Source organism: Staphylococcus sp. HMSC62A08 (genome assembly GCF_001839105.1).
Lineage (GTDB): Bacteria > Bacillota > Bacilli > Staphylococcales > Staphylococcaceae > Staphylococcus > Staphylococcus caprae.
The window spans coordinates 142,759-191,891 of record NZ_KV840039.1; the positions used below are offsets into that span (position 1 = coordinate 142,759).

The 49,133-nt window shown below is 32.2% G+C and carries 41 protein-coding genes and 1 pseudogene; 18 read left to right on the forward strand and 24 right to left on the reverse strand.

Features of this window, described 5'->3' with window-relative positions:
• The first annotated feature begins 124 nt into the window (after positions 1-124).
• From HMPREF3264_RS06655 to phoU, 7 genes and pseudogenes are all read left to right on the forward strand, one after another.
• On the forward strand, positions 125-784 hold the full coding sequence (locus HMPREF3264_RS06655) for a DUF443 domain-containing protein (protein ID WP_070872601.1): 660 nt from the start codon (positions 125-127) through the stop codon (positions 782-784).
• Between the two features lie 69 nt (positions 785-853).
• A complete protein-coding gene (locus HMPREF3264_RS06660) occupies positions 854-1,495 on the forward strand; it encodes a DUF443 family protein (RefSeq protein WP_256323981.1) in 642 nt (213 codons plus the stop codon).
• 435 nt (positions 1,496-1,930) lie between these two features.
• Positions 1,931-2,927: pseudogene (locus HMPREF3264_RS06665) on the forward strand (PstS family phosphate ABC transporter substrate-binding protein).
• A gap of 207 nt (positions 2,928-3,134) precedes the next feature.
• The gene (gene pstC, locus HMPREF3264_RS06670) at positions 3,135-4,061 is read left to right on the forward strand and encodes a phosphate ABC transporter permease subunit PstC (RefSeq protein ID WP_070872607.1); all 927 of its coding nucleotides are present in this window, start codon (positions 3,135-3,137) and stop codon (positions 4,059-4,061) included.
• Between the two features lies 1 nt (position 4,062).
• A complete protein-coding gene (gene pstA / locus HMPREF3264_RS06675; RefSeq protein ID WP_070872608.1) occupies positions 4,063-4,968 on the forward strand; it encodes a phosphate ABC transporter permease PstA in 906 nt (301 codons plus the stop codon).
• 87 nt (positions 4,969-5,055) lie between these two features.
• Positions 5,056-5,934 (forward strand): phosphate ABC transporter ATP-binding protein PstB, encoded by an 879-nt coding sequence (gene pstB / locus HMPREF3264_RS06680; protein WP_002442788.1) that lies wholly within the window; start codon positions 5,056-5,058, stop codon positions 5,932-5,934.
• A 3-nt stretch (positions 5,935-5,937) separates the two neighbouring features.
• The gene (gene phoU, locus HMPREF3264_RS06685; RefSeq protein ID WP_070872610.1) at positions 5,938-6,585 is read left to right on the forward strand and encodes a phosphate signaling complex protein PhoU; all 648 of its coding nucleotides are present in this window, start codon (positions 5,938-5,940) and stop codon (positions 6,583-6,585) included.
• 71 nt (positions 6,586-6,656) lie between these two features.
• On the opposite strand, the gene pepF is transcribed toward phoU, so the two are convergent.
• Complete coding sequence (gene pepF / locus HMPREF3264_RS06690) at positions 6,657-8,465, reverse strand: oligoendopeptidase F (RefSeq protein ID WP_070872612.1); 1,809 nt, start codon at positions 8,463-8,465, stop codon at positions 6,657-6,659.
• 275 nt (positions 8,466-8,740) lie between these two features.
• On the opposite strand from pepF, the gene HMPREF3264_RS06695 reads away from it, so the two are divergent.
• The 5 genes from HMPREF3264_RS06695 (at position 8,741) to HMPREF3264_RS06715 (ending at position 12,567) form a co-directional block, all read left to right on the forward strand.
• On the forward strand, positions 8,741-9,091 hold the full coding sequence (locus HMPREF3264_RS06695; protein WP_002442782.1) for a membrane protein: 351 nt from the start codon (positions 8,741-8,743) through the stop codon (positions 9,089-9,091).
• 193 nt (positions 9,092-9,284) lie between these two features.
• Complete coding sequence (nikB, locus tag HMPREF3264_RS06700) at positions 9,285-10,289, forward strand: nickel ABC transporter permease (RefSeq protein ID WP_070872615.1); 1,005 nt, start codon at positions 9,285-9,287, stop codon at positions 10,287-10,289.
• Complete coding sequence (nikC, locus tag HMPREF3264_RS06705; protein WP_070872617.1) at positions 10,279-11,124, forward strand: nickel transporter permease; 846 nt, start codon at positions 10,279-10,281, stop codon at positions 11,122-11,124. Before nikB ends, nikC begins: the two co-directional genes overlap by 11 nt.
• Positions 11,096-11,869, forward strand: a complete 774-nt coding sequence (locus HMPREF3264_RS06710; protein WP_070831428.1) for an ATP-binding cassette domain-containing protein — start codon at positions 11,096-11,098, stop codon at positions 11,867-11,869. Before nikC ends, HMPREF3264_RS06710 begins: the two co-directional genes overlap by 29 nt.
• Positions 11,870-11,871: 2 nt before the next feature.
• A complete protein-coding gene (locus tag HMPREF3264_RS06715) occupies positions 11,872-12,567 on the forward strand; it encodes an ATP-binding cassette domain-containing protein (protein WP_070873266.1) in 696 nt (231 codons plus the stop codon).
• An 84-nt stretch (positions 12,568-12,651) separates the two neighbouring features.
• Here the strand turns inward: HMPREF3264_RS06715 and HMPREF3264_RS06720 are convergent, their stop codons facing one another.
• The 12 genes from HMPREF3264_RS06720 to HMPREF3264_RS06775 form a co-directional block, all read right to left on the reverse strand.
• Complete coding sequence (locus HMPREF3264_RS06720) at positions 12,652-13,428, reverse strand: HAD-IIB family hydrolase (protein ID WP_070872619.1); 777 nt, start codon at positions 13,426-13,428, stop codon at positions 12,652-12,654.
• A gap of 1,032 nt (positions 13,429-14,460) precedes the next feature.
• The gene (locus tag HMPREF3264_RS06725) at positions 14,461-15,714 is read right to left on the reverse strand and encodes an aminoacyltransferase (protein WP_002442772.1); all 1,254 of its coding nucleotides are present in this window, start codon (positions 15,712-15,714) and stop codon (positions 14,461-14,463) included.
• A 28-nt stretch (positions 15,715-15,742) separates the two neighbouring features.
• Positions 15,743-16,996, reverse strand: coding sequence for an aminoacyltransferase (locus HMPREF3264_RS06730; RefSeq protein WP_070872621.1), 1,254 nt, complete (start codon positions 16,994-16,996; stop codon positions 15,743-15,745).
• A 270-nt stretch (positions 16,997-17,266) separates the two neighbouring features.
• Entirely contained in the window at positions 17,267-17,926 is a 660-nt protein-coding gene (locus HMPREF3264_RS06735) for a type 1 glutamine amidotransferase domain-containing protein (RefSeq protein WP_070872623.1), read from the reverse strand.
• Between the two features lie 92 nt (positions 17,927-18,018).
• Entirely contained in the window at positions 18,019-18,750 is a 732-nt protein-coding gene (gene trpA / locus HMPREF3264_RS06740; protein WP_070872626.1) for a tryptophan synthase subunit alpha, read from the reverse strand.
• Positions 18,743-19,951: a tryptophan synthase subunit beta gene (trpB, locus tag HMPREF3264_RS06745; RefSeq protein WP_070872628.1), complete on the reverse strand. Its 1,209-nt coding sequence runs from the start codon at positions 19,949-19,951 to the stop codon at positions 18,743-18,745. The genes trpA and trpB overlap by 8 nt, the downstream gene beginning before the upstream one ends.
• A 1-nt stretch (position 19,952) precedes the next feature.
• Positions 19,953-20,576 (reverse strand): phosphoribosylanthranilate isomerase, encoded by a 624-nt coding sequence (locus HMPREF3264_RS06750; RefSeq protein ID WP_070872630.1) that lies wholly within the window; start codon positions 20,574-20,576, stop codon positions 19,953-19,955.
• Positions 20,573-21,355, reverse strand: coding sequence for an indole-3-glycerol phosphate synthase TrpC (gene trpC, locus HMPREF3264_RS06755; protein WP_070872631.1), 783 nt, complete (start codon positions 21,353-21,355; stop codon positions 20,573-20,575). The genes HMPREF3264_RS06750 and trpC overlap by 4 nt, the downstream gene beginning before the upstream one ends.
• Positions 21,356-21,357: 2 nt before the next feature.
• The gene (gene trpD, locus HMPREF3264_RS06760; protein WP_070872634.1) at positions 21,358-22,353 is read right to left on the reverse strand and encodes an anthranilate phosphoribosyltransferase; all 996 of its coding nucleotides are present in this window, start codon (positions 22,351-22,353) and stop codon (positions 21,358-21,360) included.
• Positions 22,354-22,355: 2 nt separating this feature from the next.
• On the reverse strand, positions 22,356-22,922 hold the full coding sequence (locus tag HMPREF3264_RS06765; protein WP_070872636.1) for an anthranilate synthase component II: 567 nt from the start codon (positions 22,920-22,922) through the stop codon (positions 22,356-22,358).
• Positions 22,919-24,325, reverse strand: a complete 1,407-nt coding sequence (locus HMPREF3264_RS06770; protein ID WP_070872638.1) for an anthranilate synthase component I — start codon at positions 24,323-24,325, stop codon at positions 22,919-22,921. Before HMPREF3264_RS06770 ends, HMPREF3264_RS06765 begins: the two co-directional genes overlap by 4 nt.
• A 490-nt stretch (positions 24,326-24,815) precedes the next feature.
• Entirely contained in the window at positions 24,816-25,853 is a 1,038-nt protein-coding gene (locus HMPREF3264_RS06775; RefSeq protein ID WP_070872640.1) for a M42 family metallopeptidase, read from the reverse strand.
• Positions 25,854-26,000: 147 nt separating this feature from the next.
• On the opposite strand from HMPREF3264_RS06775, the gene HMPREF3264_RS06780 reads away from it, so the two are divergent.
• A complete protein-coding gene (locus HMPREF3264_RS06780) occupies positions 26,001-27,092 on the forward strand; it encodes a prephenate dehydrogenase (protein WP_070872642.1) in 1,092 nt (363 codons plus the stop codon).
• An 81-nt stretch (positions 27,093-27,173) separates the two neighbouring features.
• Here the strand turns inward: HMPREF3264_RS06780 and HMPREF3264_RS06785 are convergent, their stop codons facing one another.
• Positions 27,174-28,436 (reverse strand): Y-family DNA polymerase, encoded by a 1,263-nt coding sequence (locus HMPREF3264_RS06785; protein WP_070872644.1) that lies wholly within the window; start codon positions 28,434-28,436, stop codon positions 27,174-27,176.
• A 157-nt stretch (positions 28,437-28,593) separates the two neighbouring features.
• On the opposite strand from HMPREF3264_RS06785, the gene HMPREF3264_RS06790 reads away from it, so the two are divergent.
• On the forward strand, positions 28,594-28,779 hold the full coding sequence (locus HMPREF3264_RS06790; protein WP_070872646.1) for a 2-hydroxymuconate tautomerase: 186 nt from the start codon (positions 28,594-28,596) through the stop codon (positions 28,777-28,779).
• Between the two features lie 96 nt (positions 28,780-28,875).
• On the opposite strand, the gene HMPREF3264_RS06795 is transcribed toward HMPREF3264_RS06790, so the two are convergent.
• Positions 28,876-29,868, reverse strand: a complete 993-nt coding sequence (locus tag HMPREF3264_RS06795; protein WP_002442751.1) for an LCP family protein — start codon at positions 29,866-29,868, stop codon at positions 28,876-28,878.
• Positions 29,869-30,004: 136 nt separating this feature from the next.
• On the opposite strand from HMPREF3264_RS06795, the gene msrA reads away from it, so the two are divergent.
• A complete protein-coding gene (gene msrA / locus HMPREF3264_RS06800; protein WP_037541434.1) occupies positions 30,005-30,508 on the forward strand; it encodes a peptide-methionine (S)-S-oxide reductase MsrA in 504 nt (167 codons plus the stop codon).
• Positions 30,509-30,559: 51 nt separating this feature from the next.
• Here msrA and mprF read toward each other — a convergent pair whose 3' ends face one another.
• The 6 genes from mprF to parE all read right to left on the reverse strand — a co-directional run bounded on the left by mprF (position 30,560) and on the right by parE (position 41,889).
• Positions 30,560-33,082 carry a bifunctional lysylphosphatidylglycerol flippase/synthetase MprF gene (gene mprF, locus HMPREF3264_RS06805; RefSeq protein ID WP_002442749.1) on the reverse strand — a complete coding sequence of 841 codons (2,523 nt, stop codon included), beginning with the start codon at positions 33,080-33,082 and terminating at the stop codon, positions 30,560-30,562.
• 317 nt (positions 33,083-33,399) lie between these two features.
• The gene (locus tag HMPREF3264_RS06810) at positions 33,400-34,614 is read right to left on the reverse strand and encodes an AI-2E family transporter (RefSeq protein WP_002442748.1); all 1,215 of its coding nucleotides are present in this window, start codon (positions 34,612-34,614) and stop codon (positions 33,400-33,402) included.
• A 162-nt stretch (positions 34,615-34,776) separates the two neighbouring features.
• Positions 34,777-35,628: a glucose PTS transporter transcription antiterminator GlcT gene (glcT, locus tag HMPREF3264_RS06815; protein ID WP_070872648.1), complete on the reverse strand. Its 852-nt coding sequence runs from the start codon at positions 35,626-35,628 to the stop codon at positions 34,777-34,779.
• A gap of 187 nt (positions 35,629-35,815) precedes the next feature.
• Entirely contained in the window at positions 35,816-37,279 is a 1,464-nt protein-coding gene (locus HMPREF3264_RS06820; protein WP_002442744.1) for a glutamine transporter AlsT, read from the reverse strand.
• A gap of 216 nt (positions 37,280-37,495) precedes the next feature.
• Complete coding sequence (parC, locus tag HMPREF3264_RS06825) at positions 37,496-39,898, reverse strand: DNA topoisomerase IV subunit A (RefSeq protein WP_070872650.1); 2,403 nt, start codon at positions 39,896-39,898, stop codon at positions 37,496-37,498.
• Positions 39,895-41,889 (reverse strand): DNA topoisomerase IV subunit B, encoded by a 1,995-nt coding sequence (parE, locus tag HMPREF3264_RS06830; RefSeq protein ID WP_083327806.1) that lies wholly within the window; start codon positions 41,887-41,889, stop codon positions 39,895-39,897. The genes parC and parE overlap by 4 nt, the downstream gene beginning before the upstream one ends.
• Before the next feature lie 208 nt (positions 41,890-42,097).
• Here parE and plsY point away from each other — a divergent pair, with 208 nt between their 5' ends.
• Both plsY and HMPREF3264_RS06840 read left to right on the forward strand, forming a co-directional pair.
• Positions 42,098-42,706 carry a glycerol-3-phosphate 1-O-acyltransferase PlsY gene (gene plsY / locus HMPREF3264_RS06835; protein ID WP_002442738.1) on the forward strand — a complete coding sequence of 203 codons (609 nt, stop codon included), beginning with the start codon at positions 42,098-42,100 and terminating at the stop codon, positions 42,704-42,706.
• Positions 42,707-42,911: 205 nt separating this feature from the next.
• Positions 42,912-43,208 carry a HesB/YadR/YfhF family protein gene (locus HMPREF3264_RS06840; RefSeq protein ID WP_070872654.1) on the forward strand — a complete coding sequence of 99 codons (297 nt, stop codon included), beginning with the start codon at positions 42,912-42,914 and terminating at the stop codon, positions 43,206-43,208.
• 47 nt (positions 43,209-43,255) lie between these two features.
• On the opposite strand, the gene menI is transcribed toward HMPREF3264_RS06840, so the two are convergent.
• The 3 genes from menI to HMPREF3264_RS06855 all read right to left on the reverse strand — a co-directional run bounded on the left by menI (position 43,256) and on the right by HMPREF3264_RS06855 (position 48,495).
• On the reverse strand, positions 43,256-43,723 hold the full coding sequence (gene menI / locus HMPREF3264_RS06845; protein WP_070831478.1) for a 1,4-dihydroxy-2-naphthoyl-CoA hydrolase MenI: 468 nt from the start codon (positions 43,721-43,723) through the stop codon (positions 43,256-43,258).
• Between the two features lie 133 nt (positions 43,724-43,856).
• Positions 43,857-46,562, reverse strand: a complete 2,706-nt coding sequence (gene acnA / locus HMPREF3264_RS06850; protein WP_002442733.1) for an aconitate hydratase AcnA — start codon at positions 46,560-46,562, stop codon at positions 43,857-43,859.
• Positions 46,563-46,854: 292 nt separating this feature from the next.
• Positions 46,855-48,495, reverse strand: coding sequence for a BCCT family transporter (locus HMPREF3264_RS06855; RefSeq protein ID WP_002442731.1), 1,641 nt, complete (start codon positions 48,493-48,495; stop codon positions 46,855-46,857).
• A 214-nt stretch (positions 48,496-48,709) separates the two neighbouring features.
• Between HMPREF3264_RS06855 and mscL the strand changes: the two genes are divergently transcribed.
• A complete protein-coding gene (gene mscL, locus HMPREF3264_RS06860) occupies positions 48,710-49,066 on the forward strand; it encodes a large conductance mechanosensitive channel protein MscL (protein ID WP_002442730.1) in 357 nt (118 codons plus the stop codon).
• Positions 49,067-49,133 lie beyond the last annotated feature (67 nt).

Sequence of the window (49,133 nt, forward strand, 5' to 3'; positions counted from 1 at the left end):
TTTATTTTCTTAATCGCATTTTTATTTTTTATTATTTTATTTCAAAACAACATGCTTTACTCATATGTTGAAATCCACGGCAAGATGGGGGAAATTAAAAGGAAATGATAGTAGGGAATTTATTATGGACAAAAAATTAAAAAGACAAATAGAAATTATAAGCATAAAAGGTAACAGTAAATATAAATTAATTAAATATGAGGGGAAAAACTATGTTATAGATCTCAATTCTAATAAATTGTCGTACATTTTCCCACTGCTAAATTACTTTACTCCTCATAAATTAATAGAAGTATCATTAAATGATATAAATAATGAAAAAAGTATAACTAAAAATGAAGATAAATTTAATGAAGCTTTATTAAGCTTAAGTGTTGGTATAACTGTTATTTTAGGAGTTTTATTAAGACCTTTATTTGATTATGGAAACTTTCCATCAAGTAGAATTTTCAACTTATTGATAATTCTACTAACAAATTTTGCTTTAATATTAACGAAATTTATTTTCGACAAAAGAAAACGTGATGTTTTAGCCTTAAGAAATGGAACTAATGTAAAACTTGCATACATTTTACCTAATTTTAAAATCGTTATTAAGAATACGGTACTTTATTTGATACTTTCTTTTCTATATTTGATGTCTTTAATTGCATTTTATTCTATGGAAAATTCTAATATATTTTTCATACTAACAATGATTATATTTTTGTTACTTATTTTATTTCAGAATATTAGACTATATGGAAAAATAAAGATTTACGGAAAGATGTCTGAAATAAATTGAATGAGCTAAGTTATATAAATAATATTTTGCACACAAAACTAGGAGTGAAAAATAATCAATTCTATAACCATCGAGACCGTTGAAAAAAACATCAAATATAAATTGGTATATTACAATGGCAAACACTATATAATAAACTTAAATCGAAATAAATTATCATTTGTTTTTCCAATGTTAAATTACTTAACGCGCCAACCTTTAGAAGAACTTAACGAACAAGAATTAAAAGATATCAAAACTACAAACATTTCAAAAGAAGTAGAGGAAAATAGAAGTGCTTTAATTTGGATATCTACTGGTATAGGTACATTTATATCCATAATGGCAAGACCAATCGTTGATAGTTTTGATTTTTCTAATAATATATTATTAAATTTATTACTTGTTTCTATAGTTGTTATACCAATGATTTTAATCAAATATAAAAGTGATAAAGTTTACAAAAAGAAGATTGGAAAATTAAAACAAAATCCAAATCAAAAAGCCTTTATTCTGCCAAAACTATCCATTTTAATAAAAAACATACTTATCAACGTAATATTCACCTTATCATTTTTACTTCTTCTATATGAATTTTTATTTTCAAAGGAGTCCAACTATTTATACATCTTTGGTATTATCGTATTTTTCTTTATAATATTATTTCAAAATTCTATTCTCTACGGTCAAACTAAAATTGAAGGCACAATGGGAAAAATTAAAGGAAAATGATAGTTAGTACTGTTTATTTAAAAGAAGGTTCTCAAAAATTAATAATTATAAATTTTAAACACCTTATTTTAGTTTAGACTAATTACCAAAACGCATTGCAAGATTAATGTCTTGTGATGCGTTTTTTCTAACTCGACATAGTTTTCAATTTCTCGAATTTTTGTATAACCCTCTCCTTATCACAAGTATTTTACTTAACAAACTCCACTCCAAATTCATTAGCTCACGATAGTTAAATTTAGAGGTTTCTTGTCAACCAAATCCAATAAATATAAACTCCATCTATATCTCTATAAAACTCGTCATATCAACCTTTAAACATTCTTAACAAAAGATTTACAATTACTCTATTTTTAATTAACAAAAGGTATGTATCATAAAAACTGTAAGAAATACATATAACATTAGGGTTATTTATATTAGGAGGATGTATCAATGAAAAAGTGGCAATTAGTCGGTACTACTGTATTAGGAGCTTCGTTCTTACTAGGCGCTTGTGGCGGTAATAATGGAGGTTCTGGAAGTGGAAGCGATCTTAAAGGTTCTGCAAAAGGTGAAGGTTCATCAACAGTAGCTCCAATCGTTGAAAAATTAAACGAAAAATGGGCTAAAGATCATAAAGACGCTAAAATTTCTTCTGGCCAAGCTGGTACAGGTGCTGGATTCCAAAAATTCATTGCTGGCGAAACTGATTTCTCAGACGCTTCAAGACCTATTAAAGATGAAGAAAAGAAAAAATTAGAAGATAAAGGTATTAAATACCACGAATTCAAAATTGCACAAGATGGTGTAACAATTGCAGTTAACAAAGATAACGACTTTGTTAAAGAATTAACTAAATCTCAATTAAAAGAAATTTACTCTGGTAAAGCTAAAACATGGAAAGATGTTAACTCTAAATGGCCAGACAAAAAAATCAATGCCGTATCACCTAACTCAAGTCATGGTACTTACGACTTCTTCGAAGAGGAAGTAATGGACAAACAAGATATCAAAGCTGAGAAAAATGCTGATACAAACGCTATCGTTTCTTCAGTAACTAAAAACAAAGAAGGTATTGGTTACTTCGGTTATAACTTCTACGAACAAAATAAAGATAAATTAAAAGAAGTTAAAATCAAAGACGATAACGGCAAATTAACTGAACCAACTAAGAAAACAATCAAAAATGGTTCATACGCTTTAAGTAGACCATTATTCATCTACGTTAAAGATAAATCATTAAAAGATAACAAAGTAATGTCAGAATTTATGAAATTCGTTCTTAAAGATGAAGGTAAATCAGCTGAAGATGCTGGTTATGTAGCTTCACCTAAGAAAACTTACAAATCTGAGTTAAAAGAATTAAATAAATTCGTAGACAAACACAAAAAAATCAGATAAGAAATCTGATAAAAAATCTGATGACAAAAAATCTGACGATAAAAAATAATATATAACGTACGAATTTTAAAGGGTTGGGAATTTGTGAAGGTATTTGACAAAGCGGTTAATCAATCGCTTTGTCTGTACTATTCAGCTTCAGGGAAGAGAATTGAGTCATTACTAAATGGTAATTTAATTAGTACTCAACAATTCCCTTTAGCAATTCCCAATCTTTTTTTAAATTATTTTGGGAGATTAAGAAAGAGGGTTTTACATGGCTTCACAAACGAATGTTAGGGAAATGATAGCTAAGAATAATGCTAAAAAGGGTGGAGCAAGCGATAAAATCGTTCCAATTATTCTAGGTATTATTTCAGCTATTTCAATCTTAACGACAATTGCTATTTTATTCACTTTGTTAACTGAGACGATTACTTTCTTTACACGCGTACCATTTTCTAAATTCTTTTTATCTGGTACATGGAATCCTACAGGTTCTTCACCAGAATATGGTATTTGGGCTTTAATCATTGGTACCTTGAAAATTACAATCATTGCCACTATCGTTTCTGTTCCTATCGGTTTAGGTGCAGCTATTTACCTTAATGAATATGCAAGCGATAAAGCACGTAGTATTATTAAACCAATTTTGGAAATTTTAGCAGGTATTCCTACAATTGTATTCGGTTTCTTCGCCCTTACATTTGTAACACCGCTTTTAAGAAGTTTTATACCTATATTAGGTGAGTTTAACTCTATCAGTCCTGGAATCGTTGTTGGTATTATGATTGTTCCAGTTATTACAAGTATGAGTGAAGATGCAATGTCTTCAGTGCCAAATAAAATACGTGAGGGTGCTTACGGCTTAGGTGCAACTAAATTTGAAGTTGCTACTAAAGTTGTTTTACCTGCAGCCACTTCAGGAGTTGTTGCATCAATCGTATTAGGGATTTCAAGAGCAATTGGTGAAACAATGATCGTTTCACTAGCAGCTGGTAGTTCGCCAACTTCATCTCTAAGCTTAACAAGTTCAATTCAAACCATGACTGGATACATTGTAGAAGTCGCAACTGGTGACGCGCCATTTGGTTCTGATATCTACTACAGTATCTATGCAGTAGGTTTCACTTTATTCATCTTTACTTTACTTATGAACCTACTTTCACAATGGATTTCAAAACGCTTCAGAGAGGAGTATTAAAATGACAGCGACAACAAATTCTAATAATAAAACGTTAATCGACAAAAACAAAGTCGACAAAAATATTTCTACTCGAGATACTAAGAATAAAGTTAACAAATGGTTATTCTTCCTCTGTACGTTAATCGGTCTTGTTGTGTTAGTAGCATTATTAGCACAAACCATCATCAAAGGAGCCGGCCATTTAACACCTGAATTCTTTACTAATTTCTCTTCTTCAACACCTGCAGATGCTGGTGTTAAAGGGGCAGTCATTGGTTCAGTCTGGTTAATTGTTGGTATCATTCCAATCACAATTATTTTAGGTATTGGCACAGCTATTTATTTAGAGGAATATGCAAAGGACAATATTTTTACAAGCATAGTAAAAATAAGTATTTCAAACTTAGCCGGTGTGCCTTCAATCGTATTTGGTCTTTTAGGTTACACACTTTTCGTTGGAGCAGCTGGAATGGGAAACAGTGTTTTAGCAGCTGCATTAACAATGTCATTACTTATTCTTCCAGTAATTATTGTTTCAAGCCAAGAAGCAATTAGAGCTGTACCCGGTTCTGTAAGAGAAGCCTCATTTGGTTTAGGCGCTAATAAATGGCAAACCATCAGAAAGGTTGTTTTACCAGCAGCACTACCTGGTATCTTAACTGGTTTCATTTTATCTTTATCACGTGCATTAGGCGAAACGGCACCACTTGTAGTTATTGGTATTCCTACAATTCTATTAGCTACACCAAGTGGACTATTAGATCAATTCTCTGCTTTACCAACTCAAATTTATACTTGGGCTAAAATGCCTCAAGCTGAATTCCAAAATGTGGCATCAGCAGGAATTATCGTATTACTTGTTATCTTATTAGCAATGAATGCAATTGCGATTCTTTTAAGAAATAAATTCAGTAAAAAATATTAATATAGCTTATTGGGAAAATTGTTATTTCAACGAGGAAAAGATTTGTTTCTTTACATCTTTTCCTCTATATAGAAGGAGTTTTTAATTATGGCTAATTCACAAGTCGCAGAAAAAAATAAATTAAGTGAACAAACTGACAAAACGAATGGTTCAGTCTCTACTATCGTGACTACTGAAAATGATAGAAAAGATACAACACCAGATAGTCAAAAGAATATTGTTTATTCAACACAAAATCTAGATTTATGGTATGGTGAAAATCACGCATTACAAAATATTAATTTAGATATCTTAGAAAACAATGTTACAGCGATTATCGGACCATCAGGTTGTGGTAAATCAACATATATCAAAGCACTCAATCGTATGGTTGAACTCGTACCTTCAGTTAAAACTGCAGGAAAAATTTTATATCGAGATCAAAATATCTTTGATCCGAAATACTCTAAAGAAAAGTTAAGAACTAACGTAGGAATGGTCTTCCAACAACCAAACCCATTCCCTAAATCAATTTATGATAATATCACTTATGGTCCTAAAACTCATGGCATTAAAAACAAAAAAGTTTTAGATGAAATCGTAGAAAAATCATTACGTGGCGCGGCAATTTGGGATGAATTAAAAGATAGATTACACACAAATGCATATGGCTTATCAGGGGGGCAACAACAACGTGTTTGTATTGCAAGATGTTTAGCAATCGAACCGGATGTTATTTTAATGGATGAGCCTACATCAGCACTCGATCCAATTTCAACACTAAGAGTTGAAGAATTAGTACAAGAATTAAAAGAAAATTATTCAATTATTATGGTTACACACAACATGCAACAAGCTGCACGTGTATCTGATAAAACTGCTTTCTTCCTTAATGGTTATGTGAACGAATACGACGACACTGATAAAATCTTCTCTAATCCTTCTGATAAACAAACAGAAGATTATATTTCAGGACGTTTCGGATAATATATGGCAATCATTAGACATAAATACGAAGGTCAGCTAGATGAGTTAATTAAAGATTTACGTCGTCTTGGCCTTCGTGTTTATTTTAATATTAAAAATGCATTAGTGTCGTTAAGTGAGGAAAAGAGAACCTTCGCTAGAGAAACCATTGAAAAGGATAGAGAGATTAATCAATTAGATTATGAAATAAATGAAAAAGTGATTATGTTAATTACCAAACAGCAACCTATCGCTACGGATTTACGTATGATGATGGCTGCGTTAAAAATTTCAACAGACTTTGAAAGAATGGGAGATAATGCTGCGAGTATCGCGCACATTCGTCTAAGGGTTAAAATTAACGATGACTATGTATTTACACGTTTAAAAACGATGGGTAAATTAGCAATGCTCATGTTGGAAGATCTCAATACCGCTGTCAAAACAGAGGATTTAACATTAATTAAAGAAATTATTGAAAGAGATAAAGATATTGATGACTTATACATCAATATTGTTAACACAACTTATTTAATTGATAATGATCCATTTGTTGCTGGTCAGGCACATTTAGCTGCTCGACATTTAGAACGTATTGGAGACCATATTAGTAATATTGCCGAAAGCGTTTATTATTATTTTACAGGTGATTTTTTCGATACATTTGATTAATAACAAATTATCGCCCCCATAGGCTTTAAGTCTATGAGGGCGATTTTTTGGTTATGAGAAAAAATTTTTAATTAGCCTGCTTCAATTTGATCTGTAAGAGTTTCTAGTTCTTCGACTAATTCCGAGATATATTTAATCGTCGCTTTTAACGGTGCTTCCGTTGTTATATCAACACCTGCTATTTGCGCTAACTCTACTGGTGATTTACTTCCGCCAGCTTTAAGTGTTTCTAACCATTGGTCTACAGCTGGTTGTCCTTCATTTTTAATCTTCTGAGAAACCACAGTACCAATTGTTAAACCTGCAGAGTAAGTATATGAGTACAATCCCATATAATAATGAGGTTGACGCATCCAAGTGAGTTCAACACCATCTGTCATCTCAACTGCATTGCCAAAGAATCTTTCATAAACATCTAACATAATCTTATTAAGAAGTGGGGCAGTAAGCGACTCTCCTTCATCTACTAATCTGTACACTTCACGCTGATATGCCGCTTCTAACAAGTGAGTTACCATATTATGATAATACGTTCTAGAAAGTATAGAACCAATGACCCAACGTTTAAATTTAGGATCATCACTACTATTGAATAAATAATTTGCCATTAACATTTCATTCATCGTGGATGGCGCTTCGACAAAGTACATAGATGCTTCTGATTCTAATAAATTTTGATGTTTCTGCGCTAAAGTAAAATGACCAGCATGTCCTAGCTCATGAGCAAGCACAAAGGTTTCAGCCATTTTTCCTGTCCAAGAAATAAATACATATGAATGTGTAAAATAAGGACTCGCGCAATAAGCACCTGTGTCTTTTCCTTTATTTTGAGCAAAATCTATCCATCGATTGTCATAGGCAGATTCTAACATTTTCACATAATCTTCACCCAAAACATTTAAAGCGCCATAAATATATTTTTTAGACTCTTCAATTGAAATATCTGGTTCATAACTAGGATCGATAGATATCTTTAAATCTTCAAATCGCATTTTATCAAGTCCATGGACACGTTGGATTAACTTAGCATATCTTTGCATTACCGGAGCCAAATCACTCATAATAACGTCTATTTGACGATCAAACATGTCGCGTGTCACTTCTTGGTCTTGTAATAAGTAATCGATAACAGAATCATATCCACGCATATCTGCTTCAATTTTTTCTTGTTGAACTTGCATATTATACGTAGCTGCTGTTGTATTTTGATATTTGCGAATTGAGTCGCTAAATGCTTTAAAACTCTTTATTCTAAATTCGGCATCTGGATTATCTTCATATTCATTTTCAAAAGTGGCATAATCGAGAGGGTAAGTCATACCATTATGCTCAAATGACTCAAAGTCAATGTCTAAACTTTTGGTTGTTCCATATAATTCAAAAGGACTTCTAAGTGTTGGCGTTAGAGTAGCCAATACTTGTTCTACTTCTGTAGATAGTTGATACGGCTTTCTATCTTTCAACTGTTTAATGAAGTGAGGATAATTCGATTGTTGTTGTAATTGATTTAACATGTCCTCAGGTAATGCTAAGATTTCAGAATCTACGAATGAGAGTAAGCCTGCTATTTTACCAGACATCGTATTCAATTTAGCATTTACTTTTTGCGCTTCTTCGTTAGTGGCATCTACGCTCACTCTTAGTTCGGGATAATTATAAAGACGATCCAATTGAATTAAAATATCTTCATAATCTTTAAGCGCACGTTCAACTGTTTCGATATCTTTAAGTTGATTTTGATATGTAGATTTGAACGCTTTAGAAGATTGGAGCACTTGATTAAGAGTTTGATAAAATGCTTCATCATTTTCAAAAAGGTCTTTCAAATCCCATGTTTCTTGAGTAGGGACATCCTTTCTTAAAGGTAAACCTTGTGTCATTGGGAACACTCCTTTGATATGTATTACCTTTATTATACAAAACTCAAGTCAGAATAACATTCGAAGCGTTTAGAGAAGGCAAGTATTCGTTTATCAAACATAAGAGTAGGGAATAATTAATTTAAGTATGTGAATAGGAGTAGGACAGAAATAATAAATGATGTCCCAATCTCTGAATATTCTTTAGGAACGTTACTTCTCTAGACTGAGTGGTTTAATTCAAATAAATAGTATAATAAAATTATTATTAAATGAACTAACAAGGAGATAGTATTATGACAATTTTTGATATGCCTAATTACTTATGGATTACTATCTTAGCAATGGTTTTATTAACAGTATTCTGTACATTAGTTTTACATAGATGGTTGATTGCCGCAGTAATTACATTTGTAGTTTTAGGTTTATTAGCATTCTTTATTCCTAATTTCCAACATATTTCTTATCAGCCGTTATTAGGTTACGCTGCTTTCTTAGCTTTAATGAGTTTAATCATTAGTTTCTTATTGTGGTACTTTACACGTAAATGGAGACGAGAACGTAAGAAGAATAAACTTGAAAAAGAAATTCGTAAATATGAAGATGAGGAAGATTTAAAAATGTTAAGAGGGCGCCATCGTAAATAATATTTTGTAACTCAACGCTGTCTATTTACTTAGATGGCGTTGAGTTTTTTTGTTAAATTGGAGGGCTACATCGCTTATACTATTATTTTTTCAATGTGACTATTATAATAGGTAAATGACGATAAAAATAATTTAATGTAAAATTTTAATATATAAATAATTAATCCATTTAATACAGAAGGATGTTGCGAAGATGTTTAAAACAATCATTTCAAAAATATTGCAAATGATTATCGTGCTTTTTGTTTTAACAACAATCACATTTATTTTAATGAAATTATCACCAGGGAACCCAGTTAATAAAATTCTTCATCTTGACACCTCTCAAGTTTCACAATCTCAAATCAAAGCTACAGAACATCAATTAGGACTGGATCATTCTTTACTCGGTCAATGGTGGCATTGGTTCAGTCAATTATTACATTTAAATTTAGGTACAAGTTATCAAACAGGTGCTCCAGTATCTAAAGAAATCATGAACTATATTGTTCCAACATTAATCATTACTTTTGGAACATTAATTTTATCTATGCTTGTTTCAATACCTTTAGGAGTGATAGCCGCAATAAATTATCACAAAACTTTAGACAAAATGATTCGAGTTTTAACTTCTTTATCTGTGAGCTTACCTTCATTTTTTATTGGTTTAATATTGTTATTTATTTTCAACCAAAAGTTAAATGTATTACCAACATCAGAGGATGGATCAATAGCTGCGTATATATTACCGATTATTACAATGAGTGTGGGTATGTGTGCATATTACATACGTCTTATACGCTCTAATTTAATAGAACAATATCGGAGTCCAGTTGTAGAAGCTTCTCGATTAAGAGGGATGTCAGAACGTTATATTTTATTTCATGATATTTTCAAACCGACTTTAATTCCTATTATTCCCTTATTAGGTCTGTCAGTAGGAAGCTTAATCGGAGGTACCGTCGTGATTGAAAATTTATTCGATATTCCAGGTTTAGGTTACTTTCTAGTCGATAGTATTAAATCTAGAGATTATCCGGTCATTCAAGGTTGCGTACTCTTTATAGGATTTTTCGTTGTAATCATTAATACGATTGCTGATATAACCACTTTATTTATTGATCCTAAACAGCGTTACAATCGATCATCTAAGACAAATTTATTTAATTTTGCGCATCTGAGAAATTATAAAAAAGAAGGTGATGATAATGAAGCTTAAATTAACAAAGAAGAATCTCATTTTCTATGTGTTTAGTATCTATATATTTATAATTATCGCCCTTCAACTGTTTGTTAGTAATGATGCAGCTTTTAAAGTTAATTTATCAGAAACATTTGAGCCCATAAGTTTACATCACTTTTTAGGAACCGATGATTATGGTCGCGATTTATTTAGTCGACTCATCATAGGCGCACGAACAACTTTATTTGTTACTTTATTGACTTTACTTTTTACTGTTTTAATCGGCGTACCACTTGGTTTACTTTCAGGCTATCAAAAAGGTTGGATCGATTCGATTATCATGAGAATGATAGATATCGGTTTGAGTATACCTGAATTCGTCATTATGATTGCTTTAGCAAGTTTCTTCCATCCAAGCATATGGAATTTAGTGATTGCCATTACTGTTATAAAATGGATGAATTATACAAGGGTAACAAGAGGGATCGTCAATTCAGAAATGAATCTTTCCTATATAAAAATGGCCAAATTATTTAATGTATCAGCTTTTAATATTTTATTTAAACATTTATTACCTAAAGTGTTTCCATCCATTTTGGTTATTATGATTGTTGATTTTGGTAAAATTATTCTTTACATTAGTTCGTTGTCATTTTTAGGATTAGGCGCACAACCACCATCTCCAGAGTGGGGCGCTATGCTTCAAGTGGGACGTAACTTTATCACATCACATCCAATCATGATTATTGCACCAGCGACATTAATCTCAATCACGATATTAATCTTCAACTTAACTGGAGACGCTGTCAGAGATCGATTATTAGAGAAGAGAGGTGTCGAGTTTGACGCTTTTGAAAATAAAAAATCTTAACATTAGCGATTCTAATAATTATAAGTTAGTCCAAAACGTCGATTTAAATATTTATCAAGGAAAACTTAATGTTATTATTGGCGAAAGTGGGGCAGGTAAGAGTCTCACTGCAAGGGCACTTTTGAAATATTTACCAGAAGGATTAAATATGACATATGATGAGTATGATTTTGGAGAAAATGCTACTAATATGAATCATCTTTTAGGTAAACAAATTGGTTATATTTCTCAGAATTATGCGCAAAGCTTTAATGAATACTCACGTCTAGATAAACAACTTATTGCAATATATCGAACACACTTTAATGTATCTAAAGAGGAGGCATTAAAGAACATTATCACTGCTTTAACTTGGGTTAATTTAAATGATTCTAGTATTATTAAAAAATACAGTTTTCAACTTTCTGGTGGTCAACTTGAACGTGTTTACATTGCTAGCGTGCTCATGTTGAAACCTCCACTTATCATTGCCGATGAACCTGTAGCATCTTTAGATGTCGTCAACGGTCATCAAATTATGCAAATGCTTAAACATATAGTTAAAGACCATCATCATACAGTATTGTTGATTACTCACAATATGAATCACGTACTTAATTATGGAGATTATTTTAATGTTATGAGAAATGGTAGCCTTGTTGAATCTGGCTCAATTAATAAACTTACTGAAAATGAAGTTACACATACGTATACAAAGCAATTATTAAAATACAGAAACACATTAAGAAAGGATGGAAATCGTTGACTATCATAAAATTTGAAAATGTTCATTTTGAATATAGTAAAAATCATTCTGTTCTTAACGGTGTAAACTTTAAAATCGACAAAAATGAAAAAGTAGGTATACTAGGTGAAAGCGGGGCAGGTAAAAGTACCTTAAGTTCTTTAATATTAGGAGAGTTAAATCCTACGCGTGGACAAGTTAAAGTCAATTCAAAACGCGTACTCCCAGTATTTCAGCATGCCTTCGAAAGTTTTGATAGACATTATACAATCCAACAATCTCTTGAAGAACCACTCATTTTTTATAATAAAATGAAAACTTCGGATATAAAGCCCAAGTTGCTAAACTATTTAGAATCATTTGGTTTAGCAGAGCATTTGTTGCAAAAATTTCCACGAGAAGTCAGTGGCGGTCAGTTACAAAGATTGAATATCATAAGATCACTCATTTCTCAGCCAGATATATTGATATGTGATGAAATTACATCCAATCTAGATGTTGTGGCCGAGCAAAATGTTATTGATATTTTAATAAACGAAGACCACATCAATCCTAAAACCCTACTTGTTATCTCCCACGATCTTTCAGTTATTCAAAGACTGACGCAACGTGTGATTGTGTTAAAAGATGGAGAAGTGGTAGATGATTTTAAGATTGAGGATTTGTTCGATAAATCACGCCATCCGTATACTCAATTACTCATCAATTCTATGGAATAAAATAGCAAAAGCCTCTTACAACCTGTTTGATAATGTTCAAACTTTAGTATTGTAAGAGGCTTTTTAATATAGTTCATGTTTAATTTAACTTTTGATAGCTAAATAGTTATCTAACACTTTACATATTGCATCATTCGAATTATCAATGACTTTGATATTAGGATTTTTCAAAAATGACTGATGTTCAACCAGTGCATTAGCCACAAAATAACCTTGCGAAGCGTTATCTAACATGTGAATATCATTATGATCGTTACCAAATGCAATATAATCTGTATCTGAACCTATTAAATATTGAATTGTCGTATGTTTATCGATACCTTGAGCGGTCACATCAATATATGATTCATTGAAGTGATAAATAAGCTCAATACCGTCTGATTCTATTTCCAAAATCTTAGCAATAGTATCGAAGTCATCAGGTTTAATATTCAAAAGGATTGCTTTAATCGGATCCTTAATGTCATCCATATGTAAAGCCTGTGCAGTACGATTAGGATCGATACGTTGATAAATTTCATTATCAGCATTTAAATTCGTTGAATAATTGAATTTATCATCAATAATATACGACAATCCATATTGTTTAATGAGGTGTTTAATGAGGTTAATATCGTGTTCATTGATTTCCGAAATGATTTCGATTTGTCCGTTTTTAGATATAATTGAGCCATTACCACCAATTAAAGTATAATCTGCAAATTCAGGAATCACTGGTAGCAAATCTCTTATAGGACGTGCAGATGCAAATATAACTTTATGGTTTTCATCGTTGAGTTGCATAAGACGATTTTTAATAGATTGGTCAATATGATTACCGTCAAAGCAAATCGTACCATCAATATCGAAAATAAAATTCATGAACGTGTCACTCCAAAATGATAATAATGAATCTAGTATAGCATATCGATAATGTCTTGAAACATAAAATTACTAACGGAATGATTTCAGTTGAATGATGATACGATGTTTGTTCATGGTTAAGGATGTATTTGAACCTGATAAGAATTTTTGAAGTGAGAAACGCACAGAAAATTTAAACGTAGAATAATAAGGATATAATTGATGAAAAGAACTTAGCATAGAATGAGAATGTAAATGAGGCAAATACTAAAGAGGTAAGCCCCCTATAGAACTATACACAACTTCCTATAATATATATTATGTAAACTAAAATATTCAAAGCTAAATATGTTCCAATATTTAACATTATTCATCCTCATTATTTAAATATCTATCCTTGAGTGATTTGTAATTTAATCTGCATCACATTTACTAATCTAATATGAATATGCGTGTTGAATCAACATAAAATTAATTCTTTAAACTTCCCAAAGATACTCAACTTCATTTGCTAAAGATGCAGTATTATATTTTAACCTTTATCATTTACAATTAAAAACTGGCCAGTTGCTATTGAAATGTAGATAACACAAGAATTTAGTCGAAACCCTTAACTATATGTTTAATAAATAGCAGACACTCTATAGGTTTACATAATACTTTTATAATCACCTATTTTGCTGCACAAAGGTATATGACATTATATAAATTGCTAATGTAACGTTTTAAAGTTTCATTCCTTATTATTTTTTAAGTATTGTGTGTTGATTAACATTTTCATTATAACTAAGTCTTTATATCATAAATCATTGACAGCATTATACTAATTTAATAAGCAAAGTTATAAAAACATTATTAAAAATTAATCAATAAGTATTATTGTATCATTTTACTCATATGCTATGATTAATTATGTAGGGTGCAACACGATTTCGACAACTTAGATTTAATATACCTACATTAAGCCATTTAGAGTTTACCAACCCTTCTCTAAACGGCAAAAGAGCATATTGGCTCTATCCCAATATGCTCTACTTTATAAATATATAGTTATTTTTTAATCTTTTTACGTATACGGTTTAATGTCGTGAATAACCAATATTTCACTTTATTAATTGGTTTATAGAAATCACCAATTAATTCCTCAATTTGAACATTAAATCCTCTCTTGAAGCGATAAACACCATAATCTTCACTATCTTCAGTAAAGTCCCCAGATAAACCATAAAAATTATATCTATCGTAGCCATTGTCAAAGCAATAATTAATCATATGCCAATGCATTGCGTATGGTCCCATGTACTGATTGTACTTTTCTGAAGAACCTCCAGAGAAATAATTGACTTCATAGGCATTAGCAAAGTATACACCTGAAGCTAAATTTAAAATAGATCCATCAGTTTGACGAATTTCACTTGCATTAAGTAATTCTTTTTTATCATGGTCAATCTGTTTATCTAATTCGGCGATTTTTCTTAATTGCTTATCGTTTTTGTTTTCTTTAGCCATCATATCATCACGACGATTTTCTTTGTCATTGAGTGTGTGTTGAACTTTTTCTATGTATTCATCTAAGTCAATATACGCTAATGGTAATAAAACCTTATCACCGTAGTGATTAATAAAGTTATAGAAATACTGATCTGTTTTAGAAACAAATCCAGTTCTAGCTTCAGTTTCACGATATAAATCTAAGAAGATATCGAATTCATCTTTATCGAGAAATCTCACCTTAATTCCATAGTTTATCGCTTTATTTATATTTCTTTTACGTTGGCTATCAAATTCTTTTTTCAATGAAGCAGGCGTTTTACCTTCTAAATCAAGCACACCCATCCATCTTACTTGACTAGAAGCATCATACTCTGTAGTGAAACCATGATGTTCATAGCCATGTGATTTTAATAGGTTAACTAAGGCATCATTCTTTTCTGTTAAAGGATTGATGTCTTTATCATACAATTGATACATCCAATAAGGATCTAATTTTACATACAAACATTGATGCTGATGTAAGTATCTTTCTAATTCTCTTAAATAAAAATCAACCAAACCTAAATCTGAATAATCCATGACTGGACCACGGTTAGAATAATATACATAACTTCCCATTGTAGGAATTTTAGAGAAAAGACTTGCTGCGATTACTTTATTATCGTCATCTTTCACACCTAATAATACAACTTGGAACCCATCTGCTTCACGCGTAGCAATATTTTCCTTCACCTGAAAATAATGGCTTTCTAATGATGGATTTTGTACAAAGTTTTCAAATTCTTTTACTGTTAACTCTGTAAATTTCATAATTAGATAATTCCCTTCCTAAAAAAATCTATTTCTTTAACTTTTTAAGTGCGTTGTAGATTGCATACATAGGTTTATTTATTGGTTTGATAAAATCACCTACATATTCAATAACATCAGCGTTATAGCCTTTTTTGAACTTAATTACTCCTACGTCTTCAGCGTTTTCACTGAAGTCCCCACTTATTCCATAAAAATTATAACGATTAATGCCATGTTCTAAAGCGTAGTTAATCATTTTCCATTGAATCGCATAACTACCTGCAAAATGACGGTAACGATTTGAAGTGCCACCGGCATAATATACTACTTCAAATGGATTGATGACGAAATAACCAGCTGAGATAGGTAGCTCATTCCCATGTTCTTGCTGTAAATTTTGAGCTTCCTTTATCTTCTGTTGATTTGCATCTAGCTGTTGTTCAAGATTTTCTTTTTTGTTATACGCTTTTTTATTTTCAGGTCGTTTCTCAATATCTTTAAGCGCTTTGTTTAAATCTTTATTTAATACGTCTCTCTCAGTATTAAGTTCTTCTAAATATTCATTGAAATCAATATAAGCTAAAGGTACTAATACTCGATCTTTAAAATATTTGAATCTATTGTAATAGAAGCTATCGTCTCTGTCAGTAAACTCTTTTGTAAAAGTCGAAACAAAAAAAAATGATCTAAAAATCGGTAATTCTTCTTCAGTTAGAAATCGAACTTTGACTCCATTTTTTTGTACTTTCTTGGTGTTACGTTTTCTTAAACTATCCATTCCATTTAAAACATCTTTTGCTGTTTTATTTTTTAAATCTAAAACAGAATGATATCTCACTTGTAATATAGGATGAAATCCTTTGTAGAACCCTTCATGTTCGTATCCTAAGTCTTCCATTTTATTGAAAAACCAGTCATGTCCAGCATTTTCAATAACTTCACCATCATGGTTTAAATATTGATAAGGAAGATAAGGATCGACTCTTAGATATAGACAGTTATGTTTTTTTACGTATTTACTTAATTCATTAAAGAAGAAGTGAACAAGTTCTTTATTATCATAATCAATTACAGGACCACGGTTAGAATAAAAATATTTGAAAAATTTCATGACTGGTACTGCAGTTAACAAGCAGGCTGCAATTACCTTATTCTCATTATTTTTAATCCCTACAAGATGTGATTCAGTTCCTTCAGCAACTTTGAGCTCATAATTGCCTTCCATCTGAGTAAAATGGCTATAAGGCATTTGATCTGTAAAGTCACCAAATTCTTTGGCTGTTAAATTTGTAAACTTCATTATCATAACTCCCATTTATATCTTTATAACTCTCTTTTTAACTTTTAAGGAATATAGGTCGTTCTCTTGCATATAATATGTAATCATTTTGATGATCCATGTTAACTATATTTCTAATCTAGACAAGTATACAATAGATATTACCAAAACTAAAATATTAACTGATATAAAAATTGTACTTAATTGATAACCAATGCAATATTGAAACTTTTATGTAAAAAATAATATGGACTGAACAAGGTGTCGGTCCATATTATTTTGTGTTCATTTTTATTTTAATGCATTTACGAGTGCTTTACCAATGACTTCACTTGATTGAGGATTTTGACCAGTAATAAATTTACGGTCTTCTTCTAAATGAGATGCAAAGTCATCACTCGCTACGAATCTTGCGCCTTGTTCTTCTAATTTAGATTGAGTTAAAAATGGCACTTTTTCTTCTAATCCCATAGCTTTTTCTTCACTATCTGTAAACGCTGTTAATTGAATACCATCTACTAAATATTTACCATTGCTTCCTTTAACTCCTACAAAAGCACTTGGTCCATGACAAACTGATGAAATAATTTTATCTTTATCTCTGAAGTGTACTAAAATATTTGCAAGCTTTTCATTATTAGCAAAATCAAAGACTGTTCCATGACCACCTGGTAAATAAATTGCATCGTAGTCATCAGCGTTGATGTCATCTATACTTGGTGTATCATTTAAGTGTGATACGAATGTACTATAATGATTTAATAATTCATCTGAAGTTGAATTTGGATCTAAATTAACATGTCCGCCTTTAATAGAAGCTATGTCAACCTCAATGCCTTCTTGAGTTAGAATATCATAAGGTTCGCCTGCTTCTTCTAACCATAAACCCGTTTCAGTACCATCAGGATATTGTTTAGTGCTTGTTAGAACGAATAATACTTTCTTACTCACTCTTATTCACCTCTTTAAAATTTAATTATGATTTATATTTACCCTGACACGTACTTCATTATTCAATTTATATTGCTATTTTTATTATTGTTTTATAGAGCATCTAAAGTGCGTCTTATACCTTTTACATATTGTTTAAAATGATCATCATCATTTTCTGCTAATCTTTTTACAATTTCACTACCAATAACAACACCATCGGCTACTTCTCCTATATCTTTCACATGTTTTTCATTTCTGATACCGAAACCTGCAACAACAGGAACGTCTGCAATGTCTTTTAACATTTGAATTTTATTTTTTAATTCTGGATGGAACTGCCCATTTTCACCTGTTGTAGCATTCATAGTTACAGTATAAATAAAACCTTCTGCTTTTTTCGCAATGGCTTTCATTCTTTCCTTTGAAGTTGTCATAGCTATTAGAGGAATAATTTTAACTTTATAATTTGGAAAATCTTTTTTAAATTTTTCAATAAGTTCAAAAGGTAAATCTGGAATAATTAATCCAAATACACCTGCTTCTACACATTTATCTAAAAATTGTTTCTCGCCATAGGAAGAAATAATATTATAATAGGTCATAAAAATATATTTAGAAGTAATGTCATGACTATGATTGGTTAATTCATTAAATATGAAATCTACATTTACGCCTTCTGCTATTGCTTTAGCGCCTGCATTCATAATTGTTGGTCCGTCAGCTACAGGATCCGAAAATGGGACACCTATTTCGACTATATCTGCTCCTGCTTCACTTAATATTTTAAGGTTCTTAATAAAATTCAAATCACCCATGATATATGGAATAAATAATTTACGCATCCTTTTCACCACGACTTTCAATGTACGTTCTGATTGTTTCCATATCTTTATCTCCTCTTCCAGAGACTGTCACAACAATTATTTCATTACTTTTCATTTGTGGCGCTAACTTTTCAACATAACTCAGTGCATGAGCGCTCTCAATCGCTGGAATAATTCCTTCAGCTTTTGAAAAACGAATTAATGCTTCCATAGCTTCTTCGTCTGTCGCACTCACGTATTCAACACGTCCTATATCATGATAATATGAATGTTCAGGCCCGATACCAGGGTAATCCAAACCAGCTGATATAGAATGTGCTAATTCTATTTGTCCATAATCATCCTGAATAAGATACATTTTAGAACCATGAAGTACACCTGGTCTTCCCTTACCTATCGCTAATGCATGCTTATTTGTATTTGCTCCTTCTCCGGCAGCTTCTACTCCGAATAATTTAACATTGTCTTTAATAAATGGATAAAACGTTCCTATAGAGTTAGAACCACCACCTACGCATGCCACAATTGCATCTGGTAAACGCCCTTCCTTATTTTGTATCTGTGCTTTAATTTCATTTCCAATCACACTTTGAAAGTCTCTTACCATGGTTGGAAATGGATCTGGTCCTAAGGCTGAACCTAATAGATAATGTGTATCATCTACATGACTCACCCAATATTGTAAAGCTTTATTGACTGCATCTGATAATGTCCCTTGCCCTTCTTCAACTGAAACTACTTTCGCTCCTAGAAGTTCCATTCTAAATACATTCAATTGTTGTCGTTTAATGTCCTCTTTCCCCATAAAAACAATAAGATCCATATCGAATAATGCTGCTACCGTTGCACTTGCAACACCATGTTGACCTGCGCCTGTTTCAGCGACTAACTTTTTCTTACCCATGCGCTTTGCTAAAAGCGCTTGTCCCAATGCATTATTAATTTTGTGAGCGCCGGTATGATTTAAATCTTCACGTTTAAGATAAATCTTAGCCCCTCCCAATTGTTCTGAATAAGACTTTGCATAAGTAAGAGGTGTTTCTCTTCCAACGTATTCCCTCAGATAATAATCAAGTTCTTCTTGAAAGCTTTGATCTTTTTTGGCTACATGATAGGCTTTCTTAAGCTCAATTATTGCTGGCATAAGTGTTTCGGGCACATATTGTCCCCCATAGTCACCAAAAAATCCTAAATCATCAACTTCTGTTTGAATTTTCATGTCATTCATCCCCTTTTAAGCATTCAATAATTTCCTTCATTTTTGTTAGATCTTTTTTATTATTTGTTTCAATCCCACTCGCAATGTCATAACCCATCTGTCCAAGTTCAATTTGATTAAGTTGTTTTAAATGTTTGATATCCAGACCTCCAGCAATTAAAAACTTAGCATCTCGGATATGAGTTAGCATATTCCAATCAAATACTTTCCCTGTACCACCATAATTCTCTGTAGGTGTGTCTATAATAAATAAGTCCACATAACTCTCGTATTTTTTTATATTTTCATTTAAATGATGATCAGCTGGTAATGCTTTAATTATCTTAAGTTCAGAATTTAATTGTTTGATTTGATTGATTAACTTTATACTTTCATTTCCATGTAACTGAATGGTATTGATATCCGTTTCACTTATGATTTCAGTCACTAATTGCAAAGTTGGATTTACTACAACTGCTACACGATCGATGCGATGCGGAATAGACTTTGTTAAATGTTTGATTTGATTTATGGATACATATCTTTTACTTTTATGAAAATGAATAAAACCTACAGCATCAACGTTCAAATCCTTCACTTTTTCAATATCTTCATCACTTTTAAAACCACAAAATTTTACTATCATTGGCGTACCTTTTCTAGTTTTAAACTTGGTAAAAATTGACTTAAATCATCACATTTCATTAAAGCTTCTCCAATTAGTAAACCATCTATACCAGAGTTTAAAATGGTCTTAACATCATTGATGCTATGAATCCCGCTTTCAGAAATGTAATGAAAACCACGTCTTTTAGCTTTTAAAATTTCATTTGTGTGTTCCACTTTGGTCACAAATTGATTTAAATCTCGATTATTAACGCCAATGATTTCTGGTGAAAGTTGATATGCTTTTTTGAGCTCATCTTGATCGTGTACTTCCACTAAAACTTCTAAACCTAATTGTGTTGCATAGTCATATAACTCTTTTAATTCCGTATCTGAAAGAATATTGACAATTAATAAAATAATTGAAGCACCAGCTTTTTTCGCTACATCTATTTGTATTTTATCTATAATAAAATCCTTGCAAAGTACTGGTAATTTGGTTTCAATTGTAAGTTCAGTTAAACGTTCAAAACTTCCTCCAAAGTACTTCTCATCGGTTAAAATAGAAATGGCATTAGCTCCATATAACTCATAGTCTCTGACTTGTGTATGCAAATCCCTCTCAGGTAATTGATTTAATGTCGGACTTTTAGACTTTATTTCAGCAATAATAGATAAGTTTTTATCATTCTTCAAAGCGTCTATCAGTTTAGTTTTATTGGTAACATCTACTTGTTTAAGTTCATCCAACTTATGCTTGTAGTAACCTTTATTCAACAATTCTTTTTTATACTCTACTATTTCATTCAGTATCGTCATGATTAGATCCCCATCTTCAAATACTGTTTCATAGCTTGTCCACTATCTATGAGATGACGAGCTAATTTTATACCACTTTGAATATCGTTGACTTTTTCAGCAACATAAAGTGCGAGCGCAGCATTTAGTAATACCACATCTCTTTTACTCGACTTATCATTTCCGTTTAAAATATTTATTGTAATTTTTTTATTCTCTTTCGGCGAACCACCGATTAATGTTTCATTTTCAGCCAAAGCTAAACCATAATCTTTAGCATTTATTGTGTATGTCTTGATAGGTTCACCTTGATTAATTTCATAGATAATATTGTCTCCAGATAGCGTTGCTTCATCCATTCCGTTTGCGCCATGAACTACAATTGCTTTTTTTCTACCTAAATCTTTAATGGTTTGTGCAATCTTATCAATTTGAGTAACATCATATACTCCCATCACTTGATAAGTAAGCTTAAATGGGTTAATTAAGGGACCCACTAAATTAAAAATAGTAGGTGTATGAATACTTTTTCTTACTGGTTGGAGATGTTTCATAATCGGATAAGAGTCAGTTGCGCTGATAAATGAAAGACCTCTGGCGTTTAATTCTTTAACAACTTCGTCTACTTTGCATGTTTGAATGCCCATTTCTTGTAAAACATCTGTACTCCCTGATTGAGACGTAACACTTCTATTTCCATGTTTAACTACTGGCACGCCTGCACTCGCAACGATAAATGCAACCGTAGTTGAAATATTAAAACTATTCGAGCCATCACCACCTGTTCCACATACACACATTGCGCCTTCATAAAACGGTTGAACTGGATACATGGTATGAATGAGATGTTTGACTAAATATGTAAGTTCACTTTGTTGCATTTCCTTTTGAGTATAGGAGGTTAATATTTCAATTTTTCTTTCATTACTCACTTTTGGATTGAGTAACAGATTGATAAATTCTTTCATATCGTCTTCTGTTAAATGTTTATTTTCTTTGATTTCTTCTAATAATTTCATTGTCAGTTTCCTCTCGTTGCAATTTTTATAAAATTATTAATGATTTGTTCTCCATTTTCTGTAGCAAATGATTCTGGATGATATTGAATACCATAGTGCTGTCTATCTCTATGTTGGAATGACTGTATACAATCTTCAGTACGTCCAGTGATTTCTAATTCCTTTGGAAATTGATTGGGATTGCTTATGAGCGAGTGATATCGCATAATTTTAAAATTTGAAGACAGTTCTTGATATAGTGGCGTTGAACTTATTATTTTTAAATTATCGACCTTACCATGCATAATTTTTGTCCCTTGAATCACTTCACCGCCGTAATAACAAGTTAATGCTTGCGCACCTAAACATACACCTAGAATCGGCTTATTTTCGAAATATTCAATTAATTTAATGAGTAAATTATTGTCTAGAGGGTGCCCTGGCCCAGGTGAAATGATGACAGCTGAAATATTCGTAAGTTTAAAAACATCAACATCATCTGGATATTTAACCACTACCTCTGTTCGTTTAGCTACAATATCTACAAGGTTATAAGTAAATGAATCATAATTATCTATTATTAATATCATGGAGTTACCTCCAAGAGACTTTTTGCTTTTAATTTCGTTTCTTCTAGTTCCTTTTCCGGAATAGAATCATAAACTACGCCACAACCTGCTTCAATATCAACCTGATTCTCATCAATTAACATCGTCCGAATCGCAAGTGCAAAATCTAAATTGTGATTACAATTAATGTAGCCAACGCCCCCACTGTAAATCCCTCTCTTATGCGGATTGGCCTCATATATTCTTTGTATAGCTCTTAATTTTGGCGCTCCAGATACTGTGCCTGTAGGTAATAAACTTGCTATGACACTCATGGGCGATAAGCCTTCTTTTAACTCACCAATAACCTCACTCACGATATGCATCACATGTTCATATTTTTCTATTTCCATTAATTTAGTAATTTTAGAAGTACCTATTTTACTAATTCTATGAATATCATTTCTTCCTAAATCAACGAGCATACTATGTTCACTTCTTTCTTTTTCATCATTCAATAATAACTCACTATTTTTTTCATCTTCTTCTAAGTCCTTTCCTCTCTTGATAGTTCCAGCTATAGGATTCGTATAAACCCAGCCATCTTTTACTTTCACAAAACTTTCTGGCGAACTACCAACAATAATCGGTATATCTTTATTAATGTAAAACATATATGGACTAGGATTCTGTCTCTTTAATTTTTGATAGAGTTGAAAAGTCAGTTGTTGTAAATGATGATGAAAGTGATGTTTATAACTATAAATTCTGGAAGGTACGACTTGGAACATATCTCCTTCAGTAATTTTCTTCTTTAAAGCTTTTATCGTTTCTATAAATTCATCTTCTGGTATATTCGCCTTTATTTTTCTGTTTTCAGTGTTAAACTCAATCTTTTCATATACTAAATTTATATGCTTTAAATCTTCAATTCTTTTTTCGACCTCTTCAAATAATTCATCTTTTGATTTATTAGAAAATAGATTGGTTGCTATCACATATAATTCATCTTTGTAGTGATCAAAAACGTAAGTATTTTCAACTAAATAAAATTTCACATCATGATCTCTATGATCTGAAAGCTTTATTTCTTGTAGTTTTTCAAATTCATGTCTCACAAGATCAAAACTACACGTTCCTATAAACCCTGCAATAAATGGTAAGTCTCGCAAGTGTTCATCTTCAATATCTGTATAATATTTGTTCACGAGACTTTTTAAATAGTCATAAGGTTTTTCTGTCACTTCTTTTTCTTCATATTCAGTTTTTATCATTAATTGATGATTATCTAATGTGACTGAGCCAAAATCATCTAACACTACAATAGAATATCTTCCCTTTAATTTATCTTGGTTCGTACTCTCGAAGATAATTTTTGATGTTTTTAATTGCGCTAATGCTTCTGGTGTAATCTGCGCATTTAATTTTTTGTAAGCTATATCCATAGTTATCCTCCTTTTAATAAAAAATCAGCATCCTCAAATAGAAGGACGCTGACGCGTGGTACCACCTTAATTAGTTGACTATTCGAAACACAATCAACTCACTCATTGTATTAATTCCCTTTTATCCACAAAACCCAATTTCTCTAAAGAGGGTGTTAGTTTCCATTTACCACTAACTTTCTTATACTACCGATTCTTTAGATACTACCTTTTGCTTATAATTAAAAACACCACAATAACGCTTATCATCTATAAGGACGCGTTACCGTGGTGCCACCTTAGTTAACAAATTTTATTGTTCACTTTAAAATATGATATTTAAATTTGAAAGCCCAATTCGTCTATTATACTGTGCTAATTTACATCAACCATTAGCTTTCTGATTTCTACAAAATATAATAGCTACTTTTACAATCAAATTGTCTGATATTTCTAATTATTTAGTATCATACCTAGACAAATCTATTTTGTCAACTTGAATTAATATAATTTATTTATTAATTGGCGATAAACAATACGCATAAAGTAAATTTTGAGTAGCAGTTATTGAATCGATATGTGTTCTTTCCATTGCGTGTGAAGATTCTATTCCAGCTCCAAATAAACCATGGCGTATGTCGGTTCCTGCTTTTAAAGCTGCTGATGCGTCAGAACTATAGTAAGGATAAATATCTATCTTATAAGGAATATCGTTTATTTTACATAAATTAACTAAATGATTTTTTAATGCTTTATGATATGGACCAGAACTGTCTTTTGCACAAATTGAAACTGTATATTCATCAGAAGATTGCCCTTCTCCAAGTGCTCCCATATCAAGCGCTATAAATTCTACAATACTATCTGAAATCGTAGCATTTGCTCCGTAGCCTATTTCTTCATTGTTAGAGATATAAAATTGTGTGGTATGTGGCAATTTGGTATTTCCTTCTTTAAGCTTTTTCAATAATTCTATTATAATTCCAACACTAGCTTTATCATCTAGATGTCTAGATTTTATAAAGCCTGAAGAGGTAATGATCGTTCTTGGATCAAATGATATAAAGTCGCCTACTTCAATACCCAAATCTCTTGTTTCTTGTTCAGAACTGGTGATTTCATCAATACGTACTTCCATGTGTTCACTATTTCTTGGTATTTTATGATTATCTTTATAAACGTGGACACTTGTTTCATGAAGACATATCGTACCAGTATACGTTTGACCTGTTTGTGTCTGAATTTCACAATATTCTCCTTCAATTGCGTTAAAATGAAATCCGCCTATTAAGTCTAATGCTAATCTACCGTTCTCTTTGATTTCTTTAACCATTGCCCCTAGCGTATCTACGTGAGCTGTGATACATCTTTGCTCACTGTTATTAAGACCATCAACCGTAATAATTAACGCACCTTTATTAGTCAATTCTGTACGGTAACCTAGATTCTCAGCTAAATGTTTCACATAATTGATTGCCTCTTCAGTATTGCCAGATGGACTATTAATTTCGGTTAATTGTTTGATTGTTTCCATAACATGAGTCAACATTATACCCCCTCTTTAAATTACATTATATTTTAAACTAAATAGTCTATTTAATCTAATAAGTACTAGCCTCTTTAATTATGTTGATTACATTGGCACTCTCATATACAATATTACTATTCTGAAAATTTCGAAATAAGGTGATTTTAGATGCAACAAATCCTATTTGTAGGTCTAGGACTTATTGGTGGTAGTTTAGCGAGCAACTTAAAATATTATAATTCTAACATTAAGCTTTTAGCGTATGATGCTAATGAAACACAATTAGACAAAGCATTGTCCATTGGAATTATCGATGAAAAAATAACTAATTATCAGTATGGCGTAGAAAATGCAGATATCATTATTTATGCTACTCCTGTAGAACAAACCGTTAAGTACCTGAAGGAACTACCTAATTATAAAACTAAGCCCCATTTGATTGTAACTGATACGGGTAGTACAAAATCTACAATCCAAGCTTTTGAAAAAATATTGTTAAATAATAATATTCATCTTATCGGCGGTCATCCTATGGCAGGTAGTCATAAATCTGGCGTATTAAATTCGAAAAAACATCTGTTTGAAAACGCATATTATATCCTGGTGTTTAACGAAAAAGATAATAAAGCGTCAGCTGAATATCTACAGAAATTATTTAAAACTACATTAGCTAAGTTTATTACTACTAATGCTAATGAACATGATTATGTTACAGGTATAGTAAGTCACGTCCCTCATATTATCGCTTCTAGTTTAGTTCACTTAAGCGCTAATCATGTCAGTCATCATACTTTAGTAGAAAAATTAGCTGCCGGTGGTTTTAGAGATATTACTCGTATAGCTAGTAGTAACGCTCAAATGTGGAAAGATATAACTTTAAATAATCAAAATCATATCTTGTCTTTGCTCCACGAACTAAAATCTCAAATTACCTCTTTCGAAAATATGATTATCTCTAAAAATGCAGAAAATATTTATGATTTTTTCGCAGAGGCAAAACAATATCGTGACGAACTACCCGTTAAACAACGTGGTGCTCTATCTATTGCGTATGATCTATATGTAGATATTCCGGATAAAGCGGGTATGATTAGCCAAGTTACTCATATCTTAAGTTTACATAATATTTCTATAAGCAACTTAAAAATTTTAGAAGTGCGTGAGGATATCTATGGTGCTCTTCAAATTAGTTTTAAAACTCCAGAAGATCGTGAACGTGGCATTGAAGCTTTAAAAGACTTCGATACGTATATTGAATAATATTTATCCCCTAAAATATTGCAGAACTTTTTGCTTGCAACTATTTTTAGGGGATTTTTTAATGTCTCTATTATTCATCACCTACATTTTATGTCCAGCCATGAGACCTAATCGACCATGCTTTGTTCCAGCTTCAGTATAGGAAGTAGCTTTAGAAACAATACCTTTGCCATACTTCAAATGTAAATGGTCAATTGTTTTAGCAAGTTTTTCATCTCTTTTACGTTCATATTCGTCGATAAATAAATTAAGTTGGCGATCTTGCTCATCAACAAATTGTGTCAAAGATATACTTAGCGTTCTATAAAGTGCATTTTTATCACATAATCGATTGGCAAAATAATTAACCACCTTGAAAATATCCCTTTCTAAATTTGTAGGATCTTCCAAAGTATATTGTTTGTGTACGCCTCCTTCATCAGCATAACCAAAGGAAAAATGAATTGTACGTGCTAATTTTTTTTGTGCTCTTAAACGACTTGCTACATCTTCAATAAGTTCTTGCATGACTACTTTCGTTTCTTCAAATTGATAATCTCTCATTAAAATTTGACTTTTACATATTGAAGGGTTTGTAACTTTATATTTTTCTCTTACTTTGCTTTGATCAATACCATTAGCATGTAAATGCATATCTACACCTAACACACCAAAATCTCGTTTCAAATAGCGATATGGATATTTTGCTAAATCTCCAATCGTAAATATGCCCCTTTTGTTCAACTTTGCCTCCGTACGTCTATTAATTCCCCAGAAATCTCTTAAAGGTTGAATTGGCCATAACTTTTCAGGTACATCTTGATAGCGCCACTCCGCAATTCCATCTTTGGTATGCTTTGCCTCTATATCCATAGCTACCTTGCTCAATAGCATGTTGGAGCCTATCCCAACAGTACAATGAATACCTGTCTCTTCTAATATTTCTTTTTTTAATCTTTCACAAAATGCATAAACCGTGGAACTAAATCTATGATAACTATCAGTAATGTCCATAAAGAATTCGTCAATACTATATTGATGTAAATCTTCGGGTGGCACATAACGTAAAGCAATTTTCGAAATAGCAACAGAAACATTCAAATATTTTCTCATACTTGGATTAATAATATAAATATCACTACGATGTGGTATTTCAAAAAGTCTTGAGCCTGTTTTAATCCCAATTTCCTTCAATTTTGGTGTCGCTGCTAATACCACAGAACCTTGTCTTTTAGTATCGGCTACGACTGCCAATTTCGTTTCTAAAGGATCTAATCCCTTTTCCATACACGAAACACTCGCAAAAAAGCTTTTCTGATCAATACATAATACATCTCTATCCTCTAATAGATTATAGTCATACATAACTACGCCTCCCTTACAAAATCTATTATATACGAACGTGAGTTCTCATTCAATAAAAATAAGAACAAATGTTCTGTTTTATTATGAACAAACCTTCAGATATCTTTCATGCTATACTAAAGAAGAACATTTCAATTCATTAAGGAGGATGTTATATATGCCTATCATCAATGTGAAATTATTAGAAGGACGTACAGATGAACAATTAAAAAATTTAGTGACTGAAGTAACGCAAGCTGTTGAGAAAACAACGGGAGCAAACAAAGAAGCGATACATGTGGTCATTGAAGAAATGAAAAAGAGTCACTATGCAGTTGGCGGAGTAAGAAAATCTGATCAATAAAACGCAAAATCCCTGAAACACGAAGCATGTTATCATAATTACTTCGGTCTCAGGGATTAAATTAATTTTTATCAATTATTTATTTTTATCATCATCTTAGTTATTATCATCAAAGAACTCTTGGATTGCTTTTTTGTTCTTCTCTTTATCGATTTGCAGTGCACTTCCGTCGTTATTCGTATTAATATCTTGATACGTATTCTTAACAGGCACTGTTAAAGATTTAACATCTTTATCTCCTCGAATACCAAAACTTAATCCAGTTTGGAAAATAGCTGAATTAGGCATGTCCGTATTAACATAACCTCTCAAAATACCTGCAACTTTCGGCAGTTTTGCAACTGTATTAAAATTCACTAACTCTTGTTTTAAAGTTTGCATTACTTGTTGCTGGCGTCGAACACGACCGAAATCGCCTTCTGCGTCATGACGGAATCTTGCATAACCTAATAACTCTTTACCATTTAATCTATGATGTCCTTTTTTCAATGATACTCCTATATTGGCAGACATATCCTTTTCTACATCCATAGGAACACCATTAGGTTCTAATTCATCAATCATTTTTTCAAATCCGGTAAAATCTACAACTGCATAATATTCAGGATTGATACCTAAATTTTTATTAAGTGTTTTTCTTAATAGTTCAGGACCACCCAATGAGTAAGCAGCGTTAATCTTATATTTGTCATATCCCGGAATATCTGCATAAATGTCTCTCATAACAGACATCATTTTCATTTTTTTATTTACATAATCATATTGCATGACCATGATTGAGTCAGTACGAGATTTCCCGCCTTGTGCTTTATCCGCACCAAGTACAAGCACAGAAATCTTACCATCATTTTTTACGGCGCCATTAAATTTATGCACCTTGACATCTTTTGCATGTTCTTTAGCATATTTCATACCACTATTGTATTGATGTACGATATATACAATGAGTGCAATAAGAATGATGAGGAAAATTAAAATGATAAAAGGTAATTTGCGTAGTCGTTTGTTCTTTCGTCGCCTAGAAGGTGTCGATGTTGTGCCTGTGTGACGTCGATACTCTGTTTCTCTATTATCCTTCTGTTGTGTCATATTTACCTACCTTATATCTTCAAAATTACATACCTATATACTATAATTAATATGTATTAACGTTATAGAAAAAGTATTCAAATTGCAAGAGTTTTTTTAACAAATGGTACTAAGGTCCAATGAAAGGATGTCACAAATGAACATTAATACGGCATACTTTGCTGGTGGCTGTTTTTGGTGTATGACTAAACCTTTTGACACATTTGATGGTATTGAAAAGGTCACTTCTGGTTACATGGGCGGACATACTGAGAATCCAACATACGAAGAAGTAAAAACCGGTACTACTGGTCACTTAGAAACAGTAAAAATAGAATATGATGTAGCTCTTTTTTCATATCATAAACTATTAGAAATATTCTTTTCCGTTATTAATCCATTAGATGAAGGTGGACAATTTCAAGATAGAGGTTCTCAATATCAAACAGCTATCTTCTATTCCAATAAAGATCAAAAGAAATCAGCTGAGGAGTATATTGAAAAACTTCAAGACAGTTTAAACGCCGACAAAGCGATAGCGACTCGAATCTTACCCGCTTCAACATTCTACGAAGCAGAAGCATACCATCAAGATTTCTATAAAAAGAATCCCGAACGCTATGCAAAAGAACAACAAGATAGAGCAAATTACTATAAATAAGATAAATAGCGATTGTAATGAATAAACAAATTCACTACAATCGCTATTGTTTTATTTATGTCTAATGACTCTCATAACTTTTAACATACTTTCCCACAAGGAACTATCCTTTCGATAAACTAAAAATCTTGGTTCCCAGTTAGGTCCATACTTTTCCTTATAACGTCTTAAACCTTGGAATCGATATAATCCATTGAAATGTTCGAACACTCGTCCTGCTAGACGTTCTCTTAAATAAGAGTAATGTAATTGCCCCACATTTGAAAGTGTAGCCATTCCCATATTAAACGCTTTATATCCCTTTTCTTGACCCCATAACAACATATGAAGATAAAGTCCGTCCATTAAAGGCAAATCAAGTTCAGGAAGCCATCTAATTAAATCCACAGAAATAGCATCGTTGAAATGTGTCGGCATCAGACTACAAAATGCAATCATCTTACCATATTGATCTCGCATAACACCAATTGGCGCTTTAGAGAGATAAGGTTGTGTAAACTGTCCTACAGAAAAATGCATTTCATCTCGTCCATCTAACCATCTATCACTGACATATTTAAGTTCATTAAAGAAATCTTGTGAGAACGGTGGTTCAATAATTTCAAAAGAGATATTTAAATCTTCAATTTTGTTTAAAGTTGCCCTAAAGCCTCGACGTTTTTTACCAGAAGTCGTGAAAGTGGTTAAATCAATAATTGCTTCCTCTCCCAATTTGAAAAATTGATTTCCAAAATTGTGATAAAGTGGCATGTGACGATCACTAATTTGATAGAAAATAATATTGTAACCACGATATTCAGCAAATTGATAAAATTTTTCCAATAAAGATTCAAATGTGTTGGGATCTCCAATTGGATCGCCTAGTACTACTAAAGTATTGGATTTATAACGGTACATAAGAAATGCTTTTTCATTTTCATCGATAAAACAATCTTTATCTCCACTATAAACAAGATGACTCAAATAATTTCCACCATATTCATGAATAATCGACTCACAAATTGATACATCAGTCATACGATGAGGTCGCTCGAATTTATAATCGAAAAGCCACGCAATTAAACCAACAATGAGAATTACAATTAAAATCGTAATCCAGAAGTAATATCTTAATAACGACGTATCTACTTCTATGTGATAAATATCTAATGCATAGAGTGTTTCTGCAATTAGAAAATGATTTAAATATAAAACAATCACACTTACTACTAACATTAAAACTAACTTTCTGAAACGGAAAGGACGTTTAAGAACTTGCGCACGACGATAAGCTAAAACTAATAATACAAAAATAAGCACAAGCCAAGTTAATAATAAGAACGACGCATACGTGTAAATTGTAGCTGCAACAATTAAAATAATAGAAATCATCGCAAAGATAATCGCACGTCGACTCTGTTTAAAAATACCTCTCACGTTCAAGATAAGTAATAAACAAGCACTCGTATGAATGGCTAAAGTGATATAGTAAGCAAAGTGATTATCATCATATAAGCCGTCATAAACAATCGTTAAATTATTAATAAAGAAAATCAAACTTGTTAAAAACACTAATGTTGCTAATGAAAATGAAGGTATTTTAGCTAAAATATCTTTCTGATAAGATCTTAAAAATGACGTGAAATCTTTCGCAGGAACATAATATTTCGAACCTTCAATATATTTCTTAGCAGTTGTACCAAATTCAAAGGTAGATAATACCAGTGCAATAAGTACTGGCACAAAATAATACGCAAATCGATAAAGTAGTAAAGCTAAAAGTATTTTTTCTTCAGATACGCCTAAAGATTTAAGCCCGAGTAATACAACTAAATCAAAGGCCCCGAATCCACCTGGAATGAAACTGACTAAACCAGATAATGCAGCAATGACGAAAATACCAATAAACGTCATAAATGATACGTGAATACCAACGATAAGTGCAGCAAAGTAAAGCACTGTAGCTGCCGCCATCCACTCTATACAAGATACAAGTGTACAATAAACACCCATATAGCGATTAGACTTATCCGCTGGTTTAACAATTGTATAAATAATAAATATTGGGAGGAATAACGCCACAATATATAAAATCCAACGTACCCATGTGATTTTATCCATCATGTGTGATGCATTAAATACATGGAGAACGACTAATATGGACAAGAGACTAAGTCCGGTTAACATGGAAATTAATATAATTGAAATATAGTGAACGAGCTTTTTAGTATCATGTGTATAATTTTTATATACGAAAGCTCTAACCCCTGCGCCAATAAAGCCACCGAAACCTACAATCGCATTTAAAGCATTGATAATATAACTTACTCTTAATACTTTCGGTATCGGCATTTGTAATTTTAGTGATTTGACTAAAATGATGTCATACAGTGACAGGAGGATTAATGAAGCACCGCCACCTGCAAATAATAAAACAAGCCACACTCGATTAATTTTGCCAAATTGCATCAAAGTATCCTTAAAGTTTATATGCGATAGCTCACGATACAATGTGAAGATGACAAAAATGAATAACGCTGTGGCAAAGATAAATTTTAATATGGAAAATAATTTACTTTTTAATTCTTGCGTCATTTTTTCACTTCAATTCTAATTTAAATCTATTACATGTCAAAATATATCATAAAGCCAGCCATTATAGAATATAAATTGATAGATATGTATCTAACAGAATTGTAATGCAAAGAAAGATTACATGAATTTGAAGCAAATTTTATGCAATACAGGTAAGTGAATCCTTCAAAACAACTTATTAGACACTCAATTTTAATAAAAAAGGAGCGGAACAGTAATATAATTTAACAAAATTATATTCGTCGTCCCGCTCCCAACTTGCGCTGTTTTAAGATTAAGATATTAAATGATGTCTCAACCTCGATTAAACACCGCAATTAATCAGTAATTTCTTCTTCTTGTTTGATACTATAATCCCCAGCATCTTCCCCATAATAACGGTTATATCTACGTTTAAATAGTAAGAAGATATGAGAAACTAATACTTTTAATACAGCATAAAATGGAATACCAATAATAACACCTACAACACCCATTAAGTTACCTGCACATAGCAAGATAAATATAATTGTTAATGGATGAATTTTTAACGTTTTACCCATTACGTTAGGTGAAATAAAGTGTCCTTCAAAGAATTGAACAAGTGTCCATACAATGGCTAACTTAAGCAACATTAATGGAGAAGTAATAATTGCGATAACAATTGCAGGCGAAATTGCGATTGTTGGTCCCAGATATGGAACAACACTTGTTACGGCTGCAATACTTGCTAAAACTAAGGCATATTTTAATCCGATAATGGAATAACCTATAAATAATAAAACGCCAATACAGAATGAAACGATGATTTGTCCTTGAATATATGAACCAACTTGAACGCTCATTTTTTCAAGTAAATCATGGAAGTCTTTTCTGAATTTTGGAGGCATAATTTTTGTAGTATAGTCTTTGAAGCGATGACCATCTTTTAACATAAAGAATAAAACGAAAGGTGTCGTTACAATAACTACGCCTACGTTTGCTACTGCCTCTGCAAATGATGCAAGTTTCGAACCAAAGCCATCAAAGTAATCTGATAGCATCGATGGAATTTTCTTCTGAGCTGACTCTAACCAATCATTAATTTGGCCCATATAGCCAGATAGAAGTGAATTATTTGTAATCTTATCTACTGATTGAGTGATCTTACTTAAATAATGTGGAGAGTTCTTAATGAAACTCTCTACTTGTGAACCAATTAATGGAATAAGTAAGTTCACTATCAACGTAATAATACCTACTATAGCAACATAGATAATTGTAATACCAAGTAATCTAGGTATTCGATAACGTTCCATTAAATTCACAATTGGATTAAATAAATAGAATAAGACTAATGAAACGATAATAGGTGCAGCAATCGTGTTAAAAACAATTATAAATGGTTCAAACACATAAGACACTTTATCAAAGATAAAAATGACTATACCTAGTAACACAAGTGCAGTTAAACCGTAAATAAGGTCATTGCCACCTAAAAATCTCATAAATCTTGATTCAGAAAAGCTAAAAATATGTTTTTTCTTTTCACTGGACTTATTTTCATTTGTCATTAAATTCACCATACCTTACATTTATAAGTCAATTGATATTGAGATTTGTATTAAGTTAGATTAATAAACGAATTTGTTTAAAAATACAATAATCATCATAACACAAAACAATTAAAGTTAATCATATTTGTTTGAAAATAGTAAAATAAATGAGCCATTCATTCATCGTTTGATATTTATTTGTGCTTCAAAATGATAAATATGTAATGCGAGATATACAATCTCAGATTCATCTATAATGACGTCAAATTGTCTTTGAATCATTTTCAATATTTTATAAGCAGTATTAAAACATTGCGGATAAAGTTGCTTAACCATAGAAATAAAATTGTCCTGGGCGGCGACATTTTCACCTTTGGTTAATCTATAAATTAAAAATTGTATGTGTCTGATAAAACGCTGATATTGAATTGTGGTTTTATCAATTTCGTGATTTAAATCCGTTTCAATAATTGTCATAATTTTACTTATCAATTTATTAATTACTGATATATCATGCATGGATAAATCTTCAGAATTAGAAGCTATATGCAAAGCTATAAAGCCGATTTCATCTTCAGGAAAATGGACATCTAATGTCTGGTTCAAATTATTAATCACTTGTTTAGCAATTTGATAAGCATCACTATATAAATGTTGTGTTTCTATTGCAAAAGGATTAGAAATCACTTGATTTTGTTTTAATCTTTTATATGCGAAAATAATATGATCCGTGAGTGCTACAACTAAACTTTTATCATCAGTTCTAATCCCAGCATCAGAGATAATATTAACTGATTCAATTACTGCCTGTACAACGTGGTCTTCTCCCATTTCAACCAACGTTTGATAGTGTTCTTTTTGTTGTTTTTGTTCTAATTTATAAACCTTTTCAATGGAGGCACTGTCATCTAAAGTCATCCCCACTTTCTTATTAAACCCAATCCCTTTACCAATTAAGACAACTTCATGATTATCACTTGTGCATATGATGACGTTGTTATTTAGTGTTTTGGTTATCTCATATCTACTCATCATAATCACCTTTCTATTATCATTAGTAAGATTATAATGCTATTTTTTGAAAATGAAAAGCGACTTATGAAGGCACATATGTATCATTCATAAATTGAAATTGTACAACAAAATGTATCATTCGATATTAAACAAAAAGAACGACTTGATAAGCATATGAATGCCTCAAGTCGTTACGTTTACTTCATTATTTGTGATTACGAGGTATCTTACCTTGTTGTCCCCATGATTCAATACCAAATAAGTTGATTTCTAAATTTTCAGGTTTAAATACAGGTTTCTTACCTTCTTTACGTTGTTGCTGATAATCTTTCATCACAGCGAAGGCTATATTAGATAATCCGATAATCGAAATAATATTTACGATAGCCATTAATCCCATAAATAAGTCGGCAGTGCTCCAAACCGTTTCAGTTTTCGCAACTGCACCAATAAATACTAAAAGAACAACTAAACATCTAAAGATAAATAATACTGCTTTATTTTTAGATAAAAATTCGATGTTTGATTGACCATAATAGTAGTTACCAACTACAGATGAGAATGCGAATAAAGTAATTGCAACTGTTAAGAAAATACCGCCAGCAGAACCTAAATGTTCATTTAGTGCTGATTGTGTAACAGCCACACCTTGAGGTGCATTTTCTCCAAATTTCAAGCCAGAATATAACAGAATCATAATGGCTGTAGCTGTACAAACTAACATTGTATCAAAGAACACACCTAATGATTGAATTAAACCTTGTTTAACTGGATGCGGTACAGCAGCTGTTGCTGCAGCATTTGGCGCAGAACCCATACCAGCTTCATTTGAGAATAAACCACGTTTAATCCCTTGAAGTATAGCTGCACCTACAGCACCACCAGTGACTTGTTGTATACCAAATGCACTTTTAATAATAGTGCCAATCATTGGAACGATTTGATCAATATTTAATAATAAAATAACGAGTACCATTCCTATGTAAATGATTGCCATGATAGGTACGATGAGTGATGATAATGTTGCAATGCTTCGTACACCACCAAAAATGATAATAGCAGTGATAACCGCTAAGATAATACCAGTTATAACAGGACTCACATGGTATTGCGTATTTAGAGACTCTGCGATTGTATTAGATTGCACTGTATTAAATACAAACGCAAATGTAACCGTAATTAATGTCGCAAAGACAATACCTAACCATTTTTGGTTCAACCCTTTTGTAATGTAATAGGCTGGACCACCACGGAAACCGCCCTCTTTATCATGCACTTTATAAACCTGTGCTAATGTCGCTTCCATAAATGCACTTGCTGCACCAATAAACGCGATAATCCACATCCAAAATACTGCACCAGGTCCACCTAAAACGATCGCCGTAGCTACACCGGCAATATTACCAGTACCTACACGTGAACCAGCACTAATCGCAAATGCTTGGAAAGGTGATATTCCTTTTTTACCACTACTTAATGTCTCAGGTTTCTCAGTGAGTGCTCTAAACATTTCAGGCAACATTCTTAATTGGACAAATTTAGAACTAATTGTAAAGAAAAATCCTGCTGTTAATAGTAATCCAATAAGATATTGCGACCAAATCAAATCATTCCCGACTTGAACAAAAGATTTAAACCAGCCAGGAATCAAATTATCGAAATCTTGCAAATCGAATCCCTCTCATCCTCTTAAATTTATTCTCTTAAACGCACCAAGAGATTTATGCTACTTTTTTATCATCAAAAAAGTTTTACTAGTACTGAATCAGTACCGTATACCTAACTTTTTGAATCCTCAAATTAAACATAAATCCCTTGTGAATTTTTTAGTTAAGATTATTAAGAATAATTTTATCATTTTATTATGCGATTGCATATACTTTTTTTATTCTAAAACCATACTTACGACTTGTCCAAATTCATCTACGTCGATGATAAATGAACCATTCGTATATTGTTCAGACAGATGAACATCTGTAATACTGCCCGATTCTTCACTACTATTTGAGAAAATTGTGTACGTTTCTTGATTTTCTCTCACTACAGCTGCATCGACAATGCGGTGTGGATTTTTCTTCAGCTCTTTTAATAAAGTAATACCGCGTTGAGCACGTTTCGCTACTTGAAGCACTTTATAGCTAATACGTTTAATAGCGCCACGTTGTGTAACCATAATGATTGAATCAGATTCATTTACCTCTTCAGTCATCACCACATAATCTTCATCTTTAAGATTAATAGATTTAACACCTGCTGCTCGTAGACCTGTGTCTGATAATTCGGCTGTAGAATATGTAAGTGACATACCTTTATTAGTAATTACCGTGATAAGCTGATCCGATTCTAAACGTACCACATTGATTATTTCATCTTTGTCTTTCACTTTCATACCTACAAGTGGCTTATTGAATCTTGTTGTTTTAAATTGAGAGACACTACTCTTCTTAATCATTCCATTTCTTGTTGCCATTACATAGAAAGCATCATGATTAAAATCTTTTTCATTATAAACATTAATCACTTGCTCATCTTCGTCGATAGGAACAATTTGTGAAACGTGTTGACCTAATTCTTTCCAACGAATATCAGCTAACTTATGTACTGGAATAAATAGATAACGTCCTTTGTTAGTAAATACTAATACCGTATCTTGAGTATTTACTTCTTGATGTTTTAACAATCTGTCTCCGTCTTTTAATCCAATTTCAGTCACACCGCTCGCGTTAAAACTACGAGTAGATGTACGTTTAATGTAACCGTGACGAGTAATACTTAAAATGACTTCCTCACTAGGAACCATAACCTCTTTATCGATTTTAATTTCAGAAATCTCAGCTTCAATTGCTGATAAACGATCTACTTTGAATTTTTTCTTAATCTCATTGAGTTCGTCTTTGATAACTGTTAATAACGCGTCATGATCATCTAAAATATTTCTTAATTTTTTAATTAATGCTTCTAATTCATCATGTTCTTCTTCTAGTGCCACAATATCCGTATTAGTTAATCTATACAATTGTAACATGACGATGGCTTCTGCTTGTGCTTCTGTAAAATCAAACTCAGCAACTAAATTATCTTTAGCATCTTTTTTGTTCTTAGAGTTACGAATTAAAGCAATCACTTCGTCTAAAATAGATAAAGCTTTCATTAAACCTTCAACGATATGCATACGTTTTTCTGCATGATCTAAATCATAACGAGTTCGATTAGTGACAACTTCTATTTGATGATTTAAATAGCTTTCAATAATTTCACGTAATCCCATTAATTTAGGTCTACCATCACTAATAGCGACCATATTGAAATTATAAGAAATTTGAAGATCAGAATTTTTATATAAATAATTTTTAATCGATTCACTATTTACATCTTTCTTCAATTCGATAGCAATACGTAAACCAGTTCTATCTGTTTCGTCTCGAACTTCTACAATACCGTCAACTTTTTTATCTGCACGGAGTTCATCAATACGTTTAACTAAACTACTTTTATTTACTTCATAAGGTATTTCAGTAACAATAAGTTGCTTTCGTCCACTTCTTAACTCTTCTTCATCTACACGTGAACGAACGACTATTTTACCTTTACCAGATTCATAAGCTTTCTTAATACCATCAACACCCTGTATGATGCCACCTGTAGGAAAGTCAGGACCTTTAATATATTTCATTAATTGACTCACAGTGATATCAGGGTTATCTATGTATTTCAAAGTAGCTTGAATGACCTCTGCTAAATTATGAGGTGGAATATCTGTAGCATAACCAGATGAAATACCAGTAGAACCATTAACTAGAAGATTCGGGAATCTTGAAGGCAATACCATTGGTTCTAAAGTTGTATCATCATAGTTTGGAATGAAAGATACAGTTTCCTTATTAATATCGCGTAGTAATTCTTCAGATAACTGGCTTAATTTAGCTTCTGTATAACGCATAGCTGCAGGCGGATCGTTATCAATACTACCGTTATTACCATGCATTTCAATAAGTACGTGACGTAGTTTCCAATCTTGGCTTAAACGTACCATTGCATCATATACTGAAGAGTCGCCATGAGGGTGATATTGTCCAATAACATCCCCGACTGTTTTAGCACTTTTACGGAAATTCTTATCAAATGTATTACCACTTGAATACATTGCAAATAAAATTCGACGTTGTACTGGCTTTAATCCGTCTCGTACATCGGGTAATGCACGCTCTTGAATAATGTATTTACTATAACGACCAAATCGGTCACCGATAACATCTTCAAGTGACAAGTCTTGAATTATCTCACTCAATTCGTTTCCTCCTCAATATATTCTTCGTTCTCTAATACTTGAACTTCTTTATTATCTAAGATACTTTGATCTTCTTGCATACCAAACTCTACATGGCTTTCAATCCATTCACGACGTGGTGCAACTTTGTCGCCCATTAGTGTCGTTACACGTTTAGATGAGCGCACTTCATCTTCAACCTGTACACGTATTAATGTACGCGTCTCTGGGTTCATTGTTGTTTCCCATAGTTGTTCCGGATTCATCTCACCTAAACCTTTATATCTTTGTAATGTAAAGCCTTTACCCAATTGCTTTTGTAATTTTTCTAATTCATCATCCGTCCATGCGTATTCTACTTTTTTAGATTTACCTTTTCCTTTTTCCAATTTATATAAAGGAGGCAACGCTATAAAGACACGACCTGCTTGTACAAGTGGCTTCATGTATTTGAAGAAGAATGTTAATAGTAATACTTGGATGTGCGCACCATCTGTATCCGCATCGGTCATAATAATAATACGATTGTAATTACTATCTTCAATTTTAAACTCATTACCTACACCAGCACCAATTGTGTGAATGATTGTGTTAATTTCTTCATTCTTAAAGATATCTTCAAGACGTGCCTTTTCTGTATTAATAACTTTACCACGAAGCGGTAAAATAGCTTGGAATTTACGGTCACGCCCTAGTTTAGCAGAGCCACCAGCAGAATCGCCCTCTACAAGATAGAGCTCATTTTTATCAGTGTTTTTACTTTGAGCAGGTGTTAATTTACCAGATAGTAATGTATCTTTGCGCTTGTTCTTTTTCCCATAACGTGCATCTTCACGTGCTTTACGTGCAGCCTCTCGAGCTTGTTGCGCTTTAATAGCTTTTTTAACTAATGATTTAGAAAGTTGTCCTTTTTCCTCTAAGTAGAATGGCAATTTCTCAGATACAACTGAATCAACAGCACTTCTAGCTTCAGAAGTACCTAATTTAGATTTAGTTTGGCCTTCAAACTGTAGTAATTCTTCAGGGATACGTACAGAAATGATTGCAGTCAATCCTTCACGTATATCATTACCATCTAAGTTTTTATCTTTTTCTTTTAATTCATTAATACGACGCGCGTAGTCGTTGAACACACGTGTCATCGCAGTTTTAAACCCAACTTCATGTGTTCCGCCGTCTTTCGTACGAACGTTATTTACGAAACTTAGAATACTCTCAGAATATTGATCGTTATACTGGAAAGCAACATCTACTTCAATATTGTTCGCTAATCCTGAAAAAGTAGTAACGTCATGTAGTACTTCTTTACCTTCATTGACATAACTAACAAATTCTTTAATACCTTCTTCGTAATGGTAAACTTCTTCACGTTCTTTACCACTACGTAAATCAGTAAGCGTGATTTTTAAATTTTTTAATAAAAACGCAGATTCTTGTAAGCGTTCACTTAAAACATCAAAATTAAATGACGTTGTCGCCTTAAATATCTCTGGATCAGGTTTAAAAGTGACTTTCGTACCCGTCTTTTTAGTTTTTCCTTTTTTATTCAAACCTGTCGCAGGCATTCCACCATCTTTAAAACTTTGAGTATAAATATTTCCATCTCTATGTATTTCAACTTCTAACCATTCACTCAAGGCATTAACAACTGAGGCACCTACACCATGAAGACCACCTGATGTTTTGTAGCCGCCTTGACCAAATTTACCCCCAGCATGCAAAATCGTGAAAATGACTTCAACAGTTGGTTTACCAGAGGCATGGATACCTGTAGGCATCCCACGTCCAGTATCTTCAATTGAAATACTGTCATCTTTATTAATAGTTACAGTAATCTCATCACCATAACCATTTAATACTTCATCGACGGAGTTATCGACAACTTCATATACGAGATGATGTAATCCACGTTTATCAGTTGATCCTATATACATACCAGGTCTCTTTCTAACAGCCTCAAGGCCTTCAAGTACCTGTATAGAATCATCTGAATAAGTATTTTGTTTATTCATTGCCAATGATTTCGCCCTCCTACAAACGTACGTTCGTTTTTAAAACTATACAATAGTTATTCTTATATAAATTGGCTTAAATTGCAAGTATCATTTATATAATCAAGTTGTTTTGATTGCAGTAATTTAATAAATTGAATTATCAATGTTCTAATTGTTTATGAATATGGTAAAATGAAGCTAAGTCACTAAAGGATGTGTAAGTTTTATGATGATTGTCGTCATGTTAGTTTTAAGTTATCTTATCGGTGCATTTCCAAGTGGATTAGTAATTGGAAAGTTATTCTTTAAAAAGGATATTAGACAATATGGGAGTGGCAACACTGGAGCAACAAATAGCTTTCGTGTTTTAGGGAGGCCAGCTGGTTTTGTAGTAACATTTCTAGATATTTTCAAAGGATTTATTACAGTCTTTTTCCCATTATGGTTCCCAGTACATGCGGACGGAGTGATTAGTACTTTCTTCACTAACGGGTTGATTGTAGGGTTATTTGCAATTTTAGGCCATGTGTACCCTATCTACCTTAAATTTAATGGTGGCAAGGCTGTAGCTACAAGTGCTGGAGTAGTACTTGGCGTTAATCCTATTCTACTCTTAGTCTTAGCGATTATATTTTTCAGTGTTTTGAAGATATTCAAATATGTTTCATTATCTAGCATTATCGCTGCTATTAGCTGTGTCATCGGCTCTCTTATTATACATGACTATATATTGCTCGGAATGAGTGGACTTGTATCAATTATACTCATTATTCGACATAGAACAAATATTGTTAGAATTTTTAAAGGTGAAGAACCTAAAATTAAATGGATGTAACTTAAAATTTTGAAATTCAACACTAGAGGTATACTTACTTCTAGTGTTTTTATTTTCAAAAATTATAGAACGGCTAAACTCAGTGTTTTTTAATACGCTTGTAGGCTGTATAAATTATCTTTACATTTGTGATGTGCTATAATGCGAATATTATTAAAGATTTAAATTACATTTTAAATATAATTAATACTGAAGGGGTGAAAAAATGAATATTGAACTTACAGATGAAGCGGTTAATTGGTTCAAAGATGAACTTGATTTGCCAGAAGCTAATAAAGTACTTCAATTTTATGTAAGATATGGTGGAGAATTTCAACTTAAACAAGGATTTAGCCCTGCGTTTAATGTCGAGCAACGAGAAGATATAGAAATAGGTTTTGAAAAGAACTACAATGGTTTAAATGTTGTTGTAGCTGAAAAAGACTTATGGTACTTCCAAGATGATGAAATCAAGGTAGATGTTGTGAATCATGAAGATGAAATATCATATAGTAAAAAGTAAAAAAACGACCCGCTTTTGAATCACTCAGAAGCGGGTCAATTTAATATTTATAAATTTTCGAGGCCATTTTTAACTTCTGCATCTTTACCTTCTTGATTGAATTCGGAAACTTTACTATAAGTTTCATGCCATTCAGGGAAGTAGCGATCTAGACGAATAGGTCTAAAATTATCAGCTTTCATACAAATTAATTCAGTTGATCCTGTAGTTGCAAGTTCACCTTTTTCATTGTAAACCTCATAACAATATAAAGAACGTAGTCTTGAATACTTTTCGACCCATGTTTTAATCGTTACTTTTTCAGGATAAAAAATAGATTTCTTATACTTGATATTTAAATCAGTTACAGGAGAAATGATACCTTCTTTCTCCATATCAGCATAGCTAAATCCCAGTTTTCTTATGTAGTCTGTTCGAGCAACCTCAAACCATGTAGCATAGTTCCCATGATAAATAACTCCCATTTTATCTGTTTCTTGGTACCTCGCTTCAATTTCAGTCAAACTATAAATCATATTAATAAGTCCTTCTTTCAACTTTTGTTTCTTAGTTATATTGTAAGCATAACACAAAGAAGCCGTGCCAACATAAACGTTAACACGGCTACTGGTTCAACTTAACACATACTTAAATTATGATGAAATAAGATTATTGTGCTAATTTATTTCTTAGTACCATTTGTAAGATACCACCATGACGATAGTAATCTAATTCTACTAATGAGTCGAAACGTACGATAGCTTCAAAGTCTACAACATCGCCATTTTCTTTTTTAGCATGAACTTTAACTAAGTCATGTGGTTGAACATCTTCAGTAATATCTACTGAGATTTCTTCTTTACCATCTAAACCTAATGACTCTGCAGAATCACCTTGTTGGAATTGTAATGGTAAAACACCCATCATTACTAAATTTGAACGGTGAATACGTTCGTAACTTTGAGCAATAACAGTTTTAACACCTAATAAGTTAGTACCTTTAGCTGCCCAGTCACGAGAAGATCCCATACCATAATCATTACCTGCTAATACAGCTAATCCAGTACCATCTTCTTTATATTTCATTGCAGCATCATATATTGGCATAATTTCTTCAGTCGGCCAATAAGTTGTGAAGCCACCTTCAGTACCTGGAGCTAATTGGTTTTTAATACGAATATTTGCAAATGTACCTCTTACCATTACTTCGTGGTTACCACGACGTGAACCATATGAGTTAAAGTCACGAATAGGTACATCATGATCTAATAGGTATTTACCTGCTGGTGTATCTTTACCGATAGCACCTGCTGGAGAAATATGGTCAGTTGTAACTGAATCACCAAATTTACCCATCACACGTAAGTCTTTAAGCGGTTCAATTGTTCCTGGTTCTTTAGATAAACCTTGGAAGAATGTTGGATTTTGAATGTATGTTGAATTTGGATCGAAATCATATAATGGTTCATCAGTAACATCGATTTCATTCCACATTTCATTATTATTATATACATTTTTGTATTCTTCTAAGAATAATTCTGGAGTAACGACACTATCAACAGTATCTGAAACTTCTTTAATTGAAGGCCAGATATCTTGTAAATAAACATCTTCTCCATCTTTGCCTTTTCCAATAGGTTCATTTTGTAAATCGATATCTACCGTACCAGCTAATGCATAAGCAACAACCAATTGAGGTGAAGCTAAGTAGTTAGCTTTTACTAATGGGTGGATACGACCTTCGAAGTTACGGTTACCAGATAACACTGAAGTTACTAATAAATCTTCGTCCGCAACTGCTTTTTCAATTTCTGGTAATAAAGGACCTGAGTTACCGATACATGTAGTACAACCATAACCTACTAGGTTGAATCCTAAATCATCTAAGTATTCTTGTAAGCCAGAATCTCTTAAATATCCTGTAACAACTTTTGAACCTGGTGCTAATGAAGTTTTAACGAATTCTGGTACTTTAAGACCTTTTTCAACTGCCTTTTTAGCAACTAAACCTGCACCTAACATAACGTAAGGGTTAGACGTATTTGTACAAGATGTAATTGCAGCAATTGCAATGTCACCAGTTTTCATTGTTGAAGTTGAACCATCATTGAATTTAATTTCTGCTTTCTTATCAAATTCACTGTCATCTAAACCATGACCTTGATTGCCTGCAGGAGCAGTAACAGATTTTTCAAATTCAGTCTTCATGTCACTTAAGAAAATTAAATCTTGAGGACGTTTAGGACCAGATAATGAAGCTTCAACTGTAGATAAATCTAAGTCAATAACATCAGTATATTCTGGGTCTTCTTTTTCAACATCAAAGAACATATTATTTTGTTGTAAATATTCTTTAACTAATTCAATATGGTCATCTTTACGACCAGTTAATTTCATGTATTTAAGTGATTCTTCATCTACTGGGAAGAAACCACAAGTTGCACCATACTCAGGCGCCATGTTAGCAATTGTAGCACGGTCAGCTAATGGTAAATGTTGTACACCAGGACCGAAGAATTCTACAAATTTACCGACAACACCTTTTTTACGTAACTCTTCAGTAACACGTAAAGCTAAGTCAGTGGCTGTAGAACCTTGTGGTAAAGAATTAGTTAAACGTACACCGATTACTTCTGGAATTGGGAAGTAAGATGGTTGACCTAACATACCAGCTTCAGCTTCGATACCACCAACACCCCAACCTAATACGCCGATACCATTGATCATTGTAGTATGAGAGTCAGTACCAACTAAAGTATCTGGGAATGCAGTTTGTTCACCATCAACGTCACGCACGTGGACAACATTAGCTAAATACTCTAAGTTTACTTGGTGTACGATACCTGTTGCAGGTGGTACAGCGTTGTAATTATCGAAAGCTTTAGTAGCCCAGTTTAAAAATTGATAACGTTCATAGTTACGTTCAAATTCTAATTTCATATTTCGTTCTAAAGCATCAGGGTTTGCATAGCTATCTACTTGTACTGAGTGGTCAATAACTAAATCAACTGGTACTTCAGGGTTAATTTTATTAATATCTCCACCCACATCATTCATAGCTTTACGTAATGATGCTAAATCTACTACTGCTGGCACACCTGTAAAGTCTTGCAAGATTACTCGAGATGGTTTGAAAGGTACTTCACCTTCGTTACCTTCTTTACCAAATTCACTTAATGATTTAATGTGATCGTCAGTAATTACAAAGTCGTCTTCTTGACGTAATACAGATTCTAACAAAACACGAATTGAGTAAGGTAATTTTGAAATTTTAGTTAAACCTTTTTCTTCTAATGTCTTTAAATCATAGTAAGTGTATGACTGGCCATTTAATTGGAAATGTTTCTTTGCTTGTTCTTTAAAATTAGAAGCCATTTAATATCCCCCTTGATATTTCTATATATTTATATGCCGTTAATTAAATTGTATTATTATATGTTTATCAAAACAACTGTGTAACATCATAAAAGACACTATTTACGTTTCGCATTTTTAATCAGGTAGTATAAGTAAAAGTTATCATTGACTGTTAGTGCAATAAGTAAATATTATTAATTGAGAATGGTTATCAATCCCAGTTAAAATGAACCTTTTTGCTTTTCAAAAAATTTAATAATAAAAAAACCTATAGTATGAATTAATTTTCATACTATAGGCTAAAATTTAACTATTCTTCTTTTTCTTTATTTCTTCTAGCTTCTCTTTTTTCAAGAATATCTGACTCATAATCTTCTTGTTGATATTTAACATAATCTTGTAAACGATGTTTATTTGGAGTCAGTGTTAAACCAAGGAACTTACGCTCTTGATTGGCATCTTTATAGAAACTAATCATCATCATTATGACGACGAACGAGAATGGGAAGGCACTAATAATCGCAGCACTTTGAATAGAATTCAACGCTTTTGAACCATCACCGCCACCAGCTAGTAACAGTACGAATGCAATTAGAGCTTGTGCAATACCCCATGTAACTTTAACTAAACTACTTGGATTTAGAGAACCAAATGTTGTTTGCATACCTAAAACGAAAGTAGCTGAGTCGGCAGAAGTAATAAAGAATGAAGCAATTAATAATAATGCAATGATAGATAGTATCGTACCTATTGGCATATGATTGAATACACCGAATAGTTGCGTTTCTGGTGACATTTTGAATAATTCAGGATGTTTTTTACCTGTTTCAATACCTAGTACACCAAACACACTGAACCATACAAAGCTTACTAAAGCTGGAACTAATAATACACCTGAAATAAATTCTCGGATTGAGCGTCCTTTTGATACACGGGCAATAAATACACCAACAAATGGACTCCAACTTAGCCACCAACCCCAATAGTATAGTGTCCAAGTAGACATCCAATCACGTTTTTGGCCATTTAAAGCTGCAGTATCAAAACTGTTGAATAAGAATGTATTAAGTAAATTACCAGTTGAACTAGTTAACATATTTAGTATTAATACTGTAGGTCCAATAATTAATGTAATAATCATTAATATAGCACCTAAACCAATATTTAAGTTACTTAAATATTGAATACCTCTACTTAAACCAGACCACGCACTTGCGATGAATAAAATAGTTACAACTACAATAATGATTCCTTGGACTAATGTATTGTTAGGAACTTTAAATAGGTAATTCAATCCACCATTAATTTGTAAAGCTCCCATACCTAAGGAAACTGCTACGCCGACTAAAGTAGCAAAGACAGAAAGAACGTCGATGAATGTCCCAATAGGTCCTTCAACTTTATCTCCTAAAATCGGACGTAGTGTTCTAGAAATCAACCCAGGTTCATCTTTACGGAATTGTGCATATGCTAAAGCTAATGCAACTACACCGTAAATAGCCCATGCATGGAATCCCCAATGGAAAAATGTTGATCTTAAAGCTTCAGTATAGGCTTGAGTTGTTTTAGGATCAGCTGTTGGGGGCGCAGCAAAATCGGCCATTGGTTCAGCAGCACCATAGAAAACTAATCCTATTCCCATACCAGCACTGAATAACATTGCGAACCATGAAATTGAGTTGAATTCAGGTTTGTCATGAGGTTTACCTAACTTAAGTTTGCCGATTGGGCTGAAAATTAGGAAGATACAAAAGAAAACAATAATCGTAGTAAGAATTAAGTAATACCAACCTAATTTATTAGTAATCCACATTTTAATAGCATTTGTAATGCCATCAAACTTCTCAGGCCAGATTGCACCTATGAGTACGACTATAGCTACTATAATCGAACTATAGATGAATACAGAAGAAAACTTCTTATTCCCTCTTTTTTGAGAAGAAGAATTCATAATTAATTACTCCCTTCATCCAAATATTTAATTTTCAAAGTAGTAAAATTAAATAATTATATTTTTATCTTAAAAAATTTAACTTTACTAATACACTTCTACTAGGATATCAAACGTCTTTTTCATAATCAAATTTGCATAAATATAGTATTTGCTAAATTTATTATATGTTGTATAATTAGTCTTACATTTTACATAGAAAGGGACTATACATATGTTAAAGGAATTTAAAGAGTTCGCCCTTAAAGGTAATGTATTAGATTTAGCAGTTGCCGTAGTAATGGGCGCAGCATTCAATAAAATTGTCACTTCATTAGTTCAGTTCATCATTATGCCTTTAATAGGTAAAATCTTCGGTTCAGTAGATTTTGCTAAAGATTGGTCTTTCTGGGGCATAAAATATGGTCTTTTCATACAATCAATCATTGATTTTATAATTGTTGCTTTTGCTCTTTTCATCTTTGTAAAAATTGCTAATACAATTATGAAAAAAGAAGAAGAAGAGGAAGAAGTAGAAGAAAATACAGTATTATTAACTGAAATCAGAGACCTATTAAGAGAAAAAAATTAATAAACATTTGAGGTTGGGACATAATTAATTGTCTCAGCCTTTTTTAACATATTGGCAGTAGATGTCT

What these genes read in the sequence shown, in the direction of transcription:
- HMPREF3264_RS06655 (WP_070872601.1), top strand. Translation starts at nt 125, where the DNA reads ATGGACAAAAAATTAAAAAGACAAATAGAAATTATAAGCATAAAAGGT.
- pstC (WP_070872607.1), top strand. Translation starts at nt 3,135, where the DNA reads ATGGCTTCACAAACGAATGTTAGGGAAATGATAGCTAAGAATAATGCT.
- pstA (WP_070872608.1), top strand. Translation starts at nt 4,063, where the DNA reads ATGACAGCGACAACAAATTCTAATAATAAAACGTTAATCGACAAAAAC.
- pstB (WP_002442788.1), top strand. Translation starts at nt 5,056, where the DNA reads ATGGCTAATTCACAAGTCGCAGAAAAAAATAAATTAAGTGAACAAACT.
- phoU (WP_070872610.1), top strand. Translation starts at nt 5,938, where the DNA reads ATGGCAATCATTAGACATAAATACGAAGGTCAGCTAGATGAGTTAATT.
- pepF (WP_070872612.1), bottom strand. Translation starts at nt 8,465, where the DNA reads ATGACACAAGGTTTACCTTTAAGAAAGGATGTCCCTACTCAAGAAACA.
- HMPREF3264_RS06695 (WP_002442782.1), top strand. Translation starts at nt 8,741, where the DNA reads ATGACAATTTTTGATATGCCTAATTACTTATGGATTACTATCTTAGCA.
- nikB (WP_070872615.1), top strand. Translation starts at nt 9,285, where the DNA reads ATGTTTAAAACAATCATTTCAAAAATATTGCAAATGATTATCGTGCTT.
- nikC (WP_070872617.1), top strand. Translation starts at nt 10,279, where the DNA reads ATGAAGCTTAAATTAACAAAGAAGAATCTCATTTTCTATGTGTTTAGT.
- HMPREF3264_RS06720 (WP_070872619.1), bottom strand. Translation starts at nt 13,428, where the DNA reads ATGAATTTTATTTTCGATATTGATGGTACGATTTGCTTTGACGGTAAT.
- HMPREF3264_RS06725 (WP_002442772.1), bottom strand. Translation starts at nt 15,714, where the DNA reads ATGAAATTTACAGAGTTAACAGTAAAAGAATTTGAAAACTTTGTACAA.
- HMPREF3264_RS06730 (WP_070872621.1), bottom strand. Translation starts at nt 16,996, where the DNA reads ATGAAGTTTACAAATTTAACAGCCAAAGAATTTGGTGACTTTACAGAT.
- trpA (WP_070872626.1), bottom strand. Translation starts at nt 18,750, where the DNA reads ATGCGTAAATTATTTATTCCATATATCATGGGTGATTTGAATTTTATT.
- trpB (WP_070872628.1), bottom strand. Translation starts at nt 19,951, where the DNA reads ATGAAAATTCAAACAGAAGTTGATGATTTAGGATTTTTTGGTGACTAT.
- HMPREF3264_RS06750 (WP_070872630.1), bottom strand. Translation starts at nt 20,576, where the DNA reads ATGATAGTAAAATTTTGTGGTTTTAAAAGTGATGAAGATATTGAAAAA.
- trpC (WP_070872631.1), bottom strand. Translation starts at nt 21,355, where the DNA reads ATGACGATACTGAATGAAATAGTAGAGTATAAAAAAGAATTGTTGAAT.
- trpD (WP_070872634.1), bottom strand. Translation starts at nt 22,353, where the DNA reads ATGAAATTATTAGAAGAAATCAAAGAAAATAAACATTTAACAGAAGAC.
- HMPREF3264_RS06765 (WP_070872636.1), bottom strand. Translation starts at nt 22,922, where the DNA reads ATGATATTAATAATAGATAATTATGATTCATTTACTTATAACCTTGTA.
- HMPREF3264_RS06770 (WP_070872638.1), bottom strand. Translation starts at nt 24,325, where the DNA reads ATGGATATAGCTTACAAAAAATTAAATGCGCAGATTACACCAGAAGCA.
- HMPREF3264_RS06775 (WP_070872640.1), bottom strand. Translation starts at nt 25,853, where the DNA reads ATGTTGACTCATGTTATGGAAACAATCAAACAATTAACCGAAATTAAT.
- HMPREF3264_RS06780 (WP_070872642.1), top strand. Translation starts at nt 26,001, where the DNA reads ATGCAACAAATCCTATTTGTAGGTCTAGGACTTATTGGTGGTAGTTTA.
- HMPREF3264_RS06785 (WP_070872644.1), bottom strand. Translation starts at nt 28,436, where the DNA reads ATGTATGACTATAATCTATTAGAGGATAGAGATGTATTATGTATTGAT.
- HMPREF3264_RS06790 (WP_070872646.1), top strand. Translation starts at nt 28,594, where the DNA reads ATGCCTATCATCAATGTGAAATTATTAGAAGGACGTACAGATGAACAA.
- HMPREF3264_RS06795 (WP_002442751.1), bottom strand. Translation starts at nt 29,868, where the DNA reads ATGACACAACAGAAGGATAATAGAGAAACAGAGTATCGACGTCACACA.
- msrA (WP_037541434.1), top strand. Translation starts at nt 30,005, where the DNA reads ATGAACATTAATACGGCATACTTTGCTGGTGGCTGTTTTTGGTGTATG.
- mprF (WP_002442749.1), bottom strand. Translation starts at nt 33,082, where the DNA reads ATGACGCAAGAATTAAAAAGTAAATTATTTTCCATATTAAAATTTATC.
- HMPREF3264_RS06810 (WP_002442748.1), bottom strand. Translation starts at nt 34,614, where the DNA reads ATGACAAATGAAAATAAGTCCAGTGAAAAGAAAAAACATATTTTTAGC.
- glcT (WP_070872648.1), bottom strand. Translation starts at nt 35,628, where the DNA reads ATGAGTAGATATGAGATAACCAAAACACTAAATAACAACGTCATCATA.
- parE (WP_083327806.1), bottom strand. Translation starts at nt 41,889, where the DNA reads ATGAATAAACAAAATACTTATTCAGATGATTCTATACAGGTACTTGAA.
- plsY (WP_002442738.1), top strand. Translation starts at nt 42,098, where the DNA reads ATGATGATTGTCGTCATGTTAGTTTTAAGTTATCTTATCGGTGCATTT.
- HMPREF3264_RS06840 (WP_070872654.1), top strand. Translation starts at nt 42,912, where the DNA reads ATGAATATTGAACTTACAGATGAAGCGGTTAATTGGTTCAAAGATGAA.
- menI (WP_070831478.1), bottom strand. Translation starts at nt 43,723, where the DNA reads ATGATTTATAGTTTGACTGAAATTGAAGCGAGGTACCAAGAAACAGAT.
- acnA (WP_002442733.1), bottom strand. Translation starts at nt 46,562, where the DNA reads ATGGCTTCTAATTTTAAAGAACAAGCAAAGAAACATTTCCAATTAAAT.
- HMPREF3264_RS06855 (WP_002442731.1), bottom strand. Translation starts at nt 48,495, where the DNA reads ATGAATTCTTCTTCTCAAAAAAGAGGGAATAAGAAGTTTTCTTCTGTA.
- mscL (WP_002442730.1), top strand. Translation starts at nt 48,710, where the DNA reads ATGTTAAAGGAATTTAAAGAGTTCGCCCTTAAAGGTAATGTATTAGAT.